Genomic DNA, 53584 nt, shown 5'->3' with positions numbered 1-53584 from the left:
TCGTGGCACTCGCGTTTGTTTTTAAGCGACTGAGCAAGCTGGCGCTGTTCGCCTCCGTGATCGTCTTCAACCCCGTCGTTAAGTGGGGCGTCTACGGGGCGAGCTATGGACTCGGCGTGTTTCTACTCGGGCCGGTCGAAGGAATCAGCGTCTCGGAGGTGTCGCTGACGGCGGCGCCCGCGGTGGTCTACCGGCTCGTCCTCGGCAACACGATCCTGGCGATCGTCGCCGCCGTTCCCAGCTACTTCGTCGCGCTCCGGACGATCGAGCGCTATCGCGAAAGCGACGTGAGCGTCCTCGTCTAGGCCGCGAGAGCGTCCTCGTCTGACGGAATTCGGTGCGGCCGACGCGACAGCCAACCCGGGATCCGACGCGACAGCCAACCCGGGATCCGACGCGACAACCCGGCCGACGGCGTCGCTCACGTCGTGAACAGCTCGGTGTCCTCCGGGATCGAGAACAGCCCCATCCGGACGCCGGCGTCGAGCCAGCCGTAACCGTACGAGAAGGACGCGAGCGCGTTCACGAGGTCGCCCTTGTGGCGGAAGTGGCGCCCGTCCTCGAGGTACGCTTCCGCCATCTCCGCGCAGTCTGCGGCCGATTCGCCCAGCGGGGTCCCGTCCGGCGGGCGCGGTTCCGCCTCCGCGAGCGCGTCCGCCAGCATGCGTTCGTATCGATCCGTCTTCTCCTCGAGATCAGCGGCCATAGCGGCACCTCGTGGCCCCGCCACGAAAACGTTCGCTCACGAGGCGGACGGCCAGCGGTGGACGTCGGGCGACGGGCTCAACAGACCGGCTTCGGGTTGACGCCGAGCGACTCCAGCGCCTCGACCTGCGCCTCGTAGGCGGCGTCGATGGCGTCGAGCGCGGCCGATTCCGCCCGCTCCCAGTCGCCGTCGTCGTCACAGACCGTCTCCAGGAGGTCGAGGGCGCGCTCCTGCTGACCGTCGAGGTCACCACGGAGGTCGCGGAAGACGGACGCCGTCTGGGGATCGGCGTCGCCGACGAAGTAGCCGATGTACTGGGACTTCGACTCGTCGGCGACGAGGATCCGGCCGAGGAGCGCGCCGGCGCGGGCGACGGTGTCGTCGATGCCCCGCAGGTGGGCGGCGAGCGCCGGGAGATCCTCGCCATCCTCGTCGGCCGGTTCCTCGTCCCCGTCCTCGTCCAGTTCCTCCCGGACGCGCTCGAAGTGGTCGTGCTCCTCCTCGGCCGTGGCGCGGAACGCCGCGGCGGCGGCCTCGTTCGCCTCGTCGTCGGCCCAGGCGTCGAACGTCTCCGCGGCGGCGCGCTCGGCGGTCGCGGCGGCCTGCAGCACGCGGTCGGCCTCGATCTCGCCCGCGGTGGCCGCGTAGAGCGCCTTGGAGGAGCCGAGCCGGGAGAGCTCCGTCGCCTTTGCCTCGCGAACCGCCTCGAGCAGGTCGTCAGGGGTCATATGAGTGAAAAAGTGGATGGTGACCCTAACGCTTCGGGGTTACGGCTCGTCGCCTGTCGCGATGGGCGCGTCGACGAGGTTCCCCCACTCGGTCCAGGAGCCGTCGTAGTTGACGGTGTCGTCGTAGCCGAGCAGCTCGTGGAGCGCGAACCAGGCGACGGAGGAGCGCTCGCCGATGCGGCAGTAGGCGACGGTCGTCTCGTCGCCGTCGATGTCCTCCTCGGCGTACAGCTCCTGCAGCTCGTCGAAGGACTTGAACGTCCCGTCGTCGTTGGTGACGGCCGCCCAGGAGATGTTCTTCGCGCCCGGGATGTGACCGCCACGCTGGGCGGTCTCGTTGAGGCCCGGCGGAGCGAGGACCTCGCCGCGGTACTCCTCGGGCGAGCGAACGTCGACGAGCGGCACGTCGTGCTCGATGGCCTTCTCGACGTCCTCCTTGTACGCGCGGATGGTCTCGTGGGGACCGGCGGCGTCGTACTCGACCTCGGGGAACTCCGGAACCTCGTCGGTCGTCGGGTAGTCGTTCTCGACCCAGAACTCGCGGCCGCCGTCGAGCAGCTTCACGTCGTCGTGGCCGTAGTACTTGAACTGCCAGTAGGCGTAGGCGGCGAACCAGTTGCTGTTGTCGCCGTAGAGGACGACCGTCGTGTCCTCCGTGATGCCGTGGGTGCCGAGCAGGTCCTCGAAGTCCCCCTTGTCGAGGATGTCGCGCTGGACCTGGTCCTGGAGCTGGCTCTCCCAGTTGAAGCCGATGGCGCCGGGCGCGTGGGCCGAGTCGTACGACTCGGTGTCGACGTCGACCTCGACGAGGCGGAGGTCCGCGTCGTCGCTCTGGAACTCGTCCAGTCGGTCTTCGGCCCAGTCGGCCGAGACCAGTACGTCGTTTGCGTATGAGTTGTCTGCCATACACGCACACATTAGGAAGACGGGGTTATAGTAGTATGACCGCCGGAGACATCGGCCAATCGTTCGATAAAGCCACAATATTTGCACGTACTCGATCCCTGCCCGACGCCGCCCTTTTAGGAGGCCGACGACAGCCCGTCGTTCACGCGAGCTGACGTTTTGTGACCCCGGGCCACCCAGCGATCGACGGCAACAGCTGCCGCTTCCCACGAGCTGGATCAGGCGTTGGCGACGGCGGGACACTAAACCGGCCCGCTGCCCAAGTCGGACGCAATGGACGAGATCATCGTGGACGCCTCGGCGCTCGCGGCCCGCCTCGACGACCCGGGCGTCCACGCCGTCGACGTGCGCGAGGAGTGGGAGTACGACGCCATGGGGCACGTGCCCGGGGCCGTGAACGTCCCCTTCGAGACGTTCCGGGGCCAGGGCGACGCGGACGTCGGCCACCTGCCGGGTGCCGAGGCGTTCGCGAACGTGATGGGCGAGGCCGGCCTCTCGCGGTCGGACACCCTCGTCGCCTACGACGACACCAACGGCGTGTTCGCCGCGCGGTTCCTCGTCACGGCGCTGGTGTACGGCTTCACCGAGGTCCATCTTTTAAATGGTGATTTCAGCGCCTGGCAGCGCGAACACCCGGTCGACTCGGCACCCGTCGAGCTCCCGGCAGTGGAGGTCGAACCGCTCCGGCTCCCCGACGACGAGACGCCCATCGTCGATGCGGACTACGTTCGCGAACGGATCGACGCCGCCGAGAGCAACGACGAGGACGTCGCCATCGTCGACACGCGCGACGCGAACGAGTACGCGGCCGGCCACCTCCCCGGCGCCGTCCGGTTCGACTGGCAGGAGGCCGTCGACCCGGAAACGCGCGGCGTGAAGCCGAAGACCAGGATCCGCGAGTTGTTCGCCGAGCGCGGCATCACGCCGGACGACACCGTGATCCTCTACTGCAACACTGCGCGCCGGCTCAGCCACACCTACGTCGCGCTCCGGTGGGCCGGTTTCACGGACGTCGCCATCTACGAGGGGAGCCTGACCGAGTGGCGCGAGATCGGCGGCGAACTCGTCTCGGAGTCCGACTGACAGACGCTGCCGAGAGCGCGCTCCCGGCATCGTCGGCTTCCGGCTTCACCCGTTCACCGTCACCCGCCTACCGTCTCCCGTCCACCGTCACCCGTCCACCGTCACCCGTTCACATCGCAGTTGCCGGTGTGAATCTCGAACCGCGCGCCGCCGGCCTCGGCCTCCGTGATGGAGATGTTCCACCCGTGAGCGTGCACGATCTCGCGGACGCTCGCCAGGCCGACGCCGGTCCCGTGCTCCTTCGTCGAGAAGCCCGGCGTGAAGACGTCCTCCCGGTTCTCGGGAGGGATCCCCGGCCCGTCGTCGGCGACGTAGAAGCCGTCCTCGAGCTCGCCGACCCGAACGCTCACGTCGTCCCCGCCGTGTTCGACGGCGTTCGACAGGAGGTTCTCGATCAGTCGTTTCACGGCTCCCCGGTCCCCGTCGACCGCTGGCTCGCCCTCGAGAGCGACGGACGTTCCTTCGGCCGCAGTAACGCTCGACTGGACGCTGTCGACCGCGGCCGCCACGTCGACGCGCTCCGTCTCCGAAACCAGCTCCTGGGTCCGGAGGACGTCGACCAGGTCGGTCCTGAGCGTGTCCGTCCGCCGGATCGCCGCGAGCGCTTTCTCCATCTGTTCGACGTCCCCGTTCTCGATCGCGAGTTCGGCACGGGCAATGGCCGTCGACAGCGGCGTCTGGAGGTCGTGGGAGATAACGTTCGCCAGTTCGTCGAACCGCTCGCTCTGGCGTTCGAGCGACTCCTCGCGTCGCTTCCGGTCGGTGATGTCGCTGGCGACGCCGAAGATCGCCTGCGGCCGGTCCGAGTCGGGCCTGAACCCGGGGTCGTCGATGGGCGTCTTCGAGCTCAGGAAGACGCGCTCCTCGCCGTCGACGACGATCCGTTCCTCGAACTCCCGGGACGCTCCGCTCTCGAGGGCCGCACGATCCGTGCGGCGCACCTCCTCGGCCATTCGATCCGGAAACAGTTCCTCGTCCGCGCGGCCGATCACGTCCGTTTCCTCGAGGCCGAACAGCCGCTTGAACGCGCTATTGATCAGGAGGTACTCGCCGTCCCGGTTCTTGATGAACATCGGCGTGGTCGTGTTTTCCAGGACCGTCTCGAGCAGCTGTTCGCGCTCCTTCCGCGCGGTGACGTCCTCCTGGAAGCCGACCCAGTTCGTGACGGTGCCGTCCTCCTCGTCGTGAACCGGCGCGAGACTCACCCTGTTCCAGAACTCCTCGCCGTCGCGACGGTAGTTCCGCAGCTCCACCGACGTCGGTTCGTCGGCGTCTATCGCGCGTCGCATCTCGTCGACTGACGCCTCGCTCGTGCCGGGGCCCTGGAGGAACCGATGGTTCTCCCCGAGGACCTCGTCGCGCTCATAGCCGGTGATCTCGCAGAACTCGCGTTCACGTAGGTGATCGGATTGTCCGGCCGCTGATAGTCGGTGATCGTGATCCCGACGGGGGCCTCGTCGATGGCCCGCTCCCTGAGTTCCAGTTCGCGCTCGCGCTGTCTGGTCCGCTGGTTCCGGTGGGCCCGGTCGACGATGTCCGCGATGTCGGAGACGAACTCCACCTCGTCCTCGGTCCACTCGCGCGTGCTTCCGACGTTCTCCACGCAGACGACACCGGCCACCTCACCTTCCGACCGGAGCGTCGCGTCCAGCAGGGCTTCCACGTCGTTCGGCCGGAGGTAGTCGTCCGTCAGCTCGCTGGTCCGCGGGTCGCGTCGCGCCGAGGCGGCCTCGATGGTCCGATTGGTTCGTAACGCCTCGAAGTACTCCGGAAACGCCTCGGTGTGTAACGTCGCGCCCCGGTCGTGCGTGCCCGACGACTCGTCGAAGTTGTCCACGCAGCGGAGCGTCGTCTCGTCCTCCTCGAAGAGCCAGACGTTGACGCGGGGGACGTCGAGCACGCTCGCGGCCGTTTCCGTGATGCGCTCGACGGCCGACTCGAAGTCGCCGTCCGTCACAGTCGGGTCAGTCGTCAACTCGAGGAGCGCGTCCCGCTGCCGCTGGAGGCGCCGCTGCCGCTTTTCGGTGATGTCGCGGGCGATCACGACGACGTAGTCGCGGTCGTTGACGGTGACGTAGTCCGCCTGGACCTCGACCGGGAACGTCGAGCCGTCGGCTGCCTCGTGGACGCCCTCCATGAGGACGGAACCCTCGTCCCGGATCCGGTCGACCACCTCCCGGAACGCCGCCAGGTCGTCGATGGCCTGCTCGACGTCGACGACCGACCTGTTCAATAACGCCTCACGGTCGTAGCCAAGTCGTTGGCGAGCGCGTTCGTTGAACTCGAGGAACTGCCCGGATTCCGGGTCCAGCATGTGGATAGCGTCGTCGGCGCTGTCCAGCAGGGCACGGAACTCCTCGAGGTCGCTCCGGACCTGCCGAGCGTGGACGGCGTGGGCCACGTCGGCGGCGAGCTCCGCTAACAGTTCCTGTTCCGCATCGTCGAACACGTCGGTACGCGACGCGTAGACGACGAGGACGCCGTAGTGGTGGTCGTCGTAAACGAGCGGGGCGGCGGCAACGGATCGGAAGCCGCGGGCGAGCGCCGCCTCGCGCCACGGCTCGAAGGTGGGGTCGTGTTCGACGTCCTGGGAGGCCACGACCCGACGTTCCTGAACGGCCTTCGCGGCGGGACCCATCGGCGCGTCGTCCTCGCCGCTTGGGATCGAGACCGCCTCCAGGTAGCCGTCGTCGTCGCCGGCCATCGTTCGCGGCACGATCCCGGCCGAGTCCGGCTCGGCCGACCCGATCCACGCGAATCGGTACGGCTCGGTCCCGCTGATCGTCTCACAGACCGCGGTTTCGACGGCTTCCCGGGTCTCCGCCCGCACGAGTTCGTGGTTCACCTCGGCGGAGAGGGTCCGGAGCCGCTCGAGGTTCTCGGCCCGATGCGTCGACCGGTACTGTTCGACGGCGTTCCCGATCCGGTTCGCCAGGATCCCGTATTGCTCCGTCCCGGAGTCCTTCTGGAGGTAATCCGTCGCGCCCGCCGAGATCGCCTCGCTCGCGACCTCCTCGCTCCCCTTGCCGGTGAACAGCACGAACGGGAGCTCCGGAAACGCCGTGCGGACCTCCTCGAGGAACTCTATCCCGTTCTGTTCCGGCATGTCGTAGTCGCTGACGACGCAGTCGAACTCCTCGGGATCCGCTTGCAGTCTGTCCAGTCCTTCCTCGGCGTTTCGCGCCGAGGTCACGTCCAGTTGATCGTCCGTTTGCTCGAGGAACTCGGCCACGAGGTCGCCGAACCCGGGGTCGTCCTCGACGTGGAGGACACGGATCGAGCTGTCCATACCAGGAAGAACCGGTCCACCGATAAAATCGTTACCCAGCCGCACCCGCCCGATAGTGGCTTCGCTGACCGATCTGGCCGGATCGCCGTCGACGTGCGTCGCAGTGCTGCCAGCTCCCGCGGAGACACGCCCGGTCAGGTCCCGACGCGACACGACAGCGCAACCTACAAACCCGACCGCGGCGAAGTACGGGTATATGAGTGACGAGGTAGTCGAGCATCGCCGTCTGATCATTACTGGCACGGGTATTGCCGGGCTGACGGCGGGGATTTACGCTGCGCGGGCGAACAACGACCCCCTCATCATCGAGGGCGACGAGCCGGGCGGTCAGCTGACGCTGACGACCGAGGTCGAGAACTATCCGGGCTTCCCGGAGGGCATCTCCGGTCCCGAGCTGATCAACAACATGAAAGAGCAGGCCACGCAGTTCGGCGCCGACACGGTCAACGGCATCGTGGCCGACGTCGACGACTCGGAGCGTCCCTTCCGCGTCGAGCTGACGAACGGCGACGTGTACACGGCCGACGCCGTCATCGTCGCCTCCGGAGCGTCCGCGCGGACGCTGGGCGTCCCCGGCGAGGACGAGCTGATGGGCTACGGCCTCTCCACCTGTGCGACGTGTGACGGCGCGTTCTTCCGCGGCGAGGACATGCTCGTCGTCGGCGGCGGTGACGCGGCCATGGAGGAGGCGAACTTCCTGACGAAGTTCGCGGACACCGTCTACATCGCCCACCGTCGCGAGGAGTTCCGCGCGGAGGACGTCTGGGTCGACCGCATCGAGGACAAGGTCGAGTCGGGCGACGTCGAGGTCCTCACCAACACCGAGCTGATCGAGCTGCACGGCAGCCCCGAGGAGGGCGTCGACCACGCCACGCTCGTCGAGCACCCGGACGGCCACCCGAAGCAGAAACTCGACGACCCCGAGACGGCAAAGGAGGTCAAGGAGTACGAGTTCGACGTCGGCGCCGTCTTCTACGCCATCGGCCACACCCCGAACACGGCGTACCTCGAGGACACGGGCGTCGAACTCGACGAGGACGGCTACCTGAAGACAGAGGGCGGCTTCGGCGGCGAGCAGACCGCGACCGACGTCGAGGGCATCTTCGGCGCGGGCGACGTCGTCGACTACCACTACCAGCAGGCCGTCACCGCGGCCGGCATGGGCAGCAAGGCCGCGCTCGACGTCGACGAGTACCTCTCCGACCTCGAACGTGCGGGCGAACTGACGGAACAGCAGGACGCGGGTGCGGCCGCGGCGGACGACTGATCCGGCGTCTCACGCTTTTTCACCTCTTTTCTTGTCGGGAGAAAACACTTATCGGGGCGACCAGTAGCGCTCGCTATGGTCTCCGACCGCACGCTCGTCGTCCTCCTCCTCGTAGTCGGTACCCTTCTGCTCGTTTCACCCTGGTGGGCGGGGACCATCGGTCTCGGCGAGTACGAAGGCGACGTCACGGTGGTCGAGTCACCGGATGCGGCCGCGGAGGACGTTCCTGTGACGGATCGCGAGAATCTCACACCCCGTGGTGAACGAATTTTGGTATCCATTCTCGACGACGGAGAGGCCAGCGTTTACGCCCGGAGCCACGGTCGCGACCGAAGTGGGATCCCGCCGGAATACTCCGGGTGGCTGGATGATTACCGGATTGGTGGCTACGTCGTAGATGCCGATACGGTCTACCGGGTCGAACTCGAGGTCCCGCCGGAGCCGCTGTTGCTCGCCGTCGTCCTCCCGGCCGTCCAGGTAGTTGGTCTCCTCGCTCTCGTTACTGCCGTCGCATACCGACGCGGCCGCGCGTCGACCGCGACCGGCGAGGTCGTCCTGGCCCTGGCGTTCGCCGCACTGACGCTGGTCGCATGGGTCGTTAACCTGCACGGGTATCTGGTTCCGGTGCGCTAACTCACATTGTGGGTATCGAGCCCGTGGACGTACTCCTGTGGACGAGCCTGCACGATTCCCACAGACCCTTAAGTACTCGTGCCCACCTGCACGTATGGCAGACACCGAGACGTACACCGTGACCGGTCCCGACGGCGACGAAGACACAGTCGAGCTCCCCGCGGGGCTCGTCGACACGATGGCCGAGGAGGGCGAGGACCCGACGAAGGTCGTCACCGACGTCGTGCTGCAGGCGCTGGCCCAGCAGGCGCACATGCTCGTCCACCACAGCGAGGGCGAGGTGCCCGAGGACATCGAGCAGATGAACGAGACGGCCGCGGAGCTGTTCGAGGACCGCTTCGGCGTCCCGCTCGAAGAAGCGATCGGCCACTCGCACTAACGACCCGGCCGCACCCGACTGACCCCGCAGTTTTTACGCAGCCCGCAACCCATAGCGACGCCCCTGCCGTAGTCAGCGCACTTTTAAAGGTCGTTCACGCAGTCGACCTCATGCACGAGCGAGCCGCCGAGTTCGTCGACCGCGCGGTGGCGAGATACGACGTCGCCGTCGACGTGACGGAGTTCCCGGAGGGAACGAAGACCGCCGCCGAGGCCGCCGACGCCGTCGACTGCGACGTCGCGCAGATCGCCTCGAGCATCGTGATCGGGCTGTCAGGTACAGGACCGACGTCGACGGCGGACGACGGACCGCCCGCCGACCTCGTCGTCGCCGTTACCAGCGGCGCGAACCGCGTCGACCTGGACGCGGTCGCCGACTACTTCGACGCATCCAGCGCGTCGATGGCGGACGCCGACCGGATCCGCGAGGTCGTCGGCTGGAGCATCGGCGGGGTGCCGCCGATCTGCCACGAGACGGCGCTGCCGACCGTTCTGGACCCGACGCTGACCGAGTACGACACCGTCTGGGCCGCCGCGGGGACGCCGAGTGCGATGTGGTCCGTCGCCCCCGAGCGACTCCGAGAGCTGGCGGACTCGACGGTCGTCGACCTGACGGAGTAGGTTTCGAGCCGCTCCGCCGCGGACGTCCGCGTTCGGCGTTCCGAAACCCTTACTCCCGCGCCGTCGCTCCTGCCGGTATGAGCGATTCGTCCGACGACCCAGCCGAACCCGACGAGCCGTCGGCCGGCGTCGACGCCGCGGAGGTCGAGCACGTCGCCGACCTCGCCCGCGTCGACCTCGACGACGAGGAGATCGCGGCGTTCACCGACCAGTTCGGGGACATCCTCGAGTACTTCGAGACCCTCGACGAGGTCCCGGAGGTCGAACGCGAGGCCGAACTGGTGAACGTCATGCGCCCCGACGAGGTCGAGGAGGGCCTCAGTCAGGAGGAAGCGCTGCAGAACGCTCCGGAGTCCGAGGACGGCTTCTTTAAAGGGCCGAAGGTGTCGTAGATGAGCGCCGACCTCAACATCTTCATCACGGAGACGGAGATCGCCGGCGCCGACGACGGCCCCCTCGCGGGCAAGACCGTCGCCGTCAAGGACAACATCTCCACCGAAGGCGTCCGGACGACCTGCGGCTCCGCGATGCTCGACGACTACGTCCCGCCGTACGACGCCACCGTCGTCGAACGCCTCGCGGACGCGGGCGCCGACGTCGTCGGCAAGGCGAACATGGACGAGTTCGGGATGGGCACGACGACGGAGACCTCCGCGTTCGGCGCGACGAGGAACCCGGTCGACCCCGAGCGCGTGCCCGGTGGTTCCTCCGGCGGCTCCGCCGCAGCCGTCGCGGCTGGCGAGGCCGACCTCGCGCTCGGCTCGGACACGGGCGGCTCCGTGCGCTGTCCGGCCGCGTTCTGCGGCGTCGTCGGCATCAAGCCGACCTACGGGCTCGTCTCGCGGTACGGCCTCGTCGCGTACGCGAACTCCCTCGAACAGATCGGCCCGATCGGCAACACCGTCGAGGATGCCGCCGCGCTGCTCGACGCCATCGCCGGCCCCGACCCGAACGACGCGACGACGCGAGACGAAGGCGCGGACTCGAACTACGCCGCGGCCGCCGACGGCGACGTCGACGGGATGACCATCGGCGTCCCGACGGAGCTCTTCGAGGGCGCCGACGAGGGCGTCGTCGAGACGGTCGAGGCCGCCATCGACGACCTCGAGGCGCAGGGCGCGGAGACGGTCGAGGTCTCGCTCCCGTCCGTCGAGCACGCGGTGGAGGCGTACTACGTCATCGCGATGTCGGAGGCGTCCTCGAACCTCGCGCGCTTCGACGGTGTGCGCTACGGTCACTCCGCCGGCCACGAGGGCAACTGGAACGAGACGTTCGCCGGGACGCGCGAGGAGGGCTTCGGTGCGGAGGTCAAGCGCCGCATCCTCCTCGGCACCTACGCGCTCTCGGCCGGCTACCACGACAAGTACTACAAGAAGGCCCAGGACGCCCGCGCCTGGATCCGCCAGGACTTCGAGGAGACCTTCGCGGACGTCGACGTCATCGCGTCGCCGACGATGCCCGTGAAGCCCTTCGAACTCGGCGAGGGACTGGAGGACCCCCTCAAGCTCTACCTCGCCGACGCGAACACGACGCCGGTCAACCTCGCGAACTTGCCCGCGATCTCCGTGCCGGCGGGCGAGTCCGAGGGGCTCCCGGTCGGGCTCCAGCTCATCGGGCCGCAGTTCGGCGAGGAGAGGATCGTTCGCGCCGCGAGCGCGGTCGAGGAGTAAGGCGTCGCTGGGGCGGTATTATACTTTTAAACAAACCCTTGCACAGCGGCGTCCCTGTCGATGGTGTAGTGGCAGAGAATGCGTGGGACCGGATTTGAACCTCGGTCGCTCGACCGCAACGCATCGCTCCCTGATTCAAATCGCGGTCCAACTCCTTCGCTCACTGCGTTCGCTCATGCGTGGGACCGGATTTGAACCGGCGGACCCCTACGGGATAGCGTCCTAAGCGCTACGCCGTTTCCTGGCTTGGCTACCCACGCGCAACTCCCTGTAATCGAAAACCACTCAAAAACCCTCCGGACTCACGCCCGCGGTCGATTTTTAAGCCTCCGCCTCCAACGGCGGCGCATGTACCGCGCGAGCGACCGGGTCGCCAACGAGGACTGGATCGAGCGACTGACGGAGGCGGGGCAGTCGCTCGACCTCGACGACGACGCGGTGTCGACGGCGACGGACCTCTTCTTGACGCACGCGCCGGACGCCGCCCGGGAGAAGTCGACGATCGCGGCGGCCAGCCTCTACGCCGCCGCACTCATTCGCGGCCAGGAGCGCTCGCAGATCGACGTCGCCGAGGCGATGGACGTGACGCGGCTGAGCGTGCAACAGCACTGGAAACCGATCCTCGAGGAAGCCGGGTTTCAGCCACCCTCGTGGTGAGAGAGAGCAGCGCAGCCGCGACGGCTCACCGACGCTGGTCGGCCAGCAACCGCAGCGAGCGGCCGACGAGATACGCGGCGGTCCCGAGCGCGACGGCTCCGACCGCCGCGACGAGCAGTTGTTCGACGTAGGGCACGGGAACGTAAATCGGCGTCACGATCTGCAGGAGGGCGGCGGCAAAGGGACCGTAGACGAGAACGATCGACGGGACCAGTGCCCGCCGATCCTCGGCGATGGCGACGGCGCCGATAGTCGGTAGCGTCACCGCGAGGAGGGCGATCCATTCGGTCGCCGCGATGCCGAGCAGCTCAGCGAGCGGGAACGCGTAGAACGTGAGCAGGAAGCCGACGACGCTCCAGGCGAACGCGCGCTCCGCCGTGCGACTGCCGAGGAGGGGCGCGCGCTCGTCGGTCATTCCGACCTGGTGGCTTCGCGACCGGTCCGGTCCGGCGTCACGTTACCGTGTTCGTCGATCTCACCCTGCACGATCCGCGTCGACGAGATGCGCTCGCCGTCCTCGGCCTCGACGTGGTCCACGACCTCCAGTTCGAGGGGGTCGTGGCCGCGTTCCGCCCGTATCTCGTTGATCTGCTCGCCGCCCTCCTTCGTCTCGGGGGAGACGATGAGCGCGTCGAACTCCGGCTCGGTGGCGATACCCGTCGGTTCGTCGAGTTCGCGGACCTCGAACTCGCGGTCGTACTTGTCGGCGTACGTCGAGAGCTCCGCTTCCAGGTCGTCTTTTCGCTCCTCGAACGGCCGGACGTACCGGGGGACGTGCCGCGTCTCCTCGGCGAGTTCGTCCGACGTGAGCCCGACGGTGACGTCACCGAGTTCGAACGCCCGTTCGAACAGTTTCCGGTGACCGTCGTGGATGGGATCGAACGTCCCACCCAACGCGACGTTCATACTCGCCACTGTCGTCGTCACACCTTAAAAGGTCCCGAACCCGGATAGAACGGCGGTCGGCTGGGCCTACTTGACCGCGTCGTCGCCGTCGCCTTCGTCGGCTTAGGCTTCGTCAGTGCCGTCTTCGTCAGCGTCGGCTTCCTCGGCCCCGTCCTCGCTGTCGGCGTCGGCCTCGCCGTCGACCTCGTCGCCCTCGACGGAGATAGTCACCGGCTCACTGTCGCCCTCGGCCGATTCGCCACCCAGGCGACTGTCGAGGTTGAAGACGGTGTTCAGTTCCGCCTGCACCTCGCCGACGACGCCCTGGACGAGCTCGCTCGGCGCGATGGCCTCGTACTCGTAGGGGTTGTTGCCGGCACCGGCGCTCTCGCGCTTCCGCCGTTCGACCTTCCCCTCCTCGTGCAGCTCCGCGAGCGCCTCGCGGACCGTGCTCGGGTAGAGGCCGGTGCCGTCGGCGACCTCCTCGCTGGTGCTGTTCGGATGCTCGCGCAGGTAGACGAAGATCCGTGCGCGCGTTTCGGTGTCGAGCAGCCAGGAGAGGAGGTCGACCACGCTCTCGTCGAACTCCTCGACGGCTTTGCCGGCACCCTCGCCGAGCCGTTCCTTCGTCTTTCGAAGCTCCTCCCGCGTTCGGTCCGTCGGTGACCCCTCACCCTCGTCCGTGACGTCCTCGTCGGTACCCATTGTACGCGATAGTCGGCTCTCCGCCGGGAAAAGCGTTTCTCGTCGTTTGGAATCCGACGGAACTCCGACCTTCCCGTCGGCCACGACTCCCCTGCAACCGCCCCAGTCGGACTCTACAGCCGCAGATCGGCACACAGCGCGTCGACACCCTGTTCGTCGAGGATCCGACGCTGCCGTGCGGCCCCGCTCTCGCGGTCGTACACGTCCTGGAGCGACTCCACGCCCAGCCGGTCGACCTCGCGCTCGACGAACTCGCCGAGACTGACGGTGCCCTCGCCGTCCCGGGCGAGGAAGGCGGCGTCGTGGCCCCGGCGCGTCGCGCGCCACTTGTTCTCGTCCAGCAGCTCCCGCCGGAGGGTCGGGATCGACTCGCCGTCCTCGTACCGCTCCGCGAGGTCGACGACGAGCGCGTGGACGTACTCGGCGAACGCCAGCGTGACCTCGGGGTCGGCCTGCCCGTCCGGCGCGCGCACCTCGACGCTCCCGTGCTGGGTGTGCGGCCGGACGTCGAACCAGAGTTCGCCGCGGTCCTCGATGGAGCCGTCTTCCACCATCCGTCGCTCGTAGCGCTGGAACGCCTCGAAGTCCTCGAACGTCGTCGGCATCCCGGTGTTCGGCAGGTTCTCGAAGACCTTCGCGCGGGCGGAGGCCAGCCCCGTATCGAAGCCGTTCCAGCACGGCGAGTTCGCCGAGAGCGCGAGGAGCACGGGCATGTACCAGCGCAGCCGGTTGGCGACCCACACCGCCTTGTCGGCGTCGTCGACGCCGACGTGGACGTGCAGCCCCGCGGTCGTGTTTCGATGCTGAGGGTACTGGATCCGGTCGAGCTGCGACCGATAGCGCGGCTTTTCGGCGTGGTCGAGCTCGCGCCACTTCGCCTCGGGATGGAGGCCGGCGGCGGCGATCCCGAAGCCGTGTGCCTCCGCGTGCTCGACGAGGGCCTCGCGAACCGCCGTGAGCTTCTCACGGGCGGTCGATACGTCCTCGATGAGGGGCGTCTGCGTCTCGATCGTGCACTTGAACAGTTCGTGGTCGAGCTCGTCGATCGGATCCGGCGGGTCGGCTCCGTAGACGAGTTCGTCCGTTCCGGACGTCGGACGACCGTCGGCGTCGACGATGAAGAACTCCTCTTCGATGCCGAGCGTCCCCATCCGGTCGAACGCGTCTCGCGAGCCGAGTTCCATCAGCCACCCGTTCGACCCCGGAGGGTAAATATGGTGTGAAGCCGGCCGTCTCTGTGACCCGCGCGCAACAGCGCGAAAAAGCGGGACACCCCCGTAGCGTGACCTACTTCGGCGTCGCGACGACGCCGAGGTGGTCGTCGTGATAGCGGTCCAGCCGTCCGCGCTCCAGGATCTCGTAGGCGTCCGCGAGCCGGTTACAGACGTCGTCGAACACGACCTCGGGATCCGCCGTCACGTCCTCGCTCCGGGCCTTGACTGCCAGCAGCAGCCGGCCATCGTCCGCGAGGAACCGCGCGTTGTCGACGGCGACGTCGGCCTGTCCACGCGTCGCTACGTCCTGCACGACGACGTCGACGTCGCGCTCGACGACGTGCGCGTACGTCTCCGGCTTCCGCGCGTCCTTTAAAATCGGGAACAGTCGCTCCCGCGGTTCGACCGCGTCGAGCAGGTCCCGCGCGGGCCGCGGGGCGAACTCGACGGCGTACATCGGGCCGGCGAAGTCGGCGACGTGGCTCACCGTCGTCCCCGCGGCTGCGCCGAGATACAGCACGGTCTCGCCGCCGTCGAGGCCGGTGTCGAACTCGAGCGCGAGCATCGCACCGAGCTTCGAGCGCTCGGGGTTCCAGGCGCGCCACTCACCGTCGGTCGGTTCGCCGTACACCGGTTCCCCCGTCGTCGCCAGCGACTTCTCGCCGTCGAACGCGTGGCGCTCGACGCCCGCCGGAAGTCCATCACTCATCGGCCCCACCTCCGTCGGTCGCGGCGGAGTCAGCCGACTCCCCGGTCGAGTCCTCCGCTTCCTCCGCTTCTTCCGCTTCCTCTGCCCGCGCCCGGATCGTCGCCATCCGCTCCCGCAGCTCCTCGTGGACGTCGGGTCGCAGCTCCCCGGAGTAGTGGTCGATCCGGGCGGCGATGGCGAGCTTGCCCGCGAGCGCGCGGGCCGCCGAGCCGCGGTCAGCCGGGCGCGTGTTGCGCACGAAGTCGTGCGTGAAGATGGCGCCGTGCTTCGGGGACGGCGCGCGGCCGGAGAGGTGCGCGAACAGCGCGTCCTCCGCGCCGAGCACCTGCACCGTGCCGGACGGCTTCTTCGCGAGCGTCTCCAGCCCGCCGGCCAGCTCGATGAGCCGCGCGGCGAGAACGGGACCGGCCATCTTCGTCAGGTTGGGCGCGACCCCGGGCGCGGTCTCCTCGATGAACGTTCGCAGTTCGTCGCGCTCGTCCGCGAGGTCGACGACGCGGGTCGCCAGCGAGATGGCCCGCCGCTCCGCGGCGTTGTCGGCCTCGCGTTCGGCGAGATCGCGGGCGCCCTCGATGCCCTCGCTGACGTCGTCGAACAGCGCGCCGCCCCACTCGATGGCCCGCTCCGCCAGCTCGTTGGCGGTCCGCTCGCAGTCGTCCATGCTCCGGATGGCGTGGATCAGCTGCTGGTCGTCGGCGCGCTCGCGCTCCTGCACGGCCTCGCGCGTGGCCGTGACCGTGGCCTCGCGGAGCTCGTCGTAATACGCTGCCTCGTCCTCGGCGAAGCCGGCCTTGACGGCGAGCGCCGGCCAGTCCGCCGGCTCCTCGGCCTCGCCTTCCCGTATCGCGTCGCTCGCGGCGTCGACGTCGCCGGGGTCGACGCCCGCGAACCACGCCGCGTCCGCGGCGTCGGTTTCGTCTGTCATTGTCCCATCGTACACGACGGCCTCGTATATGCGTTCCCGAAACGGGAGGCCGTGGGTTGGGTGCCTGAAACGGCCCATCCTGTTCAGCGGCGGTCGGTCCGTCCTGCTATCCGTTGCTGATACCGTCGGCGGCGCCCGGCCAGTCGGTGAGACAGGCCCCCCGTCACCTGGCCCGTCAGCGCCCTTATGGGACGTCGGGCCGTACGTGTGGTATGACCGAATCGGCCAACTCCGAGGGCGACGCATCCGGCGTCGGCGACGCTGCCGCCGACACCGCCGACGCCGCCGACGCCGCCGACGCTGTCGCTGACGCAAACGACGACGGCCCAACCTCGTCCGCAGCCGACCCGGTACTCATCTACGACGGCGACTGTCCGTACTGCTCGATCGCCGCCGTCGCGCTGCAGCGGATCGAGTCGATCGACGCCGTCGGCTGGGCGGCGGACCCCGTCGGCCCGTTCCTCTCCGCCCAGTTCGACGCTCAGCCGTTCGCGATGCTGCTCGTCGATCCGGCGGAGGGCCGAGTGTACGCCGGTCGCTCCGCCGCCGAGGAGCTCGCCGAGCGCGCCGGGACGCCGGGCATCGTCGGCTCGCTGGTTCGGGACAACTACGACGCGATCGCCGAGACGGTCGGACGTCTCTCGGGTCGGGAGCGAGATCCGGCGGACGTCCAGGACACCTACGAGCTGACCGAGGCGGCCCGCGAACGACTTCCGGCGCTCCGCGCTGCGGCGACCGATGGCCCCGCGGACGTCGTCGACGCGAGCGACGCGGCGAACGCGGACGCATGACGGGCGACGGCGGCACGTACACGCTGATCGTCACGCTCCGGGAACCAGTGAGCCTGACCGTCGGCGCGCTCGGGGAGGTGACGCTGCCGGCGGGCGCGTACGCGTACACCGGAAGCGCGCTCGGCTCGGGCGGGTTCGCACGCCTCGACCGCCACCGACGGCTCGCCGCCGGCGACAGCGACACCCGACACTGGCACGTCGACTACCTGCTCGGCCATCCGGCAGCAACGCTGTTCGACGTCGTCAGGACGCCCGGCCGCGACGTCGAGTGCGCGATCGCCGAGCGGCTCGGCCCCGGACCGGTTCCGGGGTTCGGCGCGTCCGACTGCGACTGTGCGTCACACCTCGCGCACCGCTACGCACCCTCCGAGCTCGCGGCCGCGACACGAGCGGCTCACGACGAACTCTGACCCGGCAAGCGGTTCTCGCGAGAACGTTCGAAGCGACGAACCTGCAGTTCGGAAGACGCATCGACTGGAGGTCGAAACGAAAGAGTGCCGCGAACGGCCCAACTGGGCCGGCACGCGGTGAAAGAGCGCGACGGGGCCGTCCGGGCAAGGCGGCCACGTCGCGGGGGACACGGCAATCCGGGCAGATCGGCGTGTCCGTGGGGATCGGTCCGGGCAGGGCCGATCCGGGTGATCCGACTAGTCCGGGCAGAGTCGTCGGATCGAGGCAAGCCAACCGGGCAGATCGGCTCACCGAGTTGCCGGCGTTTGAGGCACCCCGGCGTCTGTAAAGAGTGACTCCTCTTATAAAAATGTTTACTGAACGTCCAACATCGGCCGGGCCGTTGATCCGCTGTCCGGAACGTCGTCTCGCTCCGACGACTGTTGGTCCCGACGTTCCGCGTCGGCGGAAAGACTCCCGCTACAGGTCGTATCGCTCCATGACGTCCTCCAGCTGCTCGCGGCGGCCCTCCGTCGCCTCCTCCTGCAGCGCCGCTTCCTCCGGCGTTGGGGTTTCGAGCGAGGGAACCCCCGTGGGGGACCCCCCCTCGTCGAGCGCGACGAAGGTGAAGTAGGAGGTCGTCGTCTGCCGCTCCTCGCCGGTGCGCGGGTTCTCCGCGTGAACGTCGACCTTGACGTCGACGCTCGTGCGCCCGGTGTTGAACACGTAGGCTTCGATGATCGCGACTTCGCCGACCTCGATCGGCGAGATGAAATCGACGTGGTCCATCGACGCCGTGACGACCTGCCGGTTGGCGAACCGCATCCCGGCGATCGCGCCGGCGATGTCCATCCAGTGCAGGACGGCGCCGCCCAGCGCCCGCCCGAGGTTGTTGGTGTCGTTCGGCAGCAGCATCTCCGTCATCTCCGTGTGCGATTCGGCTAGCGTCGAGGACTCGGTCATATCGAGCGATCCGGCCGCCGGAGCAAGAAGGTGTTCGGTTCTCGTCTCCCCTGGGTCTCGATCACAGGGTTCTCATTCGGTGGCGTCCCCGCTTTCCCCGTCGTCCTCCGCGGACTCGTTCGCGTCCTCCCCATCTTCCGGGGGTTCGTCCGATGGCTCGTCGGAGGCCGGATGGTCGGAAGTCGGCTCGTCGGGGACTGGTTCGTCCGAACCCGGCTCGTCGGAGACGAGATCGACTCCGGATCCGGCGTCCTCGAGGGTCCCTCCTCCGTCTTCGTCCCGTGGCCCGGCCACGTCGAAGCCGACGGTCTCCGGCGGTTGCCCGGCTTCCTCGACCACCTCGTCGGTGACGACGATCGGGCAGTCGACGCGTGCGGCCAGCGCGAGCGCGTCCGAGGGCCGAGCGTCGAAGACGAACCGCTCGGGCCGCCCCTCGTCGTAGCGCTCGACGTCGACTTTCGCGTAGAAGGTGCCGTCGATCAGGTCGTCGATGCGCACCCGGTTCACCGCGCCGCCGAACTCCGTCAGCAGCTCCAGGAGGAGGTCGTGCGCGAGCGGGCGCTCGAACGGCTCGCCCTCCAGGGCCATCCCGATCGACTGGGCCTGGTCGGGGGAGACGAAGATCGGGAGGCACTCGTCCCGGACCGCCAGTATCACGGCCGGGACGGTCTCGCCGCCGGGGCCGGTTCCGGTGCCGATGGCGACCACGTCGGCGTCGTGTTCCATACACTACCGTCGACCGCCGACTATGAAAGGTTATCCTCGCCGTCGACGGCAGCCCGACGGATGGCCGCCGATCGAACTCACGCCATCTGCCGCCACGCGGACCGGTACCAGTACGCCCAGACGACGGTGAATACGAGCGCCGCGCCGAGGAAGAAGACGACGCCCGGCTCCAGCAGCGAGAGCGCGTAGTCGGCGGCGGCGTCCGCGGCGTCGACGGCGTCACCGCTGTACGTCGCGTTGGGCGTTTCCGTCCCGCTCGTCGTCGCGGATTCGAGCGACTCCGTCGTCGAGTCCTCCTGCACCACCATCCCGTCGGATTCGGTCGCGGTGCCGGAAGCGCCCCCGGAATCGCCGTCCGCACTCGCGTCGCCCGTTTCCGGAACGGACACCGAGAGGAGGCGCTGGGCAGCCAGCGCCGACAGGCCGAGGATACCGTACCCCGTGAGCAGCCGCTTCAGGGCGGTCTTCACGCCGGACTCGGTCGTGGAACTCCCGGCGAAGAGCACTAGCGGCTCGTCCGCGGGCGCGTAGACGTTCATCTCGCGGCCCTTCTCGGAGTAGACCGTGTCGACGACCTCGACGAGGTCCGCCTCGCGGAGGTTCCCCAGGTGATACTGGACGTTCTGGAGGGTCGTATCGAGCTCGTCGGCGAGTTCGGAGGTCGTCGAGGGCTGTTCGTGGAGGGCGGTCAGCGCTGCGCGGGCGGTCTCCGAGGACAGGGCGTCGATGAGGTCGTCCGCGTCGTCGTCGTCGACGTCGACGACGCGGGGCTCCCGGTCCTCGAGGGAGACGTCCGGCAGGGAGGGCAGCAGCCGGGACATATACGCTATCTGCCACCGACGTGTACATAGGCATTTGGGTACTCCGTGCCGGTCAGCCAGGGTCGGACGCGACCAGCGCGTCGTACGTCAGCCCGTTGCACCTGAACGCACAAACCCTATACAGCACGGTCCAGTAGCGGACCTATAATGAGTGAGCCGCCGGACGCGCCCGCGGGGCCGTCAGCCGCGAGCGCTGATGCGACCCCCGACCCCGAGTCCGCAGCTGGGTCGGTTACCGTCGTCGGCACTGCCCACGTCTCCGCCGACAGCGTCGACGAGGTCGAGGAGACCATCGAACGGGAGCGCCCGGACGTCGTCGCCGTCGAGCTCGACGAGGGCCGTTATCGACAGCTGCAGGGTGAGGAGCCCGAGAACCTCGACGCCGGGGACCTGCTGAAGGGGAACACCGTCTTCCAGTTCCTCGCATACTGGATGCTCTCGTACGTCCAGACGAAGCTTGGCGACCAGTTCGACATCGAACCGGGCGCCGACATGCTCGCCGCCGTCGAGACCGCTGAATCGCTCGGGCTCGACGTCGCCCTCGTCGACCGCGACATCCAGACGACGATCCAGCGCTTCTGGGCCCGGATGACCATCCCGGAGAAGCTCCGCATGATGGGCGGGCTCGCCTTCGGCGTCACGGACTCCCGCGTCGTCGGCATCGTCGCCGGGATCGTGGTCGGGATCCTGCTCGGCCCCGCGATCGGGCTCTTCGGTGGGGCCCTCGGCATCACCGACGCGCTCCTGACGCAGGTGACCGGCGGCGTCCTCCTCGGCGGACTGGTCGCGTACGCGACGGAGAAGCTCGGGACCGCACTGGACCCGGAAACACGCCTGTTTACCGCGCTCGGCGCCGGACTCGCGACCGCGGGCGCCGCGGCGATCACGGGCGTCCTCGACGGCCTCATCTCGGCGTACCTCGGCACGTTCGCGATCCGGACGATCGGGAGCCTCGGGATCGGCATCGGCGGCGGGCTGACAGCCGGGCTCGTTGCCGCCGGCGCGATCGCGCTGTTTGGCACCACGGAGCCGGCGGAAGAAGCCGGCATCGAGGAGCTCGAGATGGAGGACCTGACGGACGCCGACGTCGTCACGATGATGATGGAGGAGTTCCGCCAGTTCTCCCCGGGCGGCGCCGAGGCGCTCATCGACGAGCGCGACGCGTTCATCGCGCACAAGCTCGTTGCGCTCCGGAACCAGGGGTTCGACGTCGTCGCCGTCGTCGGCGCCGGGCATCGGGAGGGCATCGAGGGCTACCTCGCGAATCCCGAAACCCTTCCCCCGATGGAGAGTCTCCTCGGCCAGGAATCGGGCCGCGGCATCCCGTGGGGGAAGATCTTCGGCTACGGCGTCACCGTCGCCTTCTTCGCGTTCTTCATCCTGCTGGCGATGGCGGGCGTCCAGAACGGATTCCTGCTCCGCGTCTTCGCCGCCTGGTTCCTGATCAACGGCGTCTTCGCGTTCGGCTTCGCGAAGCTGGTGGGCGCCCGCTGGACCTCGGCCGGCGTCGGCGGCGCCGTCGCCTGGATGACCTCGATCAACCCGATGCTGGCTCCCGGCTGGTTCGCGGGCTGGGTGGAGCTGCGCCACCTCACGGTCAACGTCGGCGACATCTCGACGCTCAACGACCTGCTCTCGGACGAGACGAAGCCCGTCTCGGAGATCGTCTCCGAGATGTTCGAGGTGCCGCTGTTCAAACTCATCATGGTCGTCGCGATGACGAACATGGGGAGTATCGTCGCGAGCTTCCTGTTCGCCGTCTACCTGCTCCCGCTGCTGTTCGGCACCGAACTCGGTGGGATCGACGGCGTTACCCGGCTGATGCTGGAGGGCGCCCGAAACAGCGCCGACCTGATCTGGCACGCGGTGATCGGGCGATAATCATGAGCGGACAGTTCTCCACGTTCCGACTCAGCGACCTCCGGTTCAGCGACCGCGAACTGAAGGATCTCGCCATCTCGTGGCTCGCGCTCGGCGTCGCGTTCGCCATCTTCTTCGCTGGCGGGGCCGGAGCCGTCCAGCGACTGCTGTCGGCGAACGGGATCGTCCTGCTGCTCGTGAGCCTCCTGACGGCCGGCGTCGGCTTCCTGCTGCACGAGGTCGCACACAAGGTCGTCGCCGTCAGATTCGGCCAGGTTGCCGAGTTCCGGGCGGACCACAGTATGTTGTTCCTCGCGATCATGTCCGCGCTCCTCGGCTTCATCTTCGCCGCGCCGGGCGCGGTCCATCACCGCGGTCGCGTGACGAAGCGGGAACACGGCCTGATCGCGCTCGCCGGGCCGGTGACGAACGTCGTCCTCGGCGTCGTGTTCCTGCCGATATTCGCGGTCGGGTCCCTCGCGTCGTCGCCGCTGCTGCTTCTGATCGGTGCGCGAGGCATCGCCGTGAACCTGTTCCTTGCGGCGTTCAACATGATCCCCTACGGGCCCCTCGACGGGAAGACCATCATCGCCTGGAGCAAGCCTGTCTGGGCGGCGACGTTCGTCGTCTCCGTCCTGGCAACGGTCGGCTTCTTTATCTCCGGTGCCGGGTCGCTGGCGCTCTGATTACGGCCCGCTTGCTTTCCGGATCTGGGTCGTCCGTCTTCTCCTCCTGAAGCTCCGAGTTCCCCAGAGCGGGCGCAAACGGTGGGCTTTTGCCCCGTCGCGTCGGCTCTTCGACCATGACCGAGGGCGAGGACGACGGGCTCACCTACGCCGAGTCCGGCGTCGACATCGACGCGAGCGAGGCAGCCACGGCGGCACTCATCGGCGCCGTCGGCGAATCGGCGGGCGACTACGCTGGCCTGCTGGACATCGGCGACCGCTACCTGGCGCTGGCGACGGACGGCGTCGGCACCAAGCTCCTCGTCGCCGAGGCGCTCGAGGACTACTCGACGATCGGCATCGACTGCATCGCGATGAACGTCAACGACCTCGTCGCGGCCGGCGTTCGCCCCGTGGCGTTCGTCGACTACCTCGCGGTCGACGAGCCGGACGAGACCTTCGCCGAGCAGGTCGGCGAGGGGCTCGCCCGCGGCGCCGAGCTCGCGGACATGGAGCTCGTCGGCGGCGAGACGGCCGTAATGCCCGAAGTGATCAAGGGGCTCGACCTGGCCGGCACCTGCGCGGGACTGGCCCGGAAGGACGCCGTCTTCGAGGGCGCCGCCGAGCCCGGGGACGCGCTCGTCGGCTGGGAATCCTCCGGGATCCACTCGAACGGACTGACGCTGGCTCGCGAGGCGACGACGCGCGAACACGAGTACACGGACCCCTGCCCGTTCGAGGGGTACGAGACCATCGGCGACGCGCTGCTGGAGCCGACCCGGATATACACCGACCTTCTGGACCCGATGCGCGAGCACGACGTGCGCGCCGCTGCCCACATCACTGGCGGCGGTTGGGGTAACCTCGAACGACTTGGTGACCATCGCTACGTGGTGGACGACCCCTTCGACCCCCAGCCAGTCTTCGAGTTCGTCCAGTCCGAGGGCAACGTCTCGGACGAGGAGATGCACCGCACCTTCAACATGGGCACCGGCTTCGTCGCCGCCGTCGACCCGGATCAGGCGGAGGCGCTGGCGACGGCGACGGACGGTCGCGTCGTCGGCCGCGTCGAGGAAGGCGGAGGCGTCGCGATCCGCGGGCTGGACCTGTAAGCGCGGATCGACGACACTGGGCGGGATCGTCGGTGAAACTGGCGAGCAGGTGGCTGTTCTCAGGGCTTCGATTCCGCGCCGGAGCGCCACGCTCCCGCCTCGACCGACGCGAGCGGCTGGTCAGGTCACGGGGCGTCTGGCGCGGTATCGGTGAAAAAGCTCAGGAGCGGTGCGCGGCGGAGAGCTCGGAAGTTGGGCGGACGGAGAGCTCAGGAAAGGTACGCGGCGATGTCCGCTTCGGTGATGATTCCGACCGTCTCCCCGCCATCGGTTACCATGACGGCCTTGTAGTGGTCCAGCAGATTCCGGATCTCGTCGACGGTCGCGTCGGGCGCGACCGTCGGGAACGACTCGCTCATCACTTCACTGACCGGAAGCTCGCTCACGTCGCCACCCGCCTGGACGACGTCGCTCTGGCTGATCGAGCCGACCGGGACGCCGTTCTGGAGGACCGGGAGCTGTGAGTACGCTTCGCCCTCCATCAGGTCGACCGCGTCGGCGACGGCGTCGTCCGGGGCGACGCTGATGACCGTCTCGTGCATCAGGTCCGCGGCGCGGACGACCTCGCCTTCCGCCTCGTCGAGCGCGTTGACGATGCGGCGGAGCGTCGAGAGTCGGGGGTCGACGTCGCCGCCCTCGATGCGAGCGATGAGGGGTTGCGATACGCCGGCGGCCTCCGCCAGGGCGCTCTGGGTGAGGCCGAGTTCGTTGCGGCGCTCACGCAGGTCCTGCGGCGTCGGGAGTTCCATACCGACTAATAACTTGAAGTTATACGAAAAACTTTCGACGTCGGTACGATTCGCTGAGACGAGCGGCGCGGCCTACGCTTCCGCTTCCTCTTCGTCGGCTTCCGTCTCGATGATCTCGATAACCTCAAGCGGGACGTCAGTCAGTGCACCGCCGACCTCGCTTTTTGCGATCCGGGACGCGTGCTCCTCGCTGTCGGCGTTGAAGATCTCGATCTCCAGCAGGAGGCCGACCAGCGCGGTGCCGGCGGAGATGAACGCGGAGTCGAACGGCTCGCCACAGGCGGGACACCCGGTCGCGCCAACTTCGACCTCGACGTACTGCTTGTCCGTCTCGTTGAGGCGTTTGCCGGCCTCGCTGACGGCGACACCGATCGCGTCGTCTACGTCGTCTACGTCACGGACCAACCAGGCTGCTTCCATCGCGACCAGATAGTTGCTCATACAGGAGGCAGGTGACGCAGGGTTTCGTGCTTTGCGGTTTGCGGGCGGCCCCGACACCGATTGCATGGTATAGGTAGCCATGGCCTGGCAGGGGCGCCGGTACTGGATGGCTATCCGACCTCTCACTCCGACCCGTCGCGGTTCTCCCGTACCCGGAGGCGAGCCAGCCGGACCCGAAGCTCCAATCGGGAGGTTCCACGCACGCGCTGCGTGACGGGGTCGGCCATGCCGAGCAGCGAGAGCCGGTCGAGGGTCGGCGGCCAGTCGCGGGCACCGCGAGCGTCCCGGGCGAACGTCAGCGCGTCCGCGAGCGCCCCGGTTCCGCCGGCCGTGCCGGTCCCGCCGCCCCTGCCGGGCTTGCCCGCCCCGCTATCGTTCGCGACCAGGGTGTCGGCTCGCCGCCGCCCGCCGCCCACGAGGAGTCGGTCGCCGACCGCGAACACGAGCCACAACGGCACGACGGCGACGAGCAGCAGCACGCCGGCCGCGGCGAACACGACCCAGGGCACTTCCCGCTCCTCGCGGTCGCCGGCGCCGAGCATCTGCGGCAGGCGGTCGTCCTCCTCCGGCTCCTCGCGGCGACGGGCCAGCTCGAGCCCGAGCAGCGTCCAGGCCTCCACGAGCAGCGCCGGCGCCAGTACCGCCGTCACCAGCGCCGCGTTGCGCGTCTCCAACCGGGTCAGCGCGTGCTCGATCACGGCCGCCTGCGCGTCGTCGTCGAGCTCTTCGATCCGGGTCGGGACGACGATGGTCGTCTCGGAGAGGCTGTCGACGACGGCGATGGTCGCGGCGTCGACGTCGACGAAACGGATTTCCGGCGGGTCGAGATTCCGTGCCGTCGACCGCTCCACGATCCGGTCCTCGATAGCCTCGAACCCTGCGTCGTCCGGGAGGTTCCGAATCGACCGCCGGACCAGTACTGGGCCAACCGCGTAGGATCCCCCGATTCCGACGACGATCCCGGTCAGAACGGCGGCAGGGGCTATCCCTGACCCGGCTGGGGTCGTTCCCGCCAGCCGGAGCAGTCCGGCGACCGGGAGCGCCACGAGGGCAACGGGGATCGTCGCCAACAGTCCCGCCGCGGCGACCGCCGACGCCGACGGACGGGTCCGCGCTCCCTCGCTCGGCCTGGATCCGGTGTCACCAGCGACGGGCTCAGTAGTTCCCTCCGTCGGCGTCTCGTCGTTGGTGTCGACGTCCGCCGCTGCTCCGGCGTCGCCGTCGGCGTTCGAGACCGCTTCAGCGTCGCCGCTCTCGCGGTCGGCTGCCGCTCCGTCCGCGTCTCCGCTCATGCTCACGGCGTCGAATCTCGGCCACAAGAGTCTGCCGACCGCGGTCGACTACCGCCTGCTGGGATCGTCGTCGTCCGCTGAGGTTCACGGTCGGCCGTGGGTGCTGAGCGCCGTTCCACCATCCGGAGCTTTTAAACGGTTTCCGGGCCGCGTTTACCGTAATGGCTTTTGAGGACCTGTTGAACGACCCGGTCATCCAGAAGTACCTGCACGAGCTGGTCGGACCGACAGGGATGCCGGTGGCGGCGGCGCCGCCGGACGGTGAAGTTACCGACGAGGAGCTGGCCGAGGAGCTCGGCCTGGAGCTCAACGACGTCCGTCGGGCGCTGTTCATCCTGTACGAGAACGACCTCGCGGAGTACCGACGCGTCCGCGACGAGGACTCCGGATGGCTCACCTATCTCTGGACGTTCCACTACGAAAACATTCCCGAAAACCTCGAGGAGGAGATGTACCGCCTCCTCGAAGCGCTGGAGGAACGCGAGGAGTACGAGCGGCAACACGAGTTCTACCTCTGTGAGGTCTGCTCGCTCCGGTTCGAATTCGGCGAGGCGATGGAGTACGGCTTCGAGTGTCCGGAGTGTAGCTCCCCGCTCGAGGCGATGGAAAACGACCGCCTGCTCGAAGCGGCCGAGCAGCGCGTGGACGAGCTGCGCGACGAACTCAACGTGGACGTGACGAGCTAATGGTTGTTCTTGCTACAAAGTGTTACGTGGAAGGGGACGCGCGAGAGCGCGCGCTCGACGGAATGAACTCGCTGGTCGACAACGACGTCGGCGACCTCCACGTGGAGTGGAACGTCGGCGTCCGCGGCGACGACTTCGTGCAGGTGGACCTCACCGGCGACGACGCCGAGGTCGCCCGCAACGTCCTCATCGAGGAGTGGGGCGAGATCGTCGCCCACGACGAGGGACTCGAGGCCGGCGAGGAGTACGTCGGCACGCTCGAGGGCTGGGGCGACGCCGGCTTCACGCTCGACGCGGGCGAGGAGGTCACCATCGCCGCCGAGGACATCGAACTCGGCCGCGGCTCCCCCGAACAGATCGTCGAGCGGTTCGGCCTCGTCCAGCACCTGCCCATGCGGTTCGTCAAGGGCGGCGAGACCGAGGACGGCGACCACGTCCCGACCAAGCTCGCCGAGAGCGAGGTCGACCGCCTCTACGACTGGCAGCGTGGGAACGGGCGCGTCAACGTCAACTCGGCGACGCGCGGCGAAGCGCGGGCGACGGTGAACCGGGCGGGCCACGCCCAGGACATCGTCACCGTCGAGCGACTCGGCCTCCTCGAGCAGAGCATCGTCTGCAAAGAGGACACGGACCCGCCGGGCCTGCTGGCGGCTATCGGGGCGTATCTGCCTGCGGAAATGCGGTGTGTCGTCTAGGCGATGAATCGGCGCCACGCCCTCCTGCTCGTCGCGGTCGTCGCGCTCGTCGCCAGCGCCGGCTGTCTCGGGTACATCCGCGGCGGTGGCACGATCGAGAACGCGACGCTCGACCAGGACCCGACGACCGACTACGTCTGGGACAGCGACCACGACGTCTACGTCGACGTCGGTTCGGCGGCGACCTACCGCGCCGTCTACAACGTCTCCGGCCGCGACGAGCTCGAGCTGTACACGGAGTCGGGCTACGGCACCAAGGAGCCGCTGGACCTGCGGGCCTTCCGCTACCAGTACGCGAACGGGACCGTCATCAACGGCTCCGAGTTCCGCGCTCGCGGCGGCGAGGTCGAGCGGACGACCGACCAGCTCTGGGTCCGCTTCGGCGAGGACATGGACGACGGCAAGCTCGCCTTCAGCGGCGACGGCTCGCCCCGCCGGTTCATCCTCCAGACGTACGTGGACGGGTCGTACGAGGTCGTCCTGCCCGAGGGGTACACGACCGACTTCTGGCTGTTCGGCCACATCTCGCCCCGCGGCTACGAGGTGACGACCGAGGACGGGCGCCAGCACGTCGTCTGGGAGGAGGTCACGGCCGAGGCCGTGCTCGTCCAGGCGTACCGCGAGCGCGACTTCTGGATCTTCGTCGGCATCGCCATCGTCGCCACCGGCATCGCGGTCGGCGGGCTGCTCTACTTCCGCCGGCAGCTCAGGGAGCTCCGGGCGCGCCGACAGTCGCTCGGCCTCGACGTCGAGGAGGAGTACGACGAGTACGAGGACGACCGGGACGGGCCGCCGCCCGGGCGCCCGTAACGCGCGGAGCGACGGGACTCCTCTGCACCCTCTTTCCATTTCTTCGTCGTCGCAGCCGGTCCCGACGGTGTTTTGGGTTCGCCCGCCCTTCGAGTGGATATGCAAGTCGCGATCGTCACCGTCGGGGACGAGATCCTGACCGGTGACACCGAGAACACTAACGCGACGTGGCTCTGCGGCCAGCTCGACGACCGTGGCGTCTCCGTTCGCCGGGTGACCACGATCCCGGACGACGTCGCCGACATCGCCAGGGTCGTCAACGAGTACCACGCCGCCTACGACGCCGTCATCGTCACCGGCGGGCTCGGCCCGACGCACGACGACCGCACGCTGGAGGGCGTCGCCGCCGCGTTCGGCCGCGAGGTGGAACCGAGCGAGGAGGTCCGTGCCTGGCTCAACGAGGGCGACGGCTACGACGCCGACGACCTGACGGAGGGGACCACGCACCTCCCGGGGGGCGCCCGGATGCTCCCGAACGAGGTCGGCGTCGCGCCGGGCGCCGTCGTCGAATCGGTGTACGTGCTCCCGGGCGTCCCCGCGGAAATGAAGCGGATGTTCGAGCACGTCGCCGACGAGTTCTCCGGCGAGCAGACGTACACGACGACCGTCGAGGCCGACGAGCCGGAGAGCCACCTCATCGACCGCCTCGCCGACCTCCGGACGGAGTTCGACGTGTCGGTCGGCTCCTACCCGGGCCAGACCGTCCGGGTCAAGATCACCGCGACCGACGAGTCGGAGGCCGAACGCGCGGCCGCGTGGCTCCGGGACCGAGTCGAAACCTCAGCGTAAGAGCAGCAAAAAGTCGCAGAACCGCGTTACAATCCGTGATCGTACGCCGGAGACGTTATCGGTATATCTGCGCGAGCCACGCCGCGGTGATGAGGAGGCTAACGAGCAGGACGACGCCGGCCGTTTCCGGGATCGCGAGCGGTTCGGGCTGAGTTGCGCTCTCGAGCATGTGCGACAGTTGCGGCGGCCCCCGCTTAAGTATTGATTGTCCGGTTGCGGCGGATGGTCCGCGCGTTCGCGCGCCTCGTCCCAGCGAGGTTTGTCGACGTCCGCTCCGCGTCCGAATTCACCGGAAACGTGGTGTGGGCCGGCCCGAGGAGACGCTTATCGGAGGGCGGGGAACGAGGCAGCTCTCGGTGCCAGCACCGCCGGCATTGTGGCACGGTGGTTGGTAGTTCCTACCAAATATATTTGCGCGACGACGGCGACGGGAAACTGGCCATGATGCGGGAGGAGCCCACTGGCCAGGAAGAGGAGTGGGACCTCGCTGACGAGGCGGACCAGCAACTCGAGCTGTTCGACGAGGTCGGGGAACAGCACCCCTGATCAACTTGCCGCGTACGTTTTTCCGGGGTTCTTGCGTTCGCGTCCGGATCTAGTGTTCCCGTCGGGCATTGCGGGCTCGCGTCCGGCATCACGGGTCGGACCCACGGCTCCGCCCGGGCGTCTCATCCTTTTTAAGTATCCCTGTCGGGTACGTCCGTGTATGCACGTCGGCGTCGTCGTGAACCCCATCGCGGGGATGGGTGGTCGGGTCGGCCTCAAGGGGACCGACGGGAAGCTCCCGGAGGCGCGCGAACGCGGCGCGGAGCCGCGCGCGCCACCCCGCGCGCGACGCATGCTCACGCGGCTACACGCGATCGCACCGGAGACGGCCGTCGCGACGGTCGCGGACCCGATGGGTGAAACGATCGTTCGCGAGGTCGGCTTTGACCCCGACGTCGTGGCCGACCCGGCGGAACCGTTCGAATCGCCACCCGCGGCCGACGTCGAGTATGCGGAAGCCGAGACGACGGCGGCCGACACGCGGCGGGCGGTGACGGCGTTCCGCGAGGCCGACGTCGACCTGGTGCTCTTCGTCGGCGGCGACGGGACGGCCGCGGACGTCGCTGAGGCGCTGGAGGGGTCCGAAATTCCGATGCTCGGCGTGCCGGCCGGCGTCAAGGTGTACTCCTCGGTCTTCGCCGTGTCGCCTGAGGACGCCGCGGAGGTCGCGACCAGCTACGAGCGCACGGAGCGACGCGAGGTGATGGACATCGACGAGGACGCCTATCGCGAGGGCGAGGTCCATCCCGAGCTCCGCGCGGTGGCGCGCGTCCCCGTCGCGGCCGACCTCCAGTCCTCGAAGCAGACCGGCGGCGGCACCGTCGAGGCGCTCGCGGAGGGCTTCGCGGCCGACGTCGAGCCAGGCGTCACCTACGTCCTCGGGCCGGGGTCGACCGTCGGCACGATCAAGGCGGAACTCGGCTTTGACCCTTCGCCCATCGGCGTCGACGTCTGGCGCGACGGCGAGGTGCTCGTAAAGGACGCGACGGAGCAGGAGATCCTCGACGCGCTCGGCGACGACAACGAGATCGTCGTCTCGCCGATCGGCGGGCAGGGGTTCGTGTTCGGCCGCGGCAATCCGCAGCTCTCGCCGGCCGTCATCCGCGAGTGCGACGTGACCGTCGTCGCCTCCCGGGCCAAGCTGGACGACGTCCGAGTCCTTCGCGTCGACACCGACGATCCGGAACTCGACGAGGCGCTTCGCGGCTGGGTCAAGGTCCGGGTCGGCAAGTTCGAGACGCGGATGATGAAGATCGTGTGAGCTGCGGTCCGAACCGGGGTGCAGCCGACTTACGGGTAGCTTCCCGGCCACCGATCGCGACCAATTTCCCTTTGATATCGGACCGAGTGTATAATGCACATAGGGATAGGGTTAAGGTCAATGACCCTTTATACGTGATATGGAAACTCGGAAGGTGCAGCGGCTGGGGCCGTCGACGCTTGCGATGACGCTTCCGGCGGAATGGGCCTCGGAACACGCGGTGGAGAAGGGCGACGAGGTGTCGCTCCGGATGGGCGGCAAAGGGACGCTCACCGTCCTGCCGGAGTCGGCGAGCACCGAGGAGTCCGAAGCCACCATCTACGCCGACGAGCTCAGCGCCGACGCGCTGGAGCGGGCCGTCGTCGCACAGTACGTCCTCGGACGCCGCGTGATTCACGTCGAGAGCGACGGCGCCCTGAGCAGCAACCACATCAACGCCGTCTACCGCGCGGAGACGCAGCTGATGGGCCTGGGCGTCGTCGAGGAGACGCCGGAGAGCATCGCGATCCGCTGTTCGGTCGACCCCGAGGACTTCACCCTCGACAACCTCATCGAGCGGCTGGAGAACACCGGCTCGACGATGCGTGGCGAGGGCGTCAAGGCGCTCGCGCACGGCAACACGGACCTCGCACAGCGCGCCCTGAACCGGGAGCGCCAGGCGAACAAGATCTTCGTCCTGATGCTCCGGCTCATCTTCACGGCCTACCAGAACCCGAACCTCGCCCGCGCCGTGGGCCTCGAGGAGGGCTTCCCGCTCATCGGCTACCGGTCCGTCGCGAAGAACCTGGAGCTCACCGCCGACAACGCCGAGGACATCGCGGAGATCGTGATGGAGACCGAGGACCACACGCTCGACGTCGACCAGTCCACGATGCGTCGCATCCGCGAGTTCACGGAGCAGGTCGACGAGCTGACCGCACTCGCGGTCCAGTCCGTCGTCGATCGCGACTACGACCTCACGGTCGAGTGCCGGGAGCTGTTCACCGACATCGAGGACAAGCAGTCGGAGATCCTCGAGGACCTGCCGGAGATGGACAACGACGCGCTGCTGCGCGTTCGCGAGGTACTGGTCAGCCTCCAGCACACGGCCGAGTACTCGATGCGGAACGCCGAGATCGCCGCCAATCTCGCGCTCAACGAGGAGTCGGCCCACGTCGACATCGTCTAGCGTCGGTGATGCGGCCTTTTTAAAAGCGTACTTCGGAACGACGCGTTACCGCGATTGCTCGGTTTCCGTCGTCGTGTCGGCGCCGCTCGATCCGCCAGACTCGGTCTCCGTCGTCGTTCCATCGCTGCCGTCGCTACTGCCACCAGTGTCGGTTCCGCTCCCGGCGTCGCCGGAATCGCTCGGCGACGACTCGGTCCCGCTCGTCGCGGAGCCGTTCTCCGTTGCCGTCGTCTCTCCGTCGCTCACTCCGCCGGCATCGTCGGCCTGGCTACCGGATTCGGTGCCGGCCTGCTCACCCGCTTCGGTGCCGCCGCGGTCGCTCTCGCCCCCAGCGTCGCTACGGCCGGCTTCACTGCGGTTCCCGGCCTGGTTCGGGCGCTCGCCGGGTGAACCCCCCGCGTTCGGCCCGGCGACGTTGCGGGCGATCTCCGCGACCTCGCCGCCGCGGAGCTCGCTGGCGTTCGACCGCAGTTTGTCGATACGCTCGGCGTCGACGCCGTTCGCGGCGAGGGTCTCGTTCGGGATGCCGGCGGCGGCGGACGCGCTCCGGTTGGCGATCTGCTCGACGCCGGAGAGCTCAGCCGCGAGCTTCGCCGTCCGGACGCGGTACTCTCGCTCGCTGATCTCGCCGTTCTCGAAGGCGGTCTTCAGTGCCGCGCGCTGCTCGCGGAGTTCGGCCAGTCGTGCCTCCGTCTCGTTGAGCTCCGCAGCGACGATCGACGCTCGCTGGCTATCGTTCGCGGCCTGGTTCAGCCGATGTTCGAAGGCGCGCTCGTCGACGTCGTTCTCGACCTCCGCCTCGCCGACGCTCACGCTCCCCGCGAACTGTTCGCCCGGCGCGGTGTCGTTGCCCCCGTAAGACAGCCCCCCGCTGCCGTCGCTCAGGGCCGCGACCGGCACGGCGCCGACGGCCCCGACGAGCAACACGGCGAGGAGTGCCGCGAAGACGTTGCTTTGCATATCTACACGTGGGCGGTTCGCGCACATATATACCCCTGACTCTAAGCCCCGTTTAAGTCCGTTTAATCCGGGTAGGGGACGGGTTCTCCGGGGTCCCCGGCCTCTCCACGGGTATTCGACCGGCAATCGAAGAATGCCGAAAAATCGGTTGAAGGTCCCCTGGGTCACCGAGCACGCGCGGCCGAACCCGGAACCGCTCGCGACCCGACACCGCACCTGGGACGACTACGTGCCGAGGTTCAGGATCCCGTCGTCCTCGGTTTCCGTCGGGGTGGGCGTCGGGGTCGGCGTCGGAGTGGGTGTTTCCGTCGCAGTCGACTCCGTTTCGGTTTCGGTCGTCGTTTCGGTTTCCGTCGTCGTGTCCGTGTCCTCTGTCGAGTCCTCGCCGTCGCTGTTGCCGTCGCCGTCGCGGTCAGCGGTTCCCTTGTTGCCGAAGATGTCGGTCTCGATCGTTTGATTCATCTTGTCGAGGGGGACGCGCACGGTGTCGCCGCCACCCTCCGAGAGGTCGATCCGCATGTAGAAGTCGGCGGTGAGCGTCGTCACCTGGTCGTTCTGCAGGTGCGTGACCCACCAGTCGTCGAGGTTGGAGTTGTTGAGGTAGAACGTCGCCTCGATAGTCCGCTCGCTGCCCGGCGGGATGACGTACTCGCGCTCCGAGGCGCCCTCGCCCATCCGCACGTCGTTCATGGCGACGTCGTAGCCGATCTCCGTGAGCGTGACCGGGAACGACCGCGGGTTGTAGACGACGAACTCCATGCCGATCTCGGTTCGCTGCTCGGAGACGGTCCCCCACTGGCCGCGCGTCTCGCGGACGACGAGCACCGGGTCGGGAATGACGGCCGATTCGGCGTTCATCTCCCGGGTTTCATTGGAGTTGAACGCCGCGATGAGGCTCGTGTTGATTTGCCGTTCCACTGCGGGCGCCTCGAAGCTCCGGTTGGCGAACGACGAGTAGACGTCCGCGTGGACGGAAAGCGTCGTGTTCTCACCGTTCCGGATGTGGCTCACCCACCACGCCGGCAGCTTGTCGTTGTTCATCTCGGTCGTGAACGCGAGCGTCGAGTTGCCGGGGTCGACCGAGACGCCCTTGCGGACCCCCTGTGCCATCCGGATCCCGTTCATCCGGATCTCGTAGTCGATCGTGAGCCCGCCGAGGCTGACGCCGATCGGGTTGGGGTTGTGGATCGTCAGGTCCGACTCGATCTCGGTGACGTCCTCGGTGACGTTGCCGAAGCTGTTGTCGACACCGACGACGGACGGCGTCCCGATCACGCCGGCCGCGAACGCGCCCCCGATTGTCACGCCGAGGCCGACGACGAGGATCACTCCGATCTTCAACGGCCCGAGACTGGCTAGTCGCCCGAGTACCATGTCCGGGTCAAGACGCGGAGAGCTTAAAAAGGGCTTTCCACTCGCGTCGGTCGGCTACCGGGACGGATGAAGTTGCGCAGTCCTGGTCGACGTTCCGGGGTCGAATAACCTAAGTACGCGCCTGCGAAGGTGGAGGTATGACCGCAGGTTCGGTGGAATCCGACAAGTCGCTCGGGCTGGGACTGGTGCTTTCGGCGGTGGCGCTCGTCGGCGTCGCGGCGATGCTCGCCGCGCCGGCGCAGCTCGCGAAAGCGAGCGGGTTTGCGCTGGCGATGGTGGCCGCCATCCTCGCCGTCGGCGCGATCCACCTGTTCGACTGACGGAAACGTTAAGCGTCGCAGACGACTACGACCGATAATGACCGAGTACACGGAGGAGGAACAACGGATCCTGGCATACCTCCGCGACAGCGTCTCCCGAGGCGAGCGATACGTCCGCTCGAAGACGATCGGCGAGGCCATCGGCCTGACCGCGAAGCAGGTGGGGAGCCGACTCCCCCAGCTCGCGGAGGAGGCCGACGAAGTCGAGATCGAGAAGTGGGGCCGAGCCCGCTCGACGACCTGGCGCGTGAGCCAGGGCTGATTCGAGGCCGTTTTTCGCCGCGTCTCCCGTGAGCTGAGTGGTAGTCAACACCATCGCCAGTGACGTGTCCGCGACGCCGAAGGCGACACATCCGGACGCGAAGACGACACATCAGCGACGCGAAGACGACACATCCGCGACGCGAAGACGACACATCCGCGACGCCGCCAGCAAGAAGTCCGGCGCGAGGCTGTCGATTCCAGGCCGGGTGGAACGAGCCGACATAGACCGGAAGACAGCAACCGGTCGTCGGACCCTGCCCTTTTTAGCCCGTTCGTCGCTATCGGCTACTATGACTGTTCGGGTCTCTCGGACGCTCGAGTTCGACGTCCCGGTCGACCGCGTCTGGGCGTTTATCTCCGATCCCGAGAAGCGGGCGAAAGCCATCAGCGTCGTGGAGTCCTACGAGGTGTACGACGACAACCGCGCGACGTGGCACGTGTCGCTGCCGATCCCGTTCGTCGACTCGACGATCCCCGTCGAAACCAACGAGATCGAGCGCGACCCGCCGACGCGCGTAAAGTTCGTCGGGAAGTCGAAGGCGCTTCGCGTCACCGGCGAGCACACGATCGAGGAGACGGACACCGGCAGCCGACTCCACAACGAGTTCGTCGTCGACGGCCAGATCCCGGGCGTCGAACGCTTCTTCAAGCGCAACCTCGACGCGGAGATCGACAACCTCGAGCGCACGATGCGCGAGGAGATGGAGGTTGCCTGATGCGACTCGCCTGCGCACAGCTCTCGATCGAGGGCGCCGACCTCGACGGCAACCTCTTTCGGGCGCTCAACGCCATCGACGACGCCGCCGAGCGCGGCGCCGACGTCGTCGCCTTCCCGGAGATCTTCGACGTGGGCTACTTCGCGTTCGACTCCTACGCGCGAGTCGCGACGGGCCTCGACGGCGAGAAGTTCACCCGGATCGCCGACCGCGCCGCGGAGCGCGACGTCGCCGTCCTCGCCGGCACGATGGTCGAGGACCTCTCGGAGTCGGCCGCGGCGGGCTTCGACGTCCCGGCGGAAGAGGGGCTCGCGAACACGGCAGTCCTCTTCGACGCGGAGGGGGAGCGCCGGCTCGTTTATCGGAAGCATCACCTCTTCGGCTACGGCTCCGCGGAAGACGAGCTCCTCGTGTCCGGTGAAACGTTGCCAACGGCCCAACTCGGCGAGTTCACCGTCGCAGTGACGACGTGTTACGACCTCCGGTTCCCGGCGCTCTACCGCGAGTTCCTCGATCAGGGCGTCGACCTCTTTCTCGTCCCGAGCGCGTGGCCGTATCCGCGCGTGGAGCACTGGAAGACGCTCCCGCGGGCCCGCGCCATCGAGAACCTCGCGTACGTCGCGGCGATCAACGGGAGCGCTGCGTTCGACGACGCCGAGCTCGTCGGCCGGACGACGGTGTACGACCCCTGGGGGACGCCGAAGGCCGCCAGCGACGACGATCCTGCGCTCGTCGAGACCGAGCTCGACCCGACGGCGGTGGGCGAGGTTCGCGAGGAGTTCCCCTCGCTGCGCGACCGGCGGCTGTGAGGCGGCCGTCGTCGGCCGCGGTCGTCGACCGTCGTCGCGTCGAACGTCTCTCCGAGACCGCGTATCTTTAAAGGCCAGAACGCATTAGATACAGATGCCGAAGTTTCGACGCTTTTCTCGTCGAAACGTCGGTACAACATCCGCGCCCGTCCCGACTCCGCGGGGCGACGCCGCACTGGCGTCATGGTCAGGGGGGGTCCGCCATGACGCGCTCCGGCCGTCGGCGTCGCCCACCCGCTCGCCGCCGCTGCCGCTTCACCGCGGCCGCCAACTGTCGCGGCCGCTGTCGCCAACCTTACCGTTCCGGTTCGCCGCTTCACCCGTTCCGGTTCGCCGCAGTCGCGGCATCCTCTCGCCGAAGCCGCCACCTCTCTCCCCTTCTCTCTCGGAGTTCCCCGTTGCTTGCAGTGATACCTTCCGAGGTCGTTCTCAACACGAATAATTTGAACCGCATATTCTTCCTTCCCGACGGCCTTGGCTCGGATGCCGCGGACGCTCCCCAGACACGGGTGGACGGTTGCCATCGGTAGCCCATCCCATCTCGTCCGTGGTTCTCACCGCCCGGGGAACCCCACACCGCCCCGGGTTTTCACCCACCTCTCGGCGACATACCTGTGAGAAGCGTTCGACGAGCGCTTTGGTAGTCTCTCTACAGCAACGCGCGCTCCTCGAACCCTCTCGACGGCACATGCTTTCATATCCGATACACTGGTTCAGGACGTGCAGAGGCCGTCGCCATCGGGACGTGCAGAGGCCGTCGCCATCGGGACGTGCAGAGGCCGTCGCCATCAGGACGTGCAGAGCGCCGTCGCCAGCGGCAACTCTCGGGCGACCGAACAACTATAATTAAAAAGCGGACGTCGGCGTCGCCTCGTTCAGTCGTCGCGCGTCTTGATGTCCGCGGAGAGCCCCTGCGCCATCTGGATGTCCTTCGAGTTGTTGAGCGTCCAGGCGGTACGGTCGGTGACGGCCTCGATGACCTCGCGGGCGCTCGGGTAGCCGTTGCCGGACTTCTTCACGCCGCCGAACGGCAGCTGGACCTCGGCGCCGATACAGGGCAGGTTGCCGTACGCGAGGCCGACCTCGGCGCGGTCGCGGAAGTAGTTGATCTGCCGGTAGTCCTCGGAGATGACGGCGCCGGCGAGGCCGTAGTCCGTATCGTTCTGGATCTCGACCGCGCGCTCGATGTCGCCCTCGTACTCGAGAAGCGCGACGTGCGGGCCGAACACTTCCTCGTGCGTGCAGCGCAGGTCGGCGTCGGGATCGGCCTCGTAGACGAACGGGCCGACCCAGTGGCCGTCCTCGTGGCCCTCGGGGATCTCCTCGTCGGGCAGCTCCGTCCGGTCGACGAGCACGTTCACGTCCTCCTCTTTCGCGAGCTCGTTGTAGCTCGTCACCTTGTCGACGTGCTCCTCCTCGATGAGCGGGCCCATGAAGGTGTCCTCGTCGAGCGGGTCGCCCACGGCGACGTCCTCGGCCACGTCGACGAAGCGCTCCTTGAACTCGTCGTAGACGTCCGTGTGGACGACGAGGCGCTCGGAGGAGACGCAGCGCTGGCCCGTCGTCTTGAAGGAGGACATGACCGCGGAGTGAACGGCGATGTCGAGGTCCGCCTCCTCGGTGATGACAACGTTGTTCTTGCCGCCCATCTCACAGGCCGCGCGCTTGCCGGGGTCGTTGGCGACCTCGTCGGCGATCCCGTGGCCGACCTCCGCGGAGCCCGTGAACAGCACGGTGTCGACGCGGTCGTCGTCGACGATGGCCGCGCCGGTGTCGCCGAAGCCCTGGATCATGTTGAAGACGCCGTCCGGGATGCCGACGTCGTCGAACATCTCGGCGATGATCTGGCCGCACCACGGCGTCTGCTCGGCCGGCTTCCAGACGACGGTGTTGCCCTCGACGAGCGCGACGGCCATGTGCCAGAACGGGATGGCGACCGGGAAGTTCCACGGCGTGATACACCCGGTGACGCCGCGCGGCTTCCGGCGCATGTACGCGTCCTTGTCGGCGACTTCGGAGGGGACCACGTCGCCCTTCGGGTGTCGGGCGTCGCCCGCGGCCCACTCGACCATGTGCCAGGCCTCGGTGACGTCGGCTTTCCCCTCGCTTATCTCCTTCCCGCACTCCTTCGTCACGATCTCGCCGAGCTCCTGGTGGCGATCGCGGAGCTCGTGGTAGATGTCCCAGAGGTACTCCGCACGCTCGATGCGGGAGAGCTCGCGCCACTCCTCGAAGGCTTCGTCGGCGGCGGCGACGGCCTCGTCGACGTCCGCCTCGGTCCCGCGCTGGAAGGTCCCGAGCGTCTCGCCCGTCGCCGGGTTCTCGCTCTCGAACGTCTCCGAGCCGGTGCCGTCGACCCACTCGCCGTCGATGTACTGCTGGTAGGGTTGCGACATATACGCGCAAATCTTGTTGGACACCGTAAAAAGGCACCTGCTTGGGATCAGCGCGCCGGCGGCGACGTCGACGGAGGACTGGCGGCACCGTTGGAGGACTGGCGGCACCGTCGGAGGGCTGTCAATCAGTTGGGGGACGTGTCGGAGTCCTCGGTCGCGTCCGCGGCCGACTTCCGCTGGGCGCTCACCTCGCTGTCCGACCCTGCGTCCCCGGACGCGCGCTTCTCCAGTTCACCCTTCAGTGCCGTCGCGTCGAAGTCGTGGTCAGGACGGATCGCGATGAAGTCGAGGAATCGACGGGCCTCAAGCAGCTGCTCGCGGGAGTAGGCGGTGAGCGCGGCGCTCACGGCCTCCCGGGCGCCGATGAGCGGTTCCAGCGCGGCCAGCGCGCTCGCGAGGTCGTACGCGCGGGCGCCCTCCAGCCCCGCGTCGTCGACGTTAGTCGCGTCGATGAAGTAGAGGTCGCCCTCGTAGATGAGGACGTTCTCCGCGCGCAGGTCGCCGTGCGCGAGCCCGGCGTCGTGCAGCGTCGCGAGCGCGTCGAACAGCTCCGGCGCCAGCGCGAGCTCCTTCTCGCGGTCGAGCTCGTCGAGCGTCCGGAAGTCCGGCAGGTACTCGAAGACGACGACGCCGAGGTCGCCGACCTCGAGCGCCTCCAGCGGCTCCGGCGCGTTGACGCCGAGCTCCCGGATCTTCCGGGTCGCTTCCAGCTCGTGGCGCGCCATCTCGTAGGGCGTCTCGAACCGCTGGAAGAAGCCCTCCGTGCCCGAGGAGAAGGCGCCGAGGTTGCGTCCGGTCGTGAACAGCGCGTGGACGATGGTGTTCTGTCGGGTGATCACCTTCACGAAGAGCTCGTCGTCGAAGACGAACGGCGTGGAGAGCCAGTTGTCGGCGTCGAGGAACTCGACGCGAGCCTCCTCGCGGTCGTACCGCTCCAGAAGCTTGCGGACGACGCGCTCGACATCGTCCCAGTCGACGGATCCGCGCACGAGCTTCTGGAGCTCCATTACACTCGAGCTACGGCGTACGGCCGTTAAAAGATGGCGTCCGGGGGTTCCGGGCCGTGGATAGGGCAGCCTGGAATTCCTCACGGTTGTTCGCTTGATTTATGCCACCGCTGGCCAAGTTCGGCGTATGGACTTCGACCTGCCCGCGGAGCACGCGATGATACGCGACACCGTCCGCGAGTTCTGCGAGGAGGAGATCGAACCGATCGCGCAGGAGATCGAGGACGAGCACCGGTTCCCGGAGGAGGTCTTCGCGGAGCTCGGCGACCTCGACATGATGGGCGTCCCAGTCAGCGAGGCGTACGGCGGCCTGGGCGGCGACCAGCTGATGTACGCGCTCGTGACCGAGGAGCTCGGCCGCGTCTCCGGGGGTATCGGCCTCTCGTACGCTGCCCACGTCTCCCTGGGATCCAAGCCGATCGAGCTGTTCGGCACAGACGAGCAGAAGGAGGAGTGGCTCCGCCCGCTCGCGGAGGGCGAGGGCATGGGCGCGTGGGCGCTGACCGAACCCGGCAGCGGCTCCGACGCCTCCGACATGGACACGATGGCGGTGAAGGACGGCGACGAGTACGTCCTGAACGGTACGAAGCAGTTCATCACCAACGCCAGCGTCGCGAACTCCGTGCTGGTCAAGGCCGTCACGGACCCCGAGGCGGGCTACGATGGCATCTCGACGTTCATCGTCGACCCCGAGGACGACGGCTTCGAGATCACGACCGTCTGGGACAAGATGGGCCTGAACTCCTCCCCGACGTGTGAGATCCAGCTCGACGACGTCCGGATCCCGGAGGACCGACTCCTCGGGGAGGAGGGCGAGGGCTGGGAGCAGACGATGAAGACGCTCGACGGCGGCCGGGTCTCCATCGCCGCGCTCTCCGTCGGGCTCGCGCAGGGGGCCTACGAAGCCGCGAAGGACTACGCCGGCGAGCGCGAGCAGTTCGGCCAGCCGATCGCGAAGTTCGACGCGATCCGGGACAAGGTGGTCGACATGCACCGGAAGACGGAGCGCGCGCGCCTGCTCACCCACAAGGCCGCGACCGAGTACGACAAGGGCGAGAGCGTCACCCGTGAGTCGGCGCTCGCGAAGCTCGACGCCTCCGAGGCGGCCCGCGAGGTCGCCGAAGACGCCGTCCAGGTGCTCGGCGGCTATGGCTACACCGAGGACTTCTCGCCGCAGCGCTTCTACCGCGACGCCAAGCTCATGGAGATCGGCGAGGGCACCTCCGAGATCCAGCACGTCGTGCTCGGCCAGCAGCTGGGCCTGTAGCTCGGCCAGTTCATATCGCCGCTGTCCCCAGTCGGCGCTTTCCTCACTCGTCGCTTTCCTCACTCGTCGCTTTCCGTTCGTAGCTCGCGGACCAGCTCCGGTATCGTCGCCAGCGGCGCCGTGTCGAGCTCGTCGACGCCGACTTCGAGACGTTGGCGTGGGCGACCGCGCGGCTGCGGCACGCTGGCGGTTTCGAGGAGCCCGTCGGCCTCCAGTTCGGCCTTCACCGTCGAGAGCGTCGAGGGGCTGGCGAGGCCGCAGTCCTCGCTCGCGCGCCGGAGGTCGTAGTTGACGACGCCGTGACGGGCGCCGACCAGGTACGCCCGAACGAGCTGGTCGCAGGGGTCGTGCCGACGGACTGTCGCCGACGCGTCGAGCAGGGCGAGCAGGTCGCGCGCGACCGCCGGCGAACAGCGCTCCGCGAACGCCCGATACAGCGCCCCTCTGGACGGGGTTCGAAGCCGATACGCCTCCGCCCCGGCGACGTGGTCGCGATACAGCTCCCCACCTTCCCGGTCGTCTCGAGTCGTCGACCGCTCCGACCCCGACACGTTGCCGACGGGGATCCACCCCCTGCCGGCGTCGACGACCGCGACCGGCTGGTCGTCAACGACCACGAGGGCGTTCGGTTGGGGGGCTTCGAGCACCGAGAGCGAGAGTCGATCCGCCTCCTGCAAGCCGCTTCCCCGGCACCGCGCGTGGAAGTCGTCGAAGACCGCGTCGAGGACCCGCTTCCGGGCCAGCACGGCGAGTTGCGGAACGTCATCACCTGTGGAATCCTCGTCGGGGCAGTTCACGTCCGTGGCGCGGTCACGTTCGCCCCCGGCACCTGCGCTGGCCGCTTCGGGCGCATCGGGCGCATCGGCCGCTTCGGGCGGCCGCTCCCCTCGCTCCAGCGCGCCGGGAACCGCGGCGGCCCAGGTGTCGAGTAGCGAGTCGAGGAGGGCAGGGTCGGGGTCGACGGCGAGGACGCGACCGGCGTCCGCGAACGAGAGCCGGCCGTCGACGGTCGCAAGCGAGGGGGCGGCCGACATAGTTGCGAGGCGCCCGCCCGAGATAATAAACCTTCGCTGCGAGCGTCGGCCGTGCGTCTCGCCGGCTCGCGGAGCCTTTTAAGTACAGCGACGAAAGGGGAGGTATGACCGACCTCGACCTCCCGCTCGGACTCGGGACCTCCGGCAACGACGACCACGAGGAATGTGCCGCGACTGTCGCCGAGGCGCTCGAACTCGGCTATCGCCACGTCGACACCGCGCAGATGTACGACAACGAGGCCGCGGTCGGCGAGGGCCTCGAACGAGCCTTCTCGGACCCCAACGTCGACGTCGAGCGCGAGGACGTCGTCGTCGCGACGAAGGTCCACCCCGACAACCTCGCCCCCGATGACGTCCGCGAGACGACCGAGGCGAGCCTGGACCGGCTCGGCCTCGACTACGTCGACCTGCTGTACGTTCACTGGCCGACCTCGGCGTACGAACCGGAGGCGACGCTGCCCGTCTTCGACGACCTGGCTGAGGACGGCCTCACCCGGTACGTCGGCGTCTCGAACTTCACCCCCACCCTCCTTCGCGAGGCACGCGAGATCCTCGACACGCCCATCGCGGCCCACCAGGTGGAGTGCCACCCGCTGTTCCAGCAGGACGACCTCCGCGCGCTGGCCGCGGACGACGGTCACCACCTCGTCGGCTACTCGCCGCTCGGGCAGGGCGACGTCCTCGACAACGACGTCCTCGTGGACGTCGCCGAGCGCAACGACGCCACGCCCGCCCAGGTCGCGCTGGCGTGGGAGCTCGCCCGCGGCGTGACGCCCATCCCGAAGGGGACGGGCGAGCACGTCGCGGAGAACTACGAGGCGGTCGACCTCGACCTTCCCGAGTCGGATTTAAAAGCGATCGACGAGATCGGGGCGGAAGAACGCCTCGTCGACCCGGACGCCGCGGCCTGGAACCAGTAACGAGGCGGCGAGGCGCTTTCCGCGTTCAGTGTACGCTTTTAAATCCTCGCGGGGAAGCGGGGCGTATGACCGACGAGACCAGCAACAGCGACCAGTCCGCCGAGAGCGACCAGTCCGCCGACAGCGACCAGCCCGCCGACGGCGACCAGACCGCCGACAGCGACGACACCGACACCCAGTCGACGCCGACGCTCGCGGCCGACGCACAGCGCAACTTCCCGGTGCCGGCCTTCGGGGACCTCCCGGAGGATCTCCAGGAGCGGATCGCGCAGGAGGCCGAGGAGGCCGGCTTCACGCCGAACGTCTTCGCGGCGCTGGCGTACAAGCCGTCGCAGTTCCGGGCGTTCGTCGCGTTCCACGACGCGCTCGTCGACGACACGCCACTCGACCGCATCGAGGTCGAGATGATCGTCGTCGCGGTCTCCGGCGTCAATCACTGCCTCTACTGTAACGTCGCGCACGGGGCACTCTGCCGGATCTACGGCGACGACCCACAGCTGGCCGAGCAGCTCATCTCGAACTACCGAACGGCGGATATCAGCGACAAGCGCCGCGAGATGCTCGACGTCGCCGTCAAGCTGACCGAGTCGCCGGCGACGGTCACGGGCGAGGACCTCGACCGCCTGTACGAGGCCGGGTACAGCGAGGAGGAGGTGTGGGACATCGGCGCGGTCGCCTCGTTCTTCAACCTCTCCAACCGGATGGCCACGTTTGCCGACTGGCGCCCCAACGACGAGTTCTATACTCTTGGACGTGGAGGTCCTACACAGGATTGATAGGGCTTCACACACAAGGGATTGACCATGTCAAAAGACGCCCAAGTCAATATCTACCTCGAACGTGAGCAGAAGCAAAGATGGGACGAATACAAAGAGAAATCGAAAGAAGTCGGCTCAATGGCCGAGCTGATACGTTCAGCCGTTGAACTCTATATCGAAACTGACGGAGGTCGCGATTCGGTAGGAGAAGGATTAGCTGGTGAAGTTGATCTCGGAGGTGTAGAGACAGAGCTAAGAGGTCTCCAGAATCGACTTGATGATCTTGAAACCAGCGTTGAGACTGTCCGTCGTGAAGTGGAATCAGATCGAATTGATTCGAGTCTACAACAGGCTGTATATCAGTCAATTCCGAAAGCTTCCGATCTCGATGATGGGGAACGTGGAGCGATGGCTGGTGAAGTAGCGAAGTCAGTTGACGGTGACCAGTCCGACGTGGCGAGGGCCCTGGAAATATTGGATGAAACGACTCCCGACGTCCAATCTCGAGTTTTTGAGGAGAGAGGAAACCGTCTGAGGTACTACTGGAGGCGATCATGATGGAGCTTGATCACGAAGAACTTCTCAATGCCTATGCTAACCATATCGAAGGTACAAATCTTTCCGAGTCTACTGTCACCAGATACCGGACGAACACAAGGCAGTATCTCGAATGGGTTGAAGAACTGTCTAACGAGACTTCGGAAGTCGACGGTGTATTTGATGTGAATCCGGAGACTCTTGAAACACATTTGAAACAGATGGTAAAGGATGGATACGCTCCGCAGTCTATCAAGCTTCGCCGGGCATCGGTGAAGTCGTTTTATGAGGTGTGTCAAAAGCTTGTCAACGATCAGACTGTGTCAGTATTAGCTGACCTTGATGACGGAGTGATTGAAGGTATCGATGATGATCCTATCGAACAACTCGATACTTCCCAAATCGATCTAAACAGCAGTAAGCGCGAAAATGAGGTCGGGGATGAAGCTCCGCCCCACATCACACCAGAAGAGAAAGAAAAATTGGTCGAGAATGTACCTCAACCTCGAACTCGAAATGCGTTGATGATTAGGTTACTCTGGCAAACAGGTCTAAGAGCGCACGAGGCCTGTAATATCGAACTCGAAGACGTCGACCGCCGGGAAAGAAAAATAACGGTTCGCTCTCAGAAGACGGAATCTACACGCAATGTCTGGTATCAGTCCTCTATTGAGAATCTGATGGATCTATGGATCGAGGTAAAACGTCCCGGTTTCAGGAACGCTGAGGATTCCTCCTATCTGTTCGTGACGGAAAGGTCTGACAAGATCATGCCAGATGGACTCAATAAAATGGTGAGAAAAGCAGCTGACAAAGCTGGTATTCAAGACTCCGAATATACTGACCAGATGGGACGAACGAAGCATAAAGTGCATGCACACGTCCTGCGCCATAGCTTCGCTGTTCAGGCTCTCCGTAATGGTTGGAACCTCGAGTATATTCGACAGGCAATGGGCCATGAAGAGCTGGATACGACTCGCGTTTTCCTTGATGCTCTTGATGCCGACCTCAGAAAAGCGTTCACAGAAATGGGACCAGGAACTGAGAAACGGAGCAAGTTGAAGCACGACTGATTATGATCAACAGGTATAGAAATATCATTTCCGAAACATTTATAACCCTGGGGACATAAGCAACTATGTGGACGCAAAGGTGGGTTCCCAAACCGACTGACCCTCCACGTTTTCCGGGCTGTCAGGCGGTCCATGGCCTCGACGGTTCCGGTCCCCGACCACCGATTTGGTCGGTAGGCAAACACGTCGCAAGTCGCATTCGATCTGGATACGCCGGTTGTAACGACCGGTGTGGATGAAGGAGAATATACCTGACACCACGATAGGTGGCTGTGAAGCCATAGGGTCCTCCTATCACTCTATACCCGATGGTCGGGGACTGGGACCTACGAAGGGTCGCTGCCCACAGGTAAGCTATTCATGGTCTGTGGGGCCTACGTCGGTAACGTCGTAGGTGTGTAGGGCGTCACGTCCTGATCTCCAGTGGCAACATTGCTCTGAATGTCGCCCAAAGATAGGACGTGATTTGTCCCCGACCTAACCAGGTTGGGTCGAACACGATACCAATTCTGGGGAACCTCCCGACCCGTATTCCGGGTCGGATAGATTGTCGCAGTGGTGTCGTGTTCGACAGGCCTTGGCTCGGGAAGTTCTGAAGGAAGGTGATTATCAATATTCCGTGGTGCTCAGACACGAGTTTTCGAGGAGGGTACCATAGCGAGGTGTCTGTCGCAATCTCGTTCTGTAGCACTTACTGAGTGGCGTCAGTAGGACAGACGCGGGATATTGGTGAGTATACATCGAGGTATCCCCACCAGACACCTCGTTGTGTAACCCTCCTCAGATTTTGAGATTGGATTGCCTCAACTCGTCTAGGAGAACGAACCAAGGTTTATTTGACATGACTGCTAATAATTTATCATGAGTGCCGACGACAGAGAAACCAACACGTCCACACCTCATCTTACCACGGGCCCAGTTGACCTCGGGAACCGTGAGTATCTCGATCTACGATTGTCAGAACTCCGCGAAAAATATGCACATAGTGAATTGTCGGGGCTAAGCAAGGAAAGACTGAGAGAGGAGGAGAAAAACTTGATTAGGGATTTCATTTTGCTTGAAGGCCAGTTCCCTCACTCGGATTATATTGGTAATGATAGTGAGTATTTCCAGCGGATCCAAATGGGAGATGACTACCGAGGTCTCTCAACGCTTACGACTGAGCAAAAACAACGGATTGTTGATAGCAAGGAAGATTGCTATCGAAATCTTGACAGAGCACTTTCCGAAGCCCTCGAGAAGGAAGAAAAAAGAGGCTCTATAACACGTTTCGGAAAATGGTTGAATGAATTTATAGATAACTTAACTCCGCTCTTCGTGATTAAGTGGTGATTCTGAGGTCTACTTTCAGGTTCCCACCAGAGTATGGACTGATTTTATCGCTTTAGAGAGCACAAATCTAACGCTCTGAGTCTACCCATATGGTTGTTTCCGAATATAGGCTATAACCCGGATTGTGCGTGTTTTAATTCGTCTCGTTGGCCTTTGTCGTATATGAGGAGAGCAGTTTTCCGGTGTCAACTTTAGTGAAATTTTGTTCATCACCCCCGCCATTGACGACCAAAGTGTGAAAATGTCATATAAAAAAGAAGGCAGGAAGGACTACATTGAAGGCACGCTCTGGTCAAAGGGTGGCTATCTAACTCATGTCTACCAAGGGAATACAAACCGAATTCGATTTCTCCGAGTTCGAGACTGAAGTATCAGTCGAGGATGAAAACCGAATAATCGAAACGGTTGCGGATAGCATAGAGCAACTCCGGGACCAAATCGACGACGACACACTGGAGGAGATATTTCGATCGGATGCGGGTCGATATACGATGCGAGCTGATTTTACCCGCGATCAGCTCGACCCGGAGCCATTAACCAAGAGCCGAGTAATCGAACCCATTCTCGAGTCCCTGGGATACGACGACTATGGATACGAAGCCGGTGGGTTCTCTGATGAGCGAGGAGAGCAGGCAGACTATGCTGTCTCGCTCAGAAATGTTGATGGGATAGATTCGAGTCGTTTACTGATCGAAGCGGAGCCAGTCAACAAAGTACTGGAAGACCGCGGTCATGGTATAGACCAAGTAAAGAGTTGGCTTAGTCAGAGAGAATTTCAATCTGACTTTGGATTTGCAACTGACGGTATTCGGTGGGTCTTCGTCCGTTACGATCCGGACTCATACTCGCACAATATCATCGAGCGGGTCGATTTGCGCCCTATATTCCTTACCTTGTTCGAGAATGCTACAGCGGTAAACCCGGAGGCTCCCGCCTCTATCGTAACAGATGATCAACGTAAACTCATCTCGAAGCTAGTTCGCACATTCAACTATCGAAATCTGGTCTCCATTGTTGGTGATGCGCCAACTGTACTCGATGAGAAGAAGGAAGCAATAACTGAGGAATTTTATGAGGACTATATCCAGATAGTATTCGGAGTTTCAGAGGAAAGTGACGAGCGACGTGCTCGGAGTCTCATTGGTGAAGGTGGTATTGATTCACCCGATGAGGCGAATGGGGACGATGTGCGATTGTTTGCTGTGGAGCTGATGAATCGCTTAATCTTCGTTAAATTCCTCGAAGACAAGCGTATTGTACGGCCAGATTTACTTGACACATTGGTAGAAACTTACGAAGAAGGTGTCTATACTCAGTCATTCTATAGGTCTTTCCTCGATCCGCTATTCTATGATGTATTCAATGAGAAGCCAGAACGTGATCCGCAAATCGAAAGTATCGATGTTTTCTCTGAGATTCCGTACCTAAATGGCGGTCTGTTTCGCCCAGAACTTAACGGATCATCGACAATAAATGAACGTAAATTCGATGTCAGTGATAGTGTTCTTGAATCGATCATCGATCTGCTCGAACGATATCGTTTCTCCACGGATGGAGGGCCAACCGATATAGACCCGAGTGTACTAGGTAGTGTCTTCGAGAAAACGATCAACTACTTATCGACCGATCCAGGGGATCAGAATAAGGAACTCGGTGCATATTATACTCCAAGTGAAATAACGCGTTTCTGTGCTGAAGAAACTGTTAGACCGGCTCTTTTAGACCGTTTCAAAACGGTACTGCAGGAGAAACGCGACTGGCCAGAAGCCGAACTCAGACAATATGAAAGCCTATATGAACTAATTGACGGCGTACCTGGCTCTGGTGATTTGATCACCTTATTACTTTCCGAGATTGACGAATTCTACGTCATCGATCCGAGTATGGGTAGTGGTCACTTCCTGACCTCTGTAGTCGAAGAAATCGTCAACATACGTCAGTCACTCTACGTCCGTCAGGAGCCAGAAGACTATCCGAGTCGTCACCGCTTAAAAAAGAGTACTATTCAAAACAATATTTATGGCGTGGATATCATGGAGCCGGCTGTCGAAATTGGAAAACTCAGACTCTGGCTATCTATCATTTCCGAGCTCCGTGAGGAAGACAGTGATGAACTCGATCTCGAGGAAATAGCGCTTCCAAATATCGGATTCAATGTTCAACAAGGGAATAGTCTAATCGGATACGTTGATTTCCCCGAGGAGACAAAAGAAGGAAATCAGACCTTTGAGAGGTTCAACGAAAACAGTGTTCGAGATCGGTACAACGAAATCATTGATCAGATCGAACTATATGAGGACAGTTCAGCGTTTCCGGAGAAGGCCGAAAAACACCGCAAGAAAGCAAAGAACCTACAAGAAAAGTATCGAAAATCGTTAGATAAGGACTTCCTTCAGGAATTCCAAGCTGCTGTGAGCGATGCGACTGAAGCCGATCTTTCTGATCAACGTCCCTTCCATTGGATGCTTGAATTCCCGTCAGTTTATGCAGACGGTGGGTTTGATGTTATCGTTGGAAACCCTCCATGGGACGTCATTTCCTCAAATCGAGAGGAATTCTTCTCTCGGTATGACGAACAATTCCGTTCCTATGGGCCTGACGAGAAAACCCAGGTAGAAACGGAATTACTTGAACAGGACTCTATCTCCGAGGATTACGAGAGATATCAGAGAAACTTCGAATTGAGAGCTGAATACTTTAACAACAGCCCTGATTACCGACTCCAAAGCTCGATAGTTGCGGGCAACACGATGTCACGTGAAAATGATCTATCTGTACTGTTTTTAGAACGAATTTTCTCTCTCACTCGTAAAGACGGATATGTCGCTCAAATTCTACCTGGATTCATTTTCAATGGTGGTGCGACGAAGAATCTGCGTATGCATCTTCTGGAGAACACTTCTATGGAGCGGTTGGTCATGTTGGAAAACAACGGCATCTTCCCTGGGCTCCACAGGCAGGCCAAATTCGGAGTAATCGTTTTCCGGAATTCCGGCTCGACAGACCAACTCAAAGGTAAGTTTGTTCGAGGGGATACTGAAATCTTCAAATCGATTAATACTGAGGCTGTTACCATTCCTGATGATGTTCTGGAACAGTTTTCTCCTGAAGCTCGGAGCTTTCCCTATGTGGAATCAGAGAAACAAATTGATATACTTCGGAAGGTCATACAATATCCCCCAATAAGCGATGAGAATAACAGTTGGTATGTACACCCATACCGCGAGCTGGACGTCTCTAAAGACGCAGATCGGTACATCGAGGACCCTTCAGAAGGAGATTATCCAATCTATGGTGGAAGCAATATGTATCAATATACCTACACTACCGATTTCATCGAAGGTGTTGATCCAATCGATATGTGGGGTATTAGTGAAGAAAAAGATCCGGACAGAAGTGCGAAACATAGAATACGGGAAAAGACATTCCGCTCAAGGGATCCGATGGTCGGCCCCAAGAAAGCTATATACAATAAATTCGAGGGGACTGGATCACAGAAAGGATTTGTAAATGATTTGTTAAATGAACATCGTGGCGAACCTCTCTCACTTGAAGATGTGAAGCTTGACTGTACGGAATATCGCCTCGGGTTCCGGAAGATAACTCAATCCACGAATGAGCGAACAATTGTTACTGCTGCTGTTCCCAAGGGAGTTGTTTGCCACGAATCGCTTACTACTATTCGACCCTACAAAATTGATCCTACCGAAGACGATCTCTCGGAGTCACCGCTTCACGGTATCTACGAACGTATCTTCAGTGATGAAGAACTCTTCGTTGCTCTTGGCCTGTTGAACAGTCTTCCTTTTGACTACTTGATGCGAACCAAGACGGAAGAGAACGTTGTGATCTATAAGTTGGTAGAAGCACAAGCGCCTCATCTCACTGAAGGTGATGACTGGTTTGAGTTCATCTGGCGTCGTTCAGCGCGTTTGAACTGCTACGGAGAACCGTTCAAGGAAATGCGTGAGCGATTGGATGATATTGAACCTGAAACTGATGAGGAAAAGCGGATCGAATTACAAGCAGAAATCGACGCAGCTTCGTTCCATGCATACGGTCTGGACCATGATGAAACGGAGTTCGTACTTAATGACTTCTACCAAGTTCAGAATCCACGTATGATGACTGACGATTACTTCGATATGGTGTTGGACAAGTACGATGAATTGGACGATTGAATAAGTCCTGGAAGCCTCTCTCGGGGCATACATGGGTTACAAGACGGTCGTATTGGGAGATGCCCAATTCATTCGACCTAACTGTGAGCTATGTCTGCCCGGATATTAACGGATCCTGACACCCACTGGGATGTACACACGGATCCGGGCTGGGGTCGTCTCTGAAAACTACACAGTTATTACAAACGAAAGAGTTTACAACGACGAGTTCTACGACCTCGGACGATAGCGACGGAAACCGGGGGTCCCGCCACGACGCTTTTATCGGATGACCGCGAAACCCGAGACATGCCCCAGATCCATCTGGACGACGATACTATCGAGCGGCTCGACGAGCTCCGCGTCGAGAACGAGGACTACGACGAGATCGTCTCCGAGCTTATCAATATCTACGAGGCGGAGGAGCTGACGATGTTCCACAGCGGCGACATCGAATAATAACGCGATCCGCGGCGCTGTGAGCGCTTACTCCTGGTAGGCGACGCGGACCTGCTCCCACTTCCCCTTCGATTCGAGGTGTTGCTGGAGCTGGTCGGCGTACTCCTGGACGAGCTGCTCGGCCGCCTGGAGCTCCTCCTGATCGACCTCGTCGCCGCCGCCACCGCCGAGCCCGAGCGCGTCCTTGAGACTGTCGAGAACGCCGCTGGAGCCGCCGGAGTTTCCGCCTGCCGCGCCGCCCATCGCGGCCATCTGCTCGCGCATGTCCCCCAGCTCGGGCATGATCTGCGGGAGGTTCGACGTGTCGGCGACGATCCGGGCTTCGTCCGGGTCGGTGGCGTTCTCGATGTCGAACTCGGTGGCCGTCATGATCAGCCCCCACTCCTGGCTGCTGAACCGTGAGGCCGCTACCTGCTCGTTGAACTCCTGATCGACGGCCATGCGCTCGCCGACGATGGCGTCAGTCCAATCGCTCATGGGCGCACGTAGGCCAACTGGTCTCAAGAGGGTTGCGCTCAGGGGGCACGAGGCCCGGCCGGTTCGTGGCGTCAGCGCCCCTCGAACTCCGGCTCCCGCTTCTCGCGGAAGGCCTCGACGCCCTCGGCGTGGTCGGCCGAGTCGAAGATGGCCGCCTGCGCGCCGGCCTCGTTCTCGATGGCCGCCTGGAGGGTCGCGTCCGGCCCCAGTCGCATGAGCCGTTTCGACGTGCGAAGCGCCGCCGAAGGCCCCTCGGCGATCGTCGCGATCAGCGCCTCAGCCTCCTCCTCGAACTCGTCGTCGGGATACACGTGATTGGCCAGTCCCAGGTCGACGGCGCGCTTACCCTCCACCTGCTCACCCGTGAACACGAGCTCGCGGGCGACGTTGTCGCCGACGAGCTGCGGGAGCAGGTAGGAGGTGCCCGAGTCGACCGCGAGCCCGACGTTCCGGAAGCCGAATCCGATCGTCGCCGACTCGCTCATGAGCTGCACGTCGCAGGCGATGGCGAGGTTCCCGCCCGCGCCGAACGCCGGCCCGTCAACCTTCGCGATCGTCGGGAACTCACACTTCGCGACGCGGGCGATGGCCCGCCCGGTCTCCTGGATGATGTGCCGGACGGAGTCGTCGAGCGCGACGTCCGACTCCTGCCGCTCGATCATCGCCTCCACGTCGCCGCCGGCACAGAAGGCCGGCCCTTCCCCCTCGATGACGACCGCGCCAACGTTCGTCCCCTCGAGCGCGTCCACGGCGTCCATGATCCCGGTCGAGGTCGCCACGCTCAGGGCGTTTCGCCGCTCCGGCGTCGTCAGAACGATCCGCGCAACGTCGCCGTCGTGCTCCAGGCGCACCGCGTCCGTGTCGAGGTCTGGCATGCCACACCGTTCCGGAACGCGTCACATAATCCTTTGCGGACCAGCAATCGAGGGCGAAGTCGGGGGAATTCGCGGGGGAATTCGCCCCGGAGCGATTCGTTTTCACCGTTCCAGCACCGAAGGCGGTCATGGACCGACCGGCCGCAGTCCCGACCCGGCGCACGCGACGAGAGTTCCTCGGCGGCGCCGCGGGGGTCGCTCTCGGGCTCGGGACGGCGGGTTGCGTGGGTGACGACAAGGAGCAACGCATCGAATCGGAGACGTACGGCGACTGGTTCGAGAACGTCGAGAACTTCGACGGAACGGACGACTGGACGGACCAGGACGCCATCCTCGTCGCCGTCGGCGGCGCAGGTGGCCTCGCGTTCGACCCGGCGGCCGTCCGCGTCGAACCCGGCACGACGATCATCTGGGAGTGGAGCGGCCGCGGCGGCAGCCACAGCGTCGTCGAGGAGAACGGCGCCTTCGCGAGCGAGCTCTACAGCGAGTCCGGCAAGCGGTTCGAGTACACCTTCCAGGAACCGGGTGTCTACCGGTACTACTGTGAGCGACACCGTGCGACGGGCATGCGCGGCGCCGTCCAGGTGGTCGACGAGGGATCGAACAACACCTGAACGACCGGGACGCCACCCTTCTGGACCGCACCTGACCTTTTTCGAGGACCTCTAACGGTCCACGGCTCAGATCTCCGAACTGTCTCAGCGA

56 protein-coding genes, 1 tRNA gene and 2 pseudogenes (2 of these 59 running past the window's edge) are annotated in these 53584 nt (G+C 65.2%); 33 read left to right on the top strand and 26 right to left on the bottom strand.

Annotated elements, in window-relative coordinates:
* Positions 1-305, top strand: the 3' portion of a protein-coding gene (locus tag ACQE3M_RS12620; protein ID WP_430505980.1) for a DUF2062 domain-containing protein. It extends 166 nt beyond the left edge of the window; only the last 305 of its 471 coding nucleotides appear in the window; the start codon falls outside the window, past its left edge; its stop codon occupies positions 303-305.
* Between the two features lie 116 nt (positions 306-421).
* Here the strand turns inward: ACQE3M_RS12620 and ACQE3M_RS12615 are convergent, their stop codons facing one another.
* From ACQE3M_RS12615 to ACQE3M_RS12605, 3 genes are all read right to left on the bottom strand, one after another.
* Positions 422-706 (bottom strand): DUF357 domain-containing protein, encoded by a 285-nt coding sequence (locus tag ACQE3M_RS12615; RefSeq protein ID WP_430505979.1) that lies wholly within the window; start codon positions 704-706, stop codon positions 422-424.
* Between the two features lie 77 nt (positions 707-783).
* Complete coding sequence (locus ACQE3M_RS12610; protein WP_430505978.1) at positions 784-1434, bottom strand: rubrerythrin family protein; 651 nt, start codon at positions 1432-1434, stop codon at positions 784-786.
* 39 nt (positions 1435-1473) lie between these two features.
* Positions 1474-2340, bottom strand: a complete 867-nt coding sequence (locus ACQE3M_RS12605) for a sulfurtransferase (RefSeq protein ID WP_430505977.1) — start codon at positions 2338-2340, stop codon at positions 1474-1476.
* 273 nt (positions 2341-2613) lie between these two features.
* On the opposite strand from ACQE3M_RS12605, the gene ACQE3M_RS12600 reads away from it, so the two are divergent.
* A complete protein-coding gene (locus ACQE3M_RS12600) occupies positions 2614-3423 on the top strand; it encodes a sulfurtransferase (RefSeq protein ID WP_430505976.1) in 810 nt (269 codons plus the stop codon).
* A gap of 101 nt (positions 3424-3524) precedes the next feature.
* On the opposite strand, the gene ACQE3M_RS12595 is transcribed toward ACQE3M_RS12600, so the two are convergent.
* Positions 3525-4799 carry a sensor histidine kinase gene (locus ACQE3M_RS12595; protein ID WP_430506140.1) on the bottom strand — a complete coding sequence of 425 codons (1275 nt, stop codon included), beginning with the start codon at positions 4797-4799 and terminating at the stop codon, positions 3525-3527.
* Entirely contained in the window at positions 4697-6712 is a 2016-nt protein-coding gene (locus tag ACQE3M_RS12590) for a GAF domain-containing protein (RefSeq protein ID WP_430505975.1), read from the bottom strand. The genes ACQE3M_RS12595 and ACQE3M_RS12590 overlap by 103 nt, the downstream gene beginning before the upstream one ends.
* 196 nt (positions 6713-6908) lie before the next feature.
* Here ACQE3M_RS12590 and ACQE3M_RS12585 point away from each other — a divergent pair, with 196 nt between their 5' ends.
* The 6 genes from ACQE3M_RS12585 to gatA all read left to right on the top strand — a co-directional run bounded on the left by ACQE3M_RS12585 (position 6909) and on the right by gatA (position 11281).
* Positions 6909-7979: an NAD(P)/FAD-dependent oxidoreductase gene (locus ACQE3M_RS12585; protein ID WP_430505974.1), complete on the top strand. Its 1071-nt coding sequence runs from the start codon at positions 6909-6911 to the stop codon at positions 7977-7979.
* Between the two features lie 75 nt (positions 7980-8054).
* Positions 8055-8612, top strand: a complete 558-nt coding sequence (locus ACQE3M_RS12580) for a hypothetical protein (protein WP_430505973.1) — start codon at positions 8055-8057, stop codon at positions 8610-8612.
* Between the two features lie 94 nt (positions 8613-8706).
* Positions 8707-8991 (top strand): DUF7545 family protein, encoded by a 285-nt coding sequence (locus ACQE3M_RS12575; RefSeq protein WP_430505972.1) that lies wholly within the window; start codon positions 8707-8709, stop codon positions 8989-8991.
* A 110-nt stretch (positions 8992-9101) separates the two neighbouring features.
* Positions 9102-9611 carry a YbaK/EbsC family protein gene (locus ACQE3M_RS12570; protein ID WP_430505971.1) on the top strand — a complete coding sequence of 170 codons (510 nt, stop codon included), beginning with the start codon at positions 9102-9104 and terminating at the stop codon, positions 9609-9611.
* Positions 9612-9688: 77 nt separating this feature from the next.
* Positions 9689-10003, top strand: a complete 315-nt coding sequence (gatC, locus tag ACQE3M_RS12565; protein WP_430505970.1) for an Asp-tRNA(Asn)/Glu-tRNA(Gln) amidotransferase subunit GatC — start codon at positions 9689-9691, stop codon at positions 10001-10003.
* Positions 10004-11281 (top strand): Asp-tRNA(Asn)/Glu-tRNA(Gln) amidotransferase subunit GatA, encoded by a 1278-nt coding sequence (gatA, locus tag ACQE3M_RS12560; protein ID WP_430505969.1) that lies wholly within the window; start codon positions 10004-10006, stop codon positions 11279-11281.
* 176 nt (positions 11282-11457) lie between these two features.
* Here gatA and ACQE3M_RS12555 read toward each other — a convergent pair.
* Positions 11458-11541, bottom strand: a tRNA-Leu gene (locus ACQE3M_RS12555).
* 88 nt (positions 11542-11629) lie between these two features.
* Between ACQE3M_RS12555 and ACQE3M_RS12550 the strand changes: the two genes are divergently transcribed.
* On the top strand, positions 11630-11938 hold the full coding sequence (locus tag ACQE3M_RS12550; RefSeq protein WP_430505968.1) for a transcription initiation factor IIB family protein: 309 nt from the start codon (positions 11630-11632) through the stop codon (positions 11936-11938).
* A gap of 25 nt (positions 11939-11963) precedes the next feature.
* Here the strand turns inward: ACQE3M_RS12550 and ACQE3M_RS12545 are convergent, their stop codons facing one another.
* The 6 genes from ACQE3M_RS12545 to ACQE3M_RS12520 form a co-directional block, all read right to left on the bottom strand.
* Positions 11964-12353, bottom strand: coding sequence for a hypothetical protein (locus tag ACQE3M_RS12545; RefSeq protein WP_430505967.1), 390 nt, complete (start codon positions 12351-12353; stop codon positions 11964-11966).
* Positions 12350-12844: a phosphopantetheine adenylyltransferase gene (locus ACQE3M_RS12540; protein WP_430505966.1), complete on the bottom strand. Its 495-nt coding sequence runs from the start codon at positions 12842-12844 to the stop codon at positions 12350-12352. The genes ACQE3M_RS12545 and ACQE3M_RS12540 overlap by 4 nt, the downstream gene beginning before the upstream one ends.
* 102 nt (positions 12845-12946) lie before the next feature.
* Positions 12947-13528 carry a helix-turn-helix domain-containing protein gene (locus ACQE3M_RS12535; protein WP_430505965.1) on the bottom strand — a complete coding sequence of 194 codons (582 nt, stop codon included), beginning with the start codon at positions 13526-13528 and terminating at the stop codon, positions 12947-12949.
* Between the two features lie 113 nt (positions 13529-13641).
* Complete coding sequence (locus tag ACQE3M_RS12530; RefSeq protein ID WP_430505964.1) at positions 13642-14712, bottom strand: glutamate--cysteine ligase; 1071 nt, start codon at positions 14710-14712, stop codon at positions 13642-13644.
* Between the two features lie 103 nt (positions 14713-14815).
* A complete protein-coding gene (locus ACQE3M_RS12525; protein WP_430505963.1) occupies positions 14816-15451 on the bottom strand; it encodes a fibrillarin-like rRNA/tRNA 2'-O-methyltransferase in 636 nt (211 codons plus the stop codon).
* Positions 15444-16376: an NOP5/NOP56 family protein gene (locus tag ACQE3M_RS12520; protein WP_430505962.1), complete on the bottom strand. Its 933-nt coding sequence runs from the start codon at positions 16374-16376 to the stop codon at positions 15444-15446. The genes ACQE3M_RS12525 and ACQE3M_RS12520 overlap by 8 nt, the downstream gene beginning before the upstream one ends.
* 356 nt (positions 16377-16732) lie before the next feature.
* Here ACQE3M_RS12520 and ACQE3M_RS12515 point away from each other — a divergent pair, with 356 nt between their 5' ends.
* Entirely contained in the window at positions 16733-17167 is a 435-nt protein-coding gene (locus ACQE3M_RS12515; protein WP_430506139.1) for a thioredoxin domain-containing protein, read from the top strand.
* Complete coding sequence (locus ACQE3M_RS12510; protein WP_430505961.1) at positions 17164-17577, top strand: GIY-YIG nuclease family protein; 414 nt, start codon at positions 17164-17166, stop codon at positions 17575-17577. The genes ACQE3M_RS12515 and ACQE3M_RS12510 overlap by 4 nt, the downstream gene beginning before the upstream one ends.
* A 460-nt stretch (positions 17578-18037) precedes the next feature.
* Here ACQE3M_RS12510 and ACQE3M_RS12505 read toward each other — a convergent pair whose 3' ends face one another.
* The 3 genes and pseudogenes from ACQE3M_RS12505 to ACQE3M_RS12495 form a co-directional block, all read right to left on the bottom strand.
* Positions 18038-18520 (bottom strand): acyl-CoA thioesterase, encoded by a 483-nt coding sequence (locus tag ACQE3M_RS12505; protein WP_430505960.1) that lies wholly within the window; start codon positions 18518-18520, stop codon positions 18038-18040.
* 270 nt (positions 18521-18790) lie between these two features.
* Positions 18791-19246 (bottom strand): annotated as a pseudogene (locus ACQE3M_RS12500) (bifunctional nuclease family protein); the annotation flags it as partial.
* Between the two features lie 77 nt (positions 19247-19323).
* Entirely contained in the window at positions 19324-20067 is a 744-nt protein-coding gene (locus tag ACQE3M_RS12495; RefSeq protein ID WP_430505959.1) for an ArsR/SmtB family transcription factor, read from the bottom strand.
* Between the two features lie 147 nt (positions 20068-20214).
* On the opposite strand from ACQE3M_RS12495, the gene ACQE3M_RS12490 reads away from it, so the two are divergent.
* The 3 genes from ACQE3M_RS12490 (at position 20215) to purM (ending at position 23704) form a co-directional block, all read left to right on the top strand.
* Positions 20215-21948, top strand: coding sequence for a TraB/GumN family protein (locus ACQE3M_RS12490; RefSeq protein WP_430505958.1), 1734 nt, complete (start codon positions 20215-20217; stop codon positions 21946-21948).
* Between the two features lie 2 nt (positions 21949-21950).
* On the top strand, positions 21951-22613 hold the full coding sequence (locus ACQE3M_RS12485; protein ID WP_430505957.1) for a zinc metalloprotease: 663 nt from the start codon (positions 21951-21953) through the stop codon (positions 22611-22613).
* A 116-nt stretch (positions 22614-22729) separates the two neighbouring features.
* Positions 22730-23704: a phosphoribosylformylglycinamidine cyclo-ligase gene (purM, locus tag ACQE3M_RS12480; RefSeq protein ID WP_430505956.1), complete on the top strand. Its 975-nt coding sequence runs from the start codon at positions 22730-22732 to the stop codon at positions 23702-23704.
* A 209-nt stretch (positions 23705-23913) separates the two neighbouring features.
* Here purM and ACQE3M_RS12475 read toward each other — a convergent pair whose 3' ends face one another.
* The 3 genes from ACQE3M_RS12475 to ACQE3M_RS12465 all read right to left on the bottom strand — a co-directional run bounded on the left by ACQE3M_RS12475 (position 23914) and on the right by ACQE3M_RS12465 (position 26186).
* Positions 23914-24453 carry a CBS domain-containing protein gene (locus tag ACQE3M_RS12475; protein WP_430505955.1) on the bottom strand — a complete coding sequence of 180 codons (540 nt, stop codon included), beginning with the start codon at positions 24451-24453 and terminating at the stop codon, positions 23914-23916.
* A 72-nt stretch (positions 24454-24525) separates the two neighbouring features.
* The gene (locus ACQE3M_RS12470; protein ID WP_430505954.1) at positions 24526-24894 is read right to left on the bottom strand and encodes a DUF555 domain-containing protein; all 369 of its coding nucleotides are present in this window, start codon (positions 24892-24894) and stop codon (positions 24526-24528) included.
* 122 nt (positions 24895-25016) lie between these two features.
* Complete coding sequence (locus tag ACQE3M_RS12465; RefSeq protein WP_430505953.1) at positions 25017-26186, bottom strand: hypothetical protein; 1170 nt, start codon at positions 26184-26186, stop codon at positions 25017-25019.
* A 161-nt stretch (positions 26187-26347) separates the two neighbouring features.
* Between ACQE3M_RS12465 and ACQE3M_RS12460 the strand changes: the two genes are divergently transcribed.
* The 6 genes from ACQE3M_RS12460 to ACQE3M_RS12435 all read left to right on the top strand — a co-directional run bounded on the left by ACQE3M_RS12460 (position 26348) and on the right by ACQE3M_RS12435 (position 32141).
* On the top strand, positions 26348-26872 hold the full coding sequence (locus ACQE3M_RS12460; protein ID WP_430505952.1) for a transcription factor: 525 nt from the start codon (positions 26348-26350) through the stop codon (positions 26870-26872).
* Positions 26872-27567, top strand: a complete 696-nt coding sequence (locus ACQE3M_RS12455; protein WP_430505951.1) for a DUF2110 family protein — start codon at positions 26872-26874, stop codon at positions 27565-27567. The genes ACQE3M_RS12460 and ACQE3M_RS12455 overlap by 1 nt, the downstream gene beginning before the upstream one ends.
* A 3-nt stretch (positions 27568-27570) precedes the next feature.
* Positions 27571-28377, top strand: coding sequence for a DUF5803 family protein (locus ACQE3M_RS12450; protein WP_430505950.1), 807 nt, complete (start codon positions 27571-27573; stop codon positions 28375-28377).
* Between the two features lie 99 nt (positions 28378-28476).
* Positions 28477-29166: a competence/damage-inducible protein A gene (locus ACQE3M_RS12445; protein WP_430505949.1), complete on the top strand. Its 690-nt coding sequence runs from the start codon at positions 28477-28479 to the stop codon at positions 29164-29166.
* Positions 29167-29872: 706 nt separating this feature from the next.
* Positions 29873-30973, top strand: a complete 1101-nt coding sequence (locus ACQE3M_RS12440; protein WP_430505948.1) for an ATP-NAD kinase family protein — start codon at positions 29873-29875, stop codon at positions 30971-30973.
* Positions 30974-31112: 139 nt separating this feature from the next.
* Entirely contained in the window at positions 31113-32141 is a 1029-nt protein-coding gene (locus ACQE3M_RS12435) for a PhoU domain-containing protein (protein WP_430505947.1), read from the top strand.
* 45 nt (positions 32142-32186) lie between these two features.
* Here the strand turns inward: ACQE3M_RS12435 and ACQE3M_RS12430 are convergent, their stop codons facing one another.
* Positions 32187-33101, bottom strand: a complete 915-nt coding sequence (locus ACQE3M_RS12430; RefSeq protein WP_430505946.1) for a DUF7096 domain-containing protein — start codon at positions 33099-33101, stop codon at positions 32187-32189.
* Between the two features lie 225 nt (positions 33102-33326).
* Positions 33327-34475 carry an LEA/WHy family protein gene (locus ACQE3M_RS12425; protein WP_430505945.1) on the bottom strand — a complete coding sequence of 383 codons (1149 nt, stop codon included), beginning with the start codon at positions 34473-34475 and terminating at the stop codon, positions 33327-33329.
* Positions 34476-34612: 137 nt separating this feature from the next.
* Here ACQE3M_RS12425 and ACQE3M_RS12420 point away from each other — a divergent pair, with 137 nt between their 5' ends.
* The 4 genes from ACQE3M_RS12420 to ACQE3M_RS12405 all read left to right on the top strand — a co-directional run bounded on the left by ACQE3M_RS12420 (position 34613) and on the right by ACQE3M_RS12405 (position 36584).
* Positions 34613-34795, top strand: a complete 183-nt coding sequence (locus ACQE3M_RS12420) for a DUF7525 family protein (RefSeq protein WP_430505943.1) — start codon at positions 34613-34615, stop codon at positions 34793-34795.
* Positions 34796-34832: 37 nt separating this feature from the next.
* Positions 34833-35057, top strand: coding sequence for a DUF7123 family protein (locus ACQE3M_RS12415; protein ID WP_430505942.1), 225 nt, complete (start codon positions 34833-34835; stop codon positions 35055-35057).
* A gap of 292 nt (positions 35058-35349) precedes the next feature.
* Positions 35350-35775 (top strand): CoxG family protein, encoded by a 426-nt coding sequence (locus tag ACQE3M_RS12410; protein WP_430505941.1) that lies wholly within the window; start codon positions 35350-35352, stop codon positions 35773-35775.
* Positions 35775-36584 carry a nitrilase-related carbon-nitrogen hydrolase gene (locus ACQE3M_RS12405; protein WP_430505940.1) on the top strand — a complete coding sequence of 270 codons (810 nt, stop codon included), beginning with the start codon at positions 35775-35777 and terminating at the stop codon, positions 36582-36584. Before ACQE3M_RS12410 ends, ACQE3M_RS12405 begins: the two co-directional genes overlap by 1 nt.
* An 875-nt stretch (positions 36585-37459) precedes the next feature.
* Here ACQE3M_RS12405 and ACQE3M_RS12400 read toward each other — a convergent pair.
* Both ACQE3M_RS12400 and ACQE3M_RS12395 read right to left on the bottom strand, forming a co-directional pair.
* On the bottom strand, positions 37460-38980 hold the full coding sequence (locus tag ACQE3M_RS12400) for an aldehyde dehydrogenase family protein (protein WP_430505939.1): 1521 nt from the start codon (positions 38978-38980) through the stop codon (positions 37460-37462).
* A gap of 212 nt (positions 38981-39192) precedes the next feature.
* Positions 39193-39987, bottom strand: a pseudogene (locus tag ACQE3M_RS12395) (RIO1 family regulatory kinase/ATPase domain-containing protein); the annotation flags it as partial.
* Positions 39988-40114: 127 nt separating this feature from the next.
* On the opposite strand from ACQE3M_RS12395, the gene ACQE3M_RS12390 reads away from it, so the two are divergent.
* Positions 40115-41254 (top strand): acyl-CoA dehydrogenase family protein, encoded by a 1140-nt coding sequence (locus ACQE3M_RS12390; protein WP_430505938.1) that lies wholly within the window; start codon positions 40115-40117, stop codon positions 41252-41254.
* Between the two features lie 59 nt (positions 41255-41313).
* Here ACQE3M_RS12390 and ACQE3M_RS12385 read toward each other — a convergent pair whose 3' ends face one another.
* Positions 41314-42288 carry a transcriptional regulator TbsP domain-containing protein gene (locus tag ACQE3M_RS12385; RefSeq protein WP_430505936.1) on the bottom strand — a complete coding sequence of 325 codons (975 nt, stop codon included), beginning with the start codon at positions 42286-42288 and terminating at the stop codon, positions 41314-41316.
* Positions 42289-42392: 104 nt separating this feature from the next.
* Between ACQE3M_RS12385 and ACQE3M_RS12380 the strand changes: the two genes are divergently transcribed.
* The 7 genes from ACQE3M_RS12380 (at position 42393) to ACQE3M_RS12350 (ending at position 51527) form a co-directional block, all read left to right on the top strand.
* Entirely contained in the window at positions 42393-43208 is an 816-nt protein-coding gene (locus ACQE3M_RS12380) for an aldo/keto reductase (protein ID WP_430505935.1), read from the top strand.
* A gap of 65 nt (positions 43209-43273) precedes the next feature.
* Positions 43274-43984, top strand: a complete 711-nt coding sequence (locus ACQE3M_RS12375) for a peroxidase-related enzyme (RefSeq protein WP_430505934.1) — start codon at positions 43274-43276, stop codon at positions 43982-43984.
* 27 nt (positions 43985-44011) lie between these two features.
* A complete protein-coding gene (locus ACQE3M_RS12370; protein WP_430505933.1) occupies positions 44012-44524 on the top strand; it encodes a hypothetical protein in 513 nt (170 codons plus the stop codon).
* Positions 44521-45576 (top strand): tyrosine-type recombinase/integrase, encoded by a 1056-nt coding sequence (locus tag ACQE3M_RS12365; RefSeq protein ID WP_430505932.1) that lies wholly within the window; start codon positions 44521-44523, stop codon positions 45574-45576. The genes ACQE3M_RS12370 and ACQE3M_RS12365 overlap by 4 nt, the downstream gene beginning before the upstream one ends.
* Positions 45577-46437: 861 nt before the next feature.
* On the top strand, positions 46438-46908 hold the full coding sequence (locus ACQE3M_RS12360; protein ID WP_430505931.1) for a hypothetical protein: 471 nt from the start codon (positions 46438-46440) through the stop codon (positions 46906-46908).
* A 314-nt stretch (positions 46909-47222) separates the two neighbouring features.
* Complete coding sequence (locus ACQE3M_RS12355; protein ID WP_430505930.1) at positions 47223-51089, top strand: Eco57I restriction-modification methylase domain-containing protein; 3867 nt, start codon at positions 47223-47225, stop codon at positions 51087-51089.
* Between the two features lie 288 nt (positions 51090-51377).
* Positions 51378-51527 carry a DUF7557 family protein gene (locus tag ACQE3M_RS12350; RefSeq protein ID WP_430505929.1) on the top strand — a complete coding sequence of 50 codons (150 nt, stop codon included), beginning with the start codon at positions 51378-51380 and terminating at the stop codon, positions 51525-51527.
* A 27-nt stretch (positions 51528-51554) separates the two neighbouring features.
* Here ACQE3M_RS12350 and ACQE3M_RS12345 read toward each other — a convergent pair whose 3' ends face one another.
* Complete coding sequence (locus ACQE3M_RS12345; protein WP_430505928.1) at positions 51555-52004, bottom strand: DUF5799 family protein; 450 nt, start codon at positions 52002-52004, stop codon at positions 51555-51557.
* 71 nt (positions 52005-52075) lie between these two features.
* Positions 52076-52879 carry an enoyl-CoA hydratase/isomerase family protein gene (locus ACQE3M_RS12340; protein WP_430505927.1) on the bottom strand — a complete coding sequence of 268 codons (804 nt, stop codon included), beginning with the start codon at positions 52877-52879 and terminating at the stop codon, positions 52076-52078.
* A 128-nt stretch (positions 52880-53007) separates the two neighbouring features.
* On the opposite strand from ACQE3M_RS12340, the gene ACQE3M_RS12335 reads away from it, so the two are divergent.
* Positions 53008-53493: a halocyanin domain-containing protein gene (locus ACQE3M_RS12335; protein ID WP_430505926.1), complete on the top strand. Its 486-nt coding sequence runs from the start codon at positions 53008-53010 to the stop codon at positions 53491-53493.
* A gap of 84 nt (positions 53494-53577) precedes the next feature.
* On the opposite strand, the gene ACQE3M_RS12330 is transcribed toward ACQE3M_RS12335, so the two are convergent.
* Positions 53578-53584, bottom strand: partial view of a mandelate racemase/muconate lactonizing enzyme family protein gene (locus tag ACQE3M_RS12330; protein ID WP_430505925.1) — the 3' end only. 1058 nt of this gene lie beyond the right edge of the window; 7 of the gene's 1065 nt are visible here — the last part of the coding sequence; its start codon lies beyond the right edge, outside the window — the gene reads right to left on this strand; it ends in the stop codon at positions 53578-53580.

Origin of the sequence: Halosubterraneus shenae (genome assembly GCF_050510935.1) — an archaeon.
In the GTDB taxonomy this organism is placed as follows: Archaea; Halobacteriota; Halobacteria; order Halobacteriales; family Haloferacaceae; genus JBDGPU01.
The sequence above is the reverse complement of the archived record's forward strand: the minus strand, read 5'-3'. Positions and strand labels throughout refer to the sequence as shown.

Excerpts from the sequence above, each read along its gene's own strand:
- ACQE3M_RS12335 (WP_430505926.1), top strand. The coding sequence starts at position 53,008 with ATGGACCGACCGGCCGCAGTCCCGACCCGGCGCACGCGACGAGAGTTC.
- ACQE3M_RS12455 (WP_430505951.1), top strand. The coding sequence starts at position 26,872 with ATGGTTGTTCTTGCTACAAAGTGTTACGTGGAAGGGGACGCGCGAGAG.
- ACQE3M_RS12470 (WP_430505954.1), bottom strand. The coding sequence starts at position 24,894 with ATGAGCAACTATCTGGTCGCGATGGAAGCAGCCTGGTTGGTCCGTGAC.
- ACQE3M_RS12475 (WP_430505955.1), bottom strand. The coding sequence starts at position 24,453 with ATGGAACTCCCGACGCCGCAGGACCTGCGTGAGCGCCGCAACGAACTC.
- ACQE3M_RS12370 (WP_430505933.1), top strand. The coding sequence starts at position 44,012 with ATGTCAAAAGACGCCCAAGTCAATATCTACCTCGAACGTGAGCAGAAG.
- purM (WP_430505956.1), top strand. The coding sequence starts at position 22,730 with ATGACCGAGGGCGAGGACGACGGGCTCACCTACGCCGAGTCCGGCGTC.
- ACQE3M_RS12545 (WP_430505967.1), bottom strand. The coding sequence starts at position 12,353 with ATGACCGACGAGCGCGCGCCCCTCCTCGGCAGTCGCACGGCGGAGCGC.
- ACQE3M_RS12450 (WP_430505950.1), top strand. The coding sequence starts at position 27,571 with ATGAATCGGCGCCACGCCCTCCTGCTCGTCGCGGTCGTCGCGCTCGTC.
- ACQE3M_RS12410 (WP_430505941.1), top strand. The coding sequence starts at position 35,350 with ATGACTGTTCGGGTCTCTCGGACGCTCGAGTTCGACGTCCCGGTCGAC.
- ACQE3M_RS12460 (WP_430505952.1), top strand. The coding sequence starts at position 26,348 with ATGGCTTTTGAGGACCTGTTGAACGACCCGGTCATCCAGAAGTACCTG.
- ACQE3M_RS12540 (WP_430505966.1), bottom strand. The coding sequence starts at position 12,844 with ATGAACGTCGCGTTGGGTGGGACGTTCGATCCCATCCACGACGGTCAC.
- gatA (WP_430505969.1), top strand. The coding sequence starts at position 10,004 with ATGAGCGCCGACCTCAACATCTTCATCACGGAGACGGAGATCGCCGGC.
- ACQE3M_RS12345 (WP_430505928.1), bottom strand. The coding sequence starts at position 52,004 with ATGAGCGATTGGACTGACGCCATCGTCGGCGAGCGCATGGCCGTCGAT.
- ACQE3M_RS12585 (WP_430505974.1), top strand. The coding sequence starts at position 6,909 with ATGAGTGACGAGGTAGTCGAGCATCGCCGTCTGATCATTACTGGCACG.
- ACQE3M_RS12535 (WP_430505965.1), bottom strand. The coding sequence starts at position 13,528 with ATGGGTACCGACGAGGACGTCACGGACGAGGGTGAGGGGTCACCGACG.
- ACQE3M_RS12405 (WP_430505940.1), top strand. The coding sequence starts at position 35,775 with ATGCGACTCGCCTGCGCACAGCTCTCGATCGAGGGCGCCGACCTCGAC.
- ACQE3M_RS12360 (WP_430505931.1), top strand. The coding sequence starts at position 46,438 with ATGAGTGCCGACGACAGAGAAACCAACACGTCCACACCTCATCTTACC.
- ACQE3M_RS12610 (WP_430505978.1), bottom strand. The coding sequence starts at position 1,434 with ATGACCCCTGACGACCTGCTCGAGGCGGTTCGCGAGGCAAAGGCGACG.
- ACQE3M_RS12530 (WP_430505964.1), bottom strand. The coding sequence starts at position 14,712 with ATGGAACTCGGCTCGCGAGACGCGTTCGACCGGATGGGGACGCTCGGC.
- ACQE3M_RS12385 (WP_430505936.1), bottom strand. The coding sequence starts at position 42,288 with ATGTCGGCCGCCCCCTCGCTTGCGACCGTCGACGGCCGGCTCTCGTTC.
- ACQE3M_RS12485 (WP_430505957.1), top strand. The coding sequence starts at position 21,951 with ATGAGCGGACAGTTCTCCACGTTCCGACTCAGCGACCTCCGGTTCAGC.
- ACQE3M_RS12365 (WP_430505932.1), top strand. The coding sequence starts at position 44,521 with ATGATGGAGCTTGATCACGAAGAACTTCTCAATGCCTATGCTAACCAT.
- ACQE3M_RS12505 (WP_430505960.1), bottom strand. The coding sequence starts at position 18,520 with ATGACCGAGTCCTCGACGCTAGCCGAATCGCACACGGAGATGACGGAG.
- ACQE3M_RS12575 (WP_430505972.1), top strand. The coding sequence starts at position 8,707 with ATGGCAGACACCGAGACGTACACCGTGACCGGTCCCGACGGCGACGAA.
- ACQE3M_RS12390 (WP_430505938.1), top strand. The coding sequence starts at position 40,115 with ATGGACTTCGACCTGCCCGCGGAGCACGCGATGATACGCGACACCGTC.
- ACQE3M_RS12425 (WP_430505945.1), bottom strand. The coding sequence starts at position 34,475 with ATGGTACTCGGGCGACTAGCCAGTCTCGGGCCGTTGAAGATCGGAGTG.
- ACQE3M_RS12495 (WP_430505959.1), bottom strand. The coding sequence starts at position 20,067 with ATGTCCCGGCTGCTGCCCTCCCTGCCGGACGTCTCCCTCGAGGACCGG.
- ACQE3M_RS12570 (WP_430505971.1), top strand. The coding sequence starts at position 9,102 with ATGCACGAGCGAGCCGCCGAGTTCGTCGACCGCGCGGTGGCGAGATAC.
- ACQE3M_RS12430 (WP_430505946.1), bottom strand. The coding sequence starts at position 33,101 with ATGCAAAGCAACGTCTTCGCGGCACTCCTCGCCGTGTTGCTCGTCGGG.
- ACQE3M_RS12445 (WP_430505949.1), top strand. The coding sequence starts at position 28,477 with ATGCAAGTCGCGATCGTCACCGTCGGGGACGAGATCCTGACCGGTGAC.
- ACQE3M_RS12355 (WP_430505930.1), top strand. The coding sequence starts at position 47,223 with ATGTCTACCAAGGGAATACAAACCGAATTCGATTTCTCCGAGTTCGAG.
- ACQE3M_RS12400 (WP_430505939.1), bottom strand. The coding sequence starts at position 38,980 with ATGTCGCAACCCTACCAGCAGTACATCGACGGCGAGTGGGTCGACGGC.
- ACQE3M_RS12510 (WP_430505961.1), top strand. The coding sequence starts at position 17,164 with ATGACGGGCGACGGCGGCACGTACACGCTGATCGTCACGCTCCGGGAA.
- ACQE3M_RS12350 (WP_430505929.1), top strand. The coding sequence starts at position 51,378 with ATGCCCCAGATCCATCTGGACGACGATACTATCGAGCGGCTCGACGAG.
- ACQE3M_RS12435 (WP_430505947.1), top strand. The coding sequence starts at position 31,113 with ATGGAAACTCGGAAGGTGCAGCGGCTGGGGCCGTCGACGCTTGCGATG.
- ACQE3M_RS12605 (WP_430505977.1), bottom strand. The coding sequence starts at position 2,340 with ATGGCAGACAACTCATACGCAAACGACGTACTGGTCTCGGCCGACTGG.
- ACQE3M_RS12380 (WP_430505935.1), top strand. The coding sequence starts at position 42,393 with ATGACCGACCTCGACCTCCCGCTCGGACTCGGGACCTCCGGCAACGAC.
- ACQE3M_RS12340 (WP_430505927.1), bottom strand. The coding sequence starts at position 52,879 with ATGCCAGACCTCGACACGGACGCGGTGCGCCTGGAGCACGACGGCGAC.
- ACQE3M_RS12520 (WP_430505962.1), bottom strand. The coding sequence starts at position 16,376 with ATGACAGACGAAACCGACGCCGCGGACGCGGCGTGGTTCGCGGGCGTC.
- ACQE3M_RS12375 (WP_430505934.1), top strand. The coding sequence starts at position 43,274 with ATGACCGACGAGACCAGCAACAGCGACCAGTCCGCCGAGAGCGACCAG.
- ACQE3M_RS12465 (WP_430505953.1), bottom strand. The coding sequence starts at position 26,186 with ATGAGCGGAGACGCGGACGGAGCGGCAGCCGACCGCGAGAGCGGCGAC.
- ACQE3M_RS12590 (WP_430505975.1), bottom strand. The coding sequence starts at position 6,712 with ATGGACAGCTCGATCCGTGTCCTCCACGTCGAGGACGACCCCGGGTTC.
- ACQE3M_RS12415 (WP_430505942.1), top strand. The coding sequence starts at position 34,833 with ATGACCGAGTACACGGAGGAGGAACAACGGATCCTGGCATACCTCCGC.
- ACQE3M_RS12525 (WP_430505963.1), bottom strand. The coding sequence starts at position 15,451 with ATGAGTGATGGACTTCCGGCGGGCGTCGAGCGCCACGCGTTCGACGGC.
- ACQE3M_RS12490 (WP_430505958.1), top strand. The coding sequence starts at position 20,215 with ATGAGTGAGCCGCCGGACGCGCCCGCGGGGCCGTCAGCCGCGAGCGCT.
- ACQE3M_RS12615 (WP_430505979.1), bottom strand. The coding sequence starts at position 706 with ATGGCCGCTGATCTCGAGGAGAAGACGGATCGATACGAACGCATGCTG.
- gatC (WP_430505970.1), top strand. The coding sequence starts at position 9,689 with ATGAGCGATTCGTCCGACGACCCAGCCGAACCCGACGAGCCGTCGGCC.
- ACQE3M_RS12440 (WP_430505948.1), top strand. The coding sequence starts at position 29,873 with ATGCACGTCGGCGTCGTCGTGAACCCCATCGCGGGGATGGGTGGTCGG.
- ACQE3M_RS12600 (WP_430505976.1), top strand. The coding sequence starts at position 2,614 with ATGGACGAGATCATCGTGGACGCCTCGGCGCTCGCGGCCCGCCTCGAC.
- ACQE3M_RS12580 (WP_430505973.1), top strand. The coding sequence starts at position 8,055 with ATGGTCTCCGACCGCACGCTCGTCGTCCTCCTCCTCGTAGTCGGTACC.
- ACQE3M_RS12420 (WP_430505943.1), top strand. The coding sequence starts at position 34,613 with ATGACCGCAGGTTCGGTGGAATCCGACAAGTCGCTCGGGCTGGGACTG.
- ACQE3M_RS12550 (WP_430505968.1), top strand. The coding sequence starts at position 11,630 with ATGTACCGCGCGAGCGACCGGGTCGCCAACGAGGACTGGATCGAGCGA.